General features: G+C 65.0%; 55 protein-coding genes and 1 pseudogene (1 of these 56 only partly in view). 26 read left to right on the top strand and 30 right to left on the bottom strand.

The annotated features are described in order from the left end of the window. The 7 genes from dusA to Q322_RS0108935 all read right to left on the bottom strand — a co-directional run. On the bottom strand, positions 1 to 857 hold the 5' portion of the coding sequence (gene dusA / locus Q322_RS0108965; RefSeq protein ID WP_084147891.1) for a tRNA dihydrouridine(20/20a) synthase DusA. 214 nt of this gene lie to the left of the window's left edge; the window shows 857 of its 1,071 coding nt (coding positions 1-857); the start codon lies at positions 855 to 857; the stop codon falls past the left edge of the window. Positions 858 to 926: 69 nt separating this feature from the next. After that, the gene (locus Q322_RS20810; RefSeq protein WP_034418090.1) at positions 927 to 1,175 is read right to left on the bottom strand and encodes a hypothetical protein; all 249 of its coding nucleotides are present in this window, start codon (positions 1,173 to 1,175) and stop codon (positions 927 to 929) included. An 83-nt stretch (positions 1,176 to 1,258) separates the two neighbouring features. Then, the gene (locus Q322_RS0108955; protein ID WP_029477565.1) at positions 1,259 to 1,618 is read right to left on the bottom strand and encodes a DoxX family protein; all 360 of its coding nucleotides are present in this window, start codon (positions 1,616 to 1,618) and stop codon (positions 1,259 to 1,261) included. A 324-nt stretch (positions 1,619 to 1,942) separates the two neighbouring features. After that, positions 1,943 to 2,692 carry a ribonuclease PH gene (gene rph / locus Q322_RS0108950; RefSeq protein WP_029477564.1) on the bottom strand — a complete coding sequence of 250 codons (750 nt, stop codon included), beginning with the start codon at positions 2,690 to 2,692 and terminating at the stop codon, positions 1,943 to 1,945. Positions 2,693 to 2,702: 10 nt separating this feature from the next. Further along, the gene (gene murI, locus Q322_RS0108945) at positions 2,703 to 3,512 is read right to left on the bottom strand and encodes a glutamate racemase (protein ID WP_051668375.1); all 810 of its coding nucleotides are present in this window, start codon (positions 3,510 to 3,512) and stop codon (positions 2,703 to 2,705) included. A 15-nt stretch (positions 3,513 to 3,527) separates the two neighbouring features. Continuing rightward, positions 3,528 to 3,818: a nucleoside triphosphate pyrophosphohydrolase family protein gene (locus Q322_RS0108940; protein WP_029477562.1), complete on the bottom strand. Its 291-nt coding sequence runs from the start codon at positions 3,816 to 3,818 to the stop codon at positions 3,528 to 3,530. Further along, a complete protein-coding gene (locus Q322_RS0108935; protein ID WP_029477561.1) occupies positions 3,818 to 5,029 on the bottom strand; it encodes an aminotransferase-like domain-containing protein in 1,212 nt (403 codons plus the stop codon). The genes Q322_RS0108940 and Q322_RS0108935 overlap by 1 nt, the downstream gene beginning before the upstream one ends. Positions 5,030 to 5,284: 255 nt before the next feature. Here Q322_RS0108935 and fba point away from each other — a divergent pair, with 255 nt between their 5' ends. Both fba and Q322_RS0108925 read left to right on the top strand, forming a co-directional pair. Further along, on the top strand, positions 5,285 to 6,202 hold the full coding sequence (gene fba, locus Q322_RS0108930; RefSeq protein ID WP_029477560.1) for a class II fructose-1,6-bisphosphate aldolase: 918 nt from the start codon (positions 5,285 to 5,287) through the stop codon (positions 6,200 to 6,202). 170 nt (positions 6,203 to 6,372) lie between these two features. Continuing rightward, positions 6,373 to 7,083 carry a hypothetical protein gene (locus Q322_RS0108925; RefSeq protein WP_029477558.1) on the top strand — a complete coding sequence of 237 codons (711 nt, stop codon included), beginning with the start codon at positions 6,373 to 6,375 and terminating at the stop codon, positions 7,081 to 7,083. Between the two features lie 30 nt (positions 7,084 to 7,113). On the opposite strand, the gene Q322_RS0108920 is transcribed toward Q322_RS0108925, so the two are convergent. Continuing rightward, positions 7,114 to 7,668 (bottom strand): VUT family protein, encoded by a 555-nt coding sequence (locus Q322_RS0108920; protein WP_029477557.1) that lies wholly within the window; start codon positions 7,666 to 7,668, stop codon positions 7,114 to 7,116. A 376-nt stretch (positions 7,669 to 8,044) separates the two neighbouring features. Between Q322_RS0108920 and Q322_RS0108915 the strand changes: the two genes are divergently transcribed. Further along, positions 8,045 to 8,605, top strand: a complete 561-nt coding sequence (locus Q322_RS0108915) for a C39 family peptidase (RefSeq protein WP_029477556.1) — start codon at positions 8,045 to 8,047, stop codon at positions 8,603 to 8,605. Here the strand turns inward: Q322_RS0108915 and Q322_RS20805 are convergent. The 5 genes from Q322_RS20805 to Q322_RS0108890 form a co-directional block, all read right to left on the bottom strand. Further along, the gene (locus Q322_RS20805; RefSeq protein WP_034418087.1) at positions 8,602 to 9,126 is read right to left on the bottom strand and encodes a P-loop nucleotide/nucleoside kinase family protein; all 525 of its coding nucleotides are present in this window, start codon (positions 9,124 to 9,126) and stop codon (positions 8,602 to 8,604) included. The genes Q322_RS0108915 and Q322_RS20805 overlap by 4 nt on opposite strands. After that, entirely contained in the window at positions 9,123 to 10,223 is a 1,101-nt protein-coding gene (locus Q322_RS0108905; RefSeq protein WP_029477554.1) for an aminopeptidase, read from the bottom strand. The genes Q322_RS20805 and Q322_RS0108905 overlap by 4 nt, the downstream gene beginning before the upstream one ends. Before the next feature lie 146 nt (positions 10,224 to 10,369). Then, positions 10,370 to 11,560 (bottom strand): AI-2E family transporter, encoded by a 1,191-nt coding sequence (locus Q322_RS0108900; RefSeq protein WP_084147890.1) that lies wholly within the window; start codon positions 11,558 to 11,560, stop codon positions 10,370 to 10,372. A 76-nt stretch (positions 11,561 to 11,636) separates the two neighbouring features. Further along, the gene (locus tag Q322_RS0108895; protein WP_034418112.1) at positions 11,637 to 13,760 is read right to left on the bottom strand and encodes a TRAP transporter permease; all 2,124 of its coding nucleotides are present in this window, start codon (positions 13,758 to 13,760) and stop codon (positions 11,637 to 11,639) included. A 150-nt stretch (positions 13,761 to 13,910) separates the two neighbouring features. Continuing rightward, a complete protein-coding gene (locus tag Q322_RS0108890; RefSeq protein WP_029477550.1) occupies positions 13,911 to 14,891 on the bottom strand; it encodes a TAXI family TRAP transporter solute-binding subunit in 981 nt (326 codons plus the stop codon). 216 nt (positions 14,892 to 15,107) lie between these two features. Between Q322_RS0108890 and Q322_RS0108885 the strand changes: the two genes are divergently transcribed. The 3 genes from Q322_RS0108885 (at position 15,108) to Q322_RS0108875 (ending at position 16,685) form a co-directional block, all read left to right on the top strand. Further along, positions 15,108 to 15,872, top strand: a complete 765-nt coding sequence (locus Q322_RS0108885) for an amino acid ABC transporter ATP-binding protein (protein WP_029477549.1) — start codon at positions 15,108 to 15,110, stop codon at positions 15,870 to 15,872. A gap of 230 nt (positions 15,873 to 16,102) precedes the next feature. Further along, positions 16,103 to 16,390, top strand: coding sequence for a type II toxin-antitoxin system RelE/ParE family toxin (locus Q322_RS22370; RefSeq protein ID WP_245593192.1), 288 nt, complete (start codon positions 16,103 to 16,105; stop codon positions 16,388 to 16,390). Continuing rightward, positions 16,371 to 16,685 carry a helix-turn-helix domain-containing protein gene (locus Q322_RS0108875; protein WP_029477546.1) on the top strand — a complete coding sequence of 105 codons (315 nt, stop codon included), beginning with the start codon at positions 16,371 to 16,373 and terminating at the stop codon, positions 16,683 to 16,685. Before Q322_RS22370 ends, Q322_RS0108875 begins: the two co-directional genes overlap by 20 nt. A 65-nt stretch (positions 16,686 to 16,750) precedes the next feature. Here the strand turns inward: Q322_RS0108875 and Q322_RS0108870 are convergent, their stop codons facing one another. Together Q322_RS0108870 and Q322_RS0108865 are read right to left on the bottom strand one after the other, a co-directional pair. Beyond that, the gene (locus tag Q322_RS0108870) at positions 16,751 to 17,977 is read right to left on the bottom strand and encodes an MFS transporter (protein ID WP_051668373.1); all 1,227 of its coding nucleotides are present in this window, start codon (positions 17,975 to 17,977) and stop codon (positions 16,751 to 16,753) included. A gap of 83 nt (positions 17,978 to 18,060) precedes the next feature. After that, positions 18,061 to 19,419 (bottom strand): FAD-dependent oxidoreductase, encoded by a 1,359-nt coding sequence (locus Q322_RS0108865; protein ID WP_029477544.1) that lies wholly within the window; start codon positions 19,417 to 19,419, stop codon positions 18,061 to 18,063. A gap of 269 nt (positions 19,420 to 19,688) precedes the next feature. Here Q322_RS0108865 and Q322_RS0108860 point away from each other — a divergent pair, with 269 nt between their 5' ends. Beyond that, positions 19,689 to 20,447 carry an ABC transporter substrate-binding protein gene (locus Q322_RS0108860; RefSeq protein WP_029477543.1) on the top strand — a complete coding sequence of 253 codons (759 nt, stop codon included), beginning with the start codon at positions 19,689 to 19,691 and terminating at the stop codon, positions 20,445 to 20,447. Positions 20,448 to 20,685: 238 nt separating this feature from the next. Further along, a complete protein-coding gene (locus tag Q322_RS0108855; protein WP_029477542.1) occupies positions 20,686 to 21,912 on the top strand; it encodes an MFS transporter in 1,227 nt (408 codons plus the stop codon). A gap of 51 nt (positions 21,913 to 21,963) precedes the next feature. On the opposite strand, the gene Q322_RS0108850 is transcribed toward Q322_RS0108855, so the two are convergent. Beyond that, entirely contained in the window at positions 21,964 to 22,866 is a 903-nt protein-coding gene (locus Q322_RS0108850; protein WP_029477541.1) for an alpha/beta fold hydrolase, read from the bottom strand. 541 nt (positions 22,867 to 23,407) lie between these two features. Between Q322_RS0108850 and Q322_RS0108845 the strand changes: the two genes are divergently transcribed. Next, the gene (locus Q322_RS0108845) at positions 23,408 to 23,890 is read left to right on the top strand and encodes an NUDIX hydrolase (RefSeq protein ID WP_034418083.1); all 483 of its coding nucleotides are present in this window, start codon (positions 23,408 to 23,410) and stop codon (positions 23,888 to 23,890) included. Then, entirely contained in the window at positions 23,887 to 26,679 is a 2,793-nt protein-coding gene (locus Q322_RS0108840) for a valine--tRNA ligase (protein WP_029477539.1), read from the top strand. Before Q322_RS0108845 ends, Q322_RS0108840 begins: the two co-directional genes overlap by 4 nt. 51 nt (positions 26,680 to 26,730) lie before the next feature. Here Q322_RS0108840 and Q322_RS21700 read toward each other — a convergent pair whose 3' ends face one another. After that, positions 26,731 to 29,256, bottom strand: a complete 2,526-nt coding sequence (locus Q322_RS21700; protein ID WP_084147888.1) for a DEAD/DEAH box helicase family protein — start codon at positions 29,254 to 29,256, stop codon at positions 26,731 to 26,733. 49 nt (positions 29,257 to 29,305) lie between these two features. On the opposite strand from Q322_RS21700, the gene Q322_RS0108825 reads away from it, so the two are divergent. From Q322_RS0108825 to Q322_RS0108795, 7 genes are all read left to right on the top strand, one after another. Next, positions 29,306 to 30,460: an aminotransferase class V-fold PLP-dependent enzyme gene (locus Q322_RS0108825; RefSeq protein WP_029477535.1), complete on the top strand. Its 1,155-nt coding sequence runs from the start codon at positions 29,306 to 29,308 to the stop codon at positions 30,458 to 30,460. A 74-nt stretch (positions 30,461 to 30,534) separates the two neighbouring features. Further along, on the top strand, positions 30,535 to 30,774 hold the full coding sequence (locus Q322_RS0108820; RefSeq protein ID WP_029477534.1) for a hypothetical protein: 240 nt from the start codon (positions 30,535 to 30,537) through the stop codon (positions 30,772 to 30,774). A gap of 199 nt (positions 30,775 to 30,973) precedes the next feature. Then, a complete protein-coding gene (locus tag Q322_RS0108815) occupies positions 30,974 to 31,471 on the top strand; it encodes a P-loop nucleotide/nucleoside kinase family protein (protein WP_051668371.1) in 498 nt (165 codons plus the stop codon). After that, positions 31,468 to 32,142 carry a Nif3-like dinuclear metal center hexameric protein gene (locus Q322_RS0108810; protein WP_029477532.1) on the top strand — a complete coding sequence of 225 codons (675 nt, stop codon included), beginning with the start codon at positions 31,468 to 31,470 and terminating at the stop codon, positions 32,140 to 32,142. The genes Q322_RS0108815 and Q322_RS0108810 overlap by 4 nt, the downstream gene beginning before the upstream one ends. Before the next feature lie 84 nt (positions 32,143 to 32,226). Continuing rightward, the gene (locus Q322_RS0108805; RefSeq protein ID WP_029477531.1) at positions 32,227 to 34,923 is read left to right on the top strand and encodes a S8 family peptidase; all 2,697 of its coding nucleotides are present in this window, start codon (positions 32,227 to 32,229) and stop codon (positions 34,921 to 34,923) included. Positions 34,924 to 35,033: 110 nt separating this feature from the next. Then, entirely contained in the window at positions 35,034 to 35,450 is a 417-nt protein-coding gene (locus tag Q322_RS0108800) for a CBS domain-containing protein (protein ID WP_029477530.1), read from the top strand. Between the two features lie 94 nt (positions 35,451 to 35,544). Continuing rightward, on the top strand, positions 35,545 to 36,510 hold the full coding sequence (locus Q322_RS0108795) for an oxidoreductase (protein ID WP_029477529.1): 966 nt from the start codon (positions 35,545 to 35,547) through the stop codon (positions 36,508 to 36,510). On the opposite strand, the gene tsaB is transcribed toward Q322_RS0108795, so the two are convergent. Then, complete coding sequence (gene tsaB, locus Q322_RS0108790; RefSeq protein ID WP_029477528.1) at positions 36,501 to 37,055, bottom strand: tRNA (adenosine(37)-N6)-threonylcarbamoyltransferase complex dimerization subunit type 1 TsaB; 555 nt, start codon at positions 37,053 to 37,055, stop codon at positions 36,501 to 36,503. The two genes, Q322_RS0108795 and tsaB, sit on opposite strands and share 10 nt — an antisense overlap. 96 nt (positions 37,056 to 37,151) lie before the next feature. Here tsaB and Q322_RS0108785 point away from each other — a divergent pair, with 96 nt between their 5' ends. Beyond that, entirely contained in the window at positions 37,152 to 38,285 is a 1,134-nt protein-coding gene (locus Q322_RS0108785; protein WP_029477527.1) for a citrate/2-methylcitrate synthase, read from the top strand. Positions 38,286 to 38,562: 277 nt separating this feature from the next. Here the strand turns inward: Q322_RS0108785 and dnaG are convergent, their stop codons facing one another. After that, complete coding sequence (gene dnaG, locus Q322_RS0108780) at positions 38,563 to 40,338, bottom strand: DNA primase (RefSeq protein ID WP_029477526.1); 1,776 nt, start codon at positions 40,336 to 40,338, stop codon at positions 38,563 to 38,565. A 252-nt stretch (positions 40,339 to 40,590) separates the two neighbouring features. Between dnaG and Q322_RS0108775 the strand changes: the two genes are divergently transcribed. Together Q322_RS0108775 and Q322_RS0108770 are read left to right on the top strand one after the other, a co-directional pair. After that, entirely contained in the window at positions 40,591 to 41,031 is a 441-nt protein-coding gene (locus Q322_RS0108775) for a hypothetical protein (RefSeq protein ID WP_029477525.1), read from the top strand. Positions 41,032 to 41,109: 78 nt separating this feature from the next. Beyond that, a complete protein-coding gene (locus Q322_RS0108770) occupies positions 41,110 to 41,448 on the top strand; it encodes a cupin domain-containing protein (protein ID WP_029477524.1) in 339 nt (112 codons plus the stop codon). A gap of 119 nt (positions 41,449 to 41,567) precedes the next feature. Here the strand turns inward: Q322_RS0108770 and cutA are convergent, their stop codons facing one another. After that, positions 41,568 to 41,879: a divalent-cation tolerance protein CutA gene (gene cutA, locus Q322_RS0108765; protein ID WP_029477523.1), complete on the bottom strand. Its 312-nt coding sequence runs from the start codon at positions 41,877 to 41,879 to the stop codon at positions 41,568 to 41,570. 127 nt (positions 41,880 to 42,006) lie between these two features. Between cutA and Q322_RS0108760 the strand changes: the two genes are divergently transcribed. The 3 genes from Q322_RS0108760 (at position 42,007) to Q322_RS0108750 (ending at position 44,419) form a co-directional block, all read left to right on the top strand. Then, positions 42,007 to 42,507: a hypothetical protein gene (locus Q322_RS0108760; RefSeq protein WP_029477522.1), complete on the top strand. Its 501-nt coding sequence runs from the start codon at positions 42,007 to 42,009 to the stop codon at positions 42,505 to 42,507. Positions 42,508 to 42,623: 116 nt separating this feature from the next. Further along, positions 42,624 to 43,478 carry an acetyl-CoA carboxylase, carboxyltransferase subunit beta gene (gene accD / locus Q322_RS0108755; RefSeq protein ID WP_029477521.1) on the top strand — a complete coding sequence of 285 codons (855 nt, stop codon included), beginning with the start codon at positions 42,624 to 42,626 and terminating at the stop codon, positions 43,476 to 43,478. Then, a complete protein-coding gene (locus Q322_RS0108750) occupies positions 43,475 to 44,419 on the top strand; it encodes an acetyl-CoA carboxylase carboxyltransferase subunit alpha (protein WP_029477520.1) in 945 nt (314 codons plus the stop codon). Before accD ends, Q322_RS0108750 begins: the two co-directional genes overlap by 4 nt. A gap of 274 nt (positions 44,420 to 44,693) precedes the next feature. Here Q322_RS0108750 and Q322_RS0108745 read toward each other — a convergent pair whose 3' ends face one another. The 3 genes from Q322_RS0108745 to Q322_RS0108735 all read right to left on the bottom strand — a co-directional run bounded on the left by Q322_RS0108745 (position 44,694) and on the right by Q322_RS0108735 (position 48,662). Beyond that, positions 44,694 to 46,016, bottom strand: coding sequence for a Glu/Leu/Phe/Val family dehydrogenase (locus tag Q322_RS0108745; RefSeq protein ID WP_029477519.1), 1,323 nt, complete (start codon positions 46,014 to 46,016; stop codon positions 44,694 to 44,696). Positions 46,017 to 46,102: 86 nt separating this feature from the next. Then, positions 46,103 to 47,347 (bottom strand): Glu/Leu/Phe/Val family dehydrogenase, encoded by a 1,245-nt coding sequence (locus Q322_RS0108740; RefSeq protein ID WP_029477517.1) that lies wholly within the window; start codon positions 47,345 to 47,347, stop codon positions 46,103 to 46,105. A 340-nt stretch (positions 47,348 to 47,687) separates the two neighbouring features. Continuing rightward, complete coding sequence (locus tag Q322_RS0108735) at positions 47,688 to 48,662, bottom strand: polyprenyl synthetase family protein (protein WP_029477516.1); 975 nt, start codon at positions 48,660 to 48,662, stop codon at positions 47,688 to 47,690. A gap of 193 nt (positions 48,663 to 48,855) precedes the next feature. Between Q322_RS0108735 and Q322_RS0108730 the strand changes: the two genes are divergently transcribed. After that, positions 48,856 to 49,455, top strand: a complete 600-nt coding sequence (locus tag Q322_RS0108730; protein WP_029477515.1) for a hypothetical protein — start codon at positions 48,856 to 48,858, stop codon at positions 49,453 to 49,455. Between the two features lie 33 nt (positions 49,456 to 49,488). Here the strand turns inward: Q322_RS0108730 and Q322_RS20795 are convergent, their stop codons facing one another. From Q322_RS20795 to Q322_RS0108705, 5 genes are all read right to left on the bottom strand, one after another. Then, the gene (locus Q322_RS20795) at positions 49,489 to 50,238 is read right to left on the bottom strand and encodes a Crp/Fnr family transcriptional regulator (protein ID WP_245593191.1); all 750 of its coding nucleotides are present in this window, start codon (positions 50,236 to 50,238) and stop codon (positions 49,489 to 49,491) included. A 217-nt stretch (positions 50,239 to 50,455) separates the two neighbouring features. Next, positions 50,456 to 50,755, bottom strand: coding sequence for a cupin domain-containing protein (locus Q322_RS21695; RefSeq protein WP_051668370.1), 300 nt, complete (start codon positions 50,753 to 50,755; stop codon positions 50,456 to 50,458). Then, entirely contained in the window at positions 50,752 to 51,186 is a 435-nt protein-coding gene (locus Q322_RS0108715; RefSeq protein ID WP_245593190.1) for a group III truncated hemoglobin, read from the bottom strand. Before Q322_RS0108715 ends, Q322_RS21695 begins: the two co-directional genes overlap by 4 nt. Then, positions 51,183 to 51,617, bottom strand: coding sequence for a hypothetical protein (locus tag Q322_RS0108710; protein WP_029477512.1), 435 nt, complete (start codon positions 51,615 to 51,617; stop codon positions 51,183 to 51,185). The genes Q322_RS0108715 and Q322_RS0108710 overlap by 4 nt, the downstream gene beginning before the upstream one ends. 4 nt (positions 51,618 to 51,621) lie before the next feature. Continuing rightward, on the bottom strand, positions 51,622 to 51,858 hold the full coding sequence (locus Q322_RS0108705) for a ferredoxin family protein (protein WP_029477511.1): 237 nt from the start codon (positions 51,856 to 51,858) through the stop codon (positions 51,622 to 51,624). Between the two features lie 113 nt (positions 51,859 to 51,971). Here Q322_RS0108705 and Q322_RS0108700 point away from each other — a divergent pair, with 113 nt between their 5' ends. Next, positions 51,972 to 52,664, top strand: a complete 693-nt coding sequence (locus tag Q322_RS0108700) for a Bax inhibitor-1/YccA family protein (protein ID WP_029477510.1) — start codon at positions 51,972 to 51,974, stop codon at positions 52,662 to 52,664. An 81-nt stretch (positions 52,665 to 52,745) separates the two neighbouring features. Here Q322_RS0108700 and Q322_RS0108695 read toward each other — a convergent pair whose 3' ends face one another. Then, positions 52,746 to 53,432 carry an SCO family protein gene (locus Q322_RS0108695; RefSeq protein ID WP_029477509.1) on the bottom strand — a complete coding sequence of 229 codons (687 nt, stop codon included), beginning with the start codon at positions 53,430 to 53,432 and terminating at the stop codon, positions 52,746 to 52,748. A 43-nt stretch (positions 53,433 to 53,475) separates the two neighbouring features. After that, positions 53,476 to 54,645 (bottom strand): low temperature requirement protein A, encoded by a 1,170-nt coding sequence (locus Q322_RS20790; RefSeq protein ID WP_211248883.1) that lies wholly within the window; start codon positions 54,643 to 54,645, stop codon positions 53,476 to 53,478. 109 nt (positions 54,646 to 54,754) lie between these two features. Here Q322_RS20790 and Q322_RS24125 point away from each other — a divergent pair. Continuing rightward, a pseudogene (locus Q322_RS24125) lies at positions 54,755 to 54,972 on the top strand (hypothetical protein); the annotation flags it as partial.

The following is a 54,972-nucleotide window of genomic DNA, read 5'->3' as shown; positions in this document are numbered from 1 at the left end:
CCGGCCCTCAATTCGGCGGCCACGAAGGGTAAAAAGGCCTTGATGACCTCGCGGCGGGTGGGCGGCGTCACGTCCTCACCGAACACGTCCCGGTCCGCCGTCGCCAGGCTGTACGGCGTCTGATACGCGGCCCGCCCGATCATCGCGCCGTCGGCCCAGGTCAGGGCGTCCCGCGCAGCCTCCAGCGTCAGCAGTCCGCCATTGAGCACAACGGTTAACTCGGGGAAATCGGCCTTGAGCTGCCGCACCACGTCATGACGCAGCGGCGGAATCTCGCGGTTTTCTTTTGGCGATAGACCCGAAAGCCACGCCTTGCGCGCATGAACGATGAACGTTTCGCAGCCCGCCGCCGCCACCGTCCGCACGAAATGGCTCAGATGTTCATAGCTGTCCAGATCGTCGATACCGATGCGGTGCTTGACAGTCACGGGCCGCCCAGTTGCGCCGCGCATGGCCTCCACCGCGCGGGCCACCACGTCCGGCGAGGCCATCAGGCACGCGCCGAAGGCCCCGCTGCTGACGCGGTCACTGGGGCAGCCGCAGTTCAGGTTGATCTCGTCGTAACCGTAGTCCGTGGCGATGCGGGCGCACTCGGCCAGCGCCGCCGCGTTGCTGCCGCCCAGTTGCAGGGCCACCGGATGCTCGGCCTCTCCAAAAGCCAGGTGCCGCGCGCGGTCCCCGTGCAGGATCGCGCCCGTGGTGATCATCTCGGTGTACAGCAGCGTGCGGCGCGTCAGGGTGCGGTGAAAGGCCCGGCAATGGCGGTCCGTCCAGTCCATCATCGGCGCGACCGACAGGGTGTATGGGGGCGGTGTCAAAGTGGGTGGTGTCGAAGGGGGCGGGGCAGAGGCGGGCATGGCAAGGGGCAGTGTAAAGGGAGGCGCGTGGGCAAAACGTGCCGCCGCGCCTCCCTCTAGTGGATTGCTCTACAACTCCCGCCCCGTTCCCGTATCCGCGTCAAAGGTGGTTCCCGAATCATCGGTGTCTTTGGGGCGATCTGGCACGGCCTTGGGCGTCTGGCGCTCGCGGCCAAGCGGCGTGTTGGTCATACCACTCTCGGATTCGTCGTAGTAGCCGCTGCGGTCACTCATGTCGTTGCCCAGGTCGTCGGGCAGGCCGCCCTGCCGATCAGTGGGCCGGTCATCGGGGGGGCTGGCGTCTGGATTTTTCGTCATGCCGCGAGTCTAGATACCAAAGGGCACGGCGTGGAAAGCCGGGTCTTTATGCAGGGTTGCGACGGCCCATGCTTGCCCCGCGCTCAGTCCTGGCCGCTGACGTACATCAGCGCGCCGAACAGCGCCAGGTTTTTCAGGAACTGCGTCTGCTGCTGCTCGCGCTCCCTGCCGCTCTTGTCCCAGAAGGGGTGGCCGACGACGGTGGTGGGAATCAGGCTGGTGGCCAGCGCCGTGCCTGCCAGACGGGGAAACAGACCCAGCGCCAGCAGACCGCCCGCGCCCAGCATCACGCCGCTGTTGATCTTGACGGCCAGTTCGGGCTGCGGAACCTCGGCCCCACGCGCGGCACGGACCACCGGATCGGGGTTTTGCAGGTGGTCCAGGCCGTTCTTGATAAAGATGCTGGCAAGCAGCGCCCGCCCGATGAATTTCGCTACGCTCATGGTGATCCTCCTTGGGAATGCCCGGAGTTTAGCGCAGGGGGCCGGGGGCAGGCGGGGCCGACGTTCAGTCAAGGTGGAGATCATACGGACTCCGAGTGAAAGGTGTTGTGAACACCTGGAAATCCGAACGGAGTGAGCAGGAGAAAAACGGGTTCCGGGCGTGGAGTGTAAGAATCGGCGCTGTCCCGATTTCTGCACGAAACAAACGGAATCCGTATCAGATGTCCGTTGCTGGCGGTTGTTCTGGGTGGCCCCACGGTCAATCCCTCCGGGGAACCTCCCCTCAAGGTGCGGTGGCCGTGAAACGGACTGAAGCGCTTCCTGTCAGCCTCTGGCCTCCGCCAACTGCTGCCCCAGCTCGCGCAGCACGCCCTGGACCGCCGCCGTGCCCGCTTCCAGCAGGGCGACATATTCCGCCACGCTCAGCGGGCCGTCCTCCGCGCCGCCCTGGGCCTCGATGATCAGTCCGGCGTCGGTGGCCACCACGTTCAGGTCCGCTCTCGCCGTGCTGTCCTCGGCGTAATCCAGGTCCACGCGCAATTCGTGGCCCACGTAACCCACGCTAATCGCGCCCACCGCATGCAGCAGGGGCCACTCGCTGAGGGTGCCGCCCTTGACCCGCCGATCACAGAAGTCGTGCAGCGCCGCGTGTGCCGCCAGGATGCTCGCCACGCGCGTGCCGCCGTCGGCCACCAGCACATCGCAGTCCACGTAAATGGTCTGGTTTTTAAAGGGGCGCAGATCCATCCCGGCACGCAGGGCACGGCCCAGCAGACGCTGAATCTCGTGCCGCCGCCCATTTTGCAGGCCGCGCTCGCGGGGGGTGCGGTCCTGCGTGGCGCGCGGCAGCATGGCGTACTCGGCGGTCAGCCAGCCCTCCTTCCTGCCGCGCATGTGCGGTGCGGGTTTGTCCTCCAGCGTGACCGTCGCCAGGATCTCGGTGCGCCCCAGCCGCAGGTGCGCGCTGCCCGGCGCGTATGGATTGACGCCGCGCCGCACGGATAGGGGCCGGGGCTGGAGGAGATCCCGCCCCTCGCGGACAGGCAATGTACGGGGAACAGAGGAAGACGACATGGCCCGCAGCTTATCCCCCGAGTGCCGTCAGGTGCAGGGGTTTGGTCTGGGCTGGACATAGCGCCGCGAACACGGGCCGGGCAGCCTTCACGTCGCCGGTCACGAGATAGGACACCTCGCCCTGTTGCTGATGGTCACTCAATAGAGCCGCGTTCTGCAAGACGTTGCGCGTGTGCCGGGCCACCGCCGCGCCGCTGTCCAGCAGGGCGAAGGTGTTGCCAAATTCAGCGCGGATGCTGTTCGCCAGAAAGGGGTAGTGCGTGCAGCCCAGCACCAGTTGGTCTGCGCCCGCCCCGGCCAGCGGGGAGAGTGTTTCGCGCAACACGGCCCGCGTCTGCTCGCTGTCGGCCTGTCCGGCCTCCACCAGCGGGACCAGTTCCGCGCTCACGGCAGTCAGGACGCGCACCCCTGCCGGATCGGCAAAGGTATGGATCACGTCCTGAAGCAGCGTGCCGCGCAGCGTGCCGGGGGTGGCGAGGACGCCCACCACGCCCGTTTGCGTGGCGGCCACGGCAGGCTTGAGCGCGGGCACCAGCCCGATGATCGGCATCTCGAAGCGGGCGCGCAGGTTTTCCAGACTGAATGCGGAGGCCGTGTTGCACGCCACCACCACCGCCTTGACCCCGCGTGAATGCAGTTCAGAGACAGCTCCCCCGGTCAGGGCGCGGATGTCCTCGCCGGGCCGCGCGCCGTAAGGAAGGTGCGCAGTGTCGGCCAGGTAGATGAAATTTTCGTGGGGCAGCAGGCGGCGCAGTTCGCCCAGCACGCTCAGGCCCCCCACACCGCTGTCGAACACACCGATGGGGGCCGGGCGACTCATGCCGACGATGATAGATCAGCCCTGCGGATGCTGACGGTCCAGGCTTTCAATCGCGGCCACCGCCACCGCCGCCACCTGAAGCAGTTCCAGGTGGTACTCCGCGAGGCTGCGCGGGCCGCGCTCAGCCGCCCGCTTGTCATAACTGGGAAATAGCGTCTCGAACACGGCCTGATTGGCCTCGCCCACCTCCTCGGCCAGGACCATCAGCCAGGTGGAGGGATCGTGGTCTTGCTGGCCCCATCTGGCGTCCTGCCGTTGGCGTTCTGCCAGAACCTCGCCCAGCACGCCCGCCGTCGCTTCGCCCATCAGTCCAGCGCCTCGCGGATCGTCTCGCCCAGCGCCGCTATTCCGCGCCCGATCTGCTGGGGCGTGGCGCTGCTGTAGCTCAGGCGCAGGGTGTTCTGGCCGCCGCCCAGGGCGAAGAACGGGCTGCCCGGCACGTAGGCCACGTTGCGGGTCAGGGCGCGCTGGAGCATCCGCGTGCTGTCGATGGTGTCCGGCAGCGTCACCCACAGGAACATGCCGCCCTCGGGCCTGGTGTACTCCACGCCGCCGGGAAACTCCTTTTCAATGTGCCCCAGCATCACGGCGGCGCGTTCGCCATACGCCTTTTTCACGGTCTCGATCTGGCGCGGCAACACCTCGTCCAGCAACTCTGCCACGATCATCTGGTTCAGGGTGGGCGTGTGCAGGTCTGCGCCCTGCTTGGCCTGCACCAGCTTGGAAATGATCGGCGCGGCGGCCTGCACCCAGGCGTCGCGCAGGCCCGGCACGAGGGTCTTGGAAAAGCTGGAGCAGTAGATGACGTAGTTTGCATTCACGTCCCCGGCGTATTCCAGCCCCAGCTCGTACAGGCTGGGCGCGGCCTCGCCGGAAAAGCGCAACTGGCCGTAGGGATCGTCCTCGATGACCAGCACGCCGTACTGCGCGGTCAATTCCACCAGACGGCGGCGGCGCTCGGCATTCAGCGTGCGCCCGGTGGGGTTCTGGAAATTGGGTACGGCGTACAGCAGCTTGGCCGGGGTGGTCTTGAGAATGTCTTCCAGCGCGTCCACGTCGATGCCGCCGTCGTCGGTGGGCATCTGGACATAGCTGGGGCCGTAGGGCTGAAAGGATTGCAGCGCGCCCAGGTACGTCGGCGCTTCCACCAGCACGGTATCCCCCTCCGAGATCAGGATCTTGCCCAGCAAATCCAGCGCCTGCTGGCTGCCGGTCACGATCTGCACGTTGGCGGCGGGAATCCCGGCCCGCTGGCCGATCCATTCCCTCAGCGGCGGGTGGCCCTCGGTGGTGCTGTATTGCAGGGCGGCGGGGCCGTATTTCGTCAACGCAGTGTCGGCGGCGCGTCTGACCTCCTCCAGCGGAAACAGCTCCGGCGCGGGCAATCCCCCGGCAAAGCTGATCACGTCCGGCTGCTGCGTGACCTTTAAAATCTCGCGGATGGCGCTTGCATTCATGTGCCGCGCGCGGTCAGACAGCATGGCCGTGAAGTCGGGGGCAGGACGCATCGGAGTCATGAACAGCATGCTACGCCTGGGGAGGCAGAAGGTGGATAGCAGAAGGCAGAGGGCGGATGGCTCAAAAACTCTGGTTCCTGATTGTGGGAGGCGCTGGTCACACGCCCCCTCACCCCCGCCGCTTGCGCAGCGTCCCTCTCCCACAAGGGGCGAGGGGAAAAGACCGCACACCCCCACCTTTCCAACCGTGTCCAAACGACTTCCTCACCCCTCTGCCCAGACGGGTACAGTAGAGGGGCTTATAAGGAGGCAACCATGCTCGTGACCGGTAACGACATTCTGATTCCCGCCCGCGCTGGCAAGTACGGCGTCGGCTCGTTCAACACCAACAACATGGAGATCACCGAGGCGATCATCCACACCGCCGAGAAACTGCGCAGCCCGGTGATGGTCCAGATGAGCGAGGGGGCCATCAAGTACGGTGGGCAGGACCTGGCGAACATCGTCATTGATCTGGCGACGCGGGCCACTGTGCCCGTCGCCCTGCACCTGGACCACGGCAGCAGCTACGAGTCGGCGCTGAACGCCATCCGCATGGGCTTTACCAGCGTGATGATCGACGCCTCGCACCACGACTTCGCGGGCAACGTGGCAGAGACCCGCCGGGTGGTGGAGGCCGCGCACGCGATGGGCATCAGCGTGGAGGCTGAGATTGGCCGACTGGGCGGCATTGAGGAACACATCGTCGTGGACGAGAAGGACGCCTTTTTAACCGATCCCGCTGAAGCGGTGCAGTTCATAGAGCAGACCGGGACCGATTACCTGGCGATTGCCATCGGCACCAGTCACGGCGCGTTCAAGGGCAAGGGCCGCCCCTACATCGATCACGCGCGCATCGAGAAGATTGCGGGCATGACCGGGATTCCACTGGTGGCGCACGGCTCCAGCGGCGTGCCGCAGGAAATCGTCGAGCGTTTCCGCGCAGCGGGCGGCGAGATTGGCGACGCAGCGGGCATCGCCGACGAGGACCTTCAGCGCGCCACGGGGTTCGGCATCGCCAAGGTCAACGTGGACACGGACCTGAGACTGGCGAGCACCGTGGGCATCCGCGAGGTCTTGCAGGCCACCCCCAAGGAATTCGATCCGCGCAAGATCCTGGGCCGCGCCCGCGACGTGATGGCCCAGGTCATCGAACACAAGATGGGCGTGCTGGGCAGCGTCGGCAAGGCCTGAGCATTCCAGCTTTAGGAGGGGGCGGGGGCCGTGGCTCCGGCCCCACTTCTTGATCGTCCAACGGGCGGGCGCGAGCGGCCAGACGACCGTTCCAGCGCAGTCTTTGCTGACCTTCTGGTGAGCGTTTCTGGCACGAATTCTCACCCGCGCGTCCTATTCTTGACCCTGGCATGAGGGCGGCCCGGTCTCTTCTTTTTCTAGCGTTCTCGGTGTTCCTGGTTTCTGCCCAGACCACCGAGGTCCCTCTTCCATTGACCGGGGGCAATCTGTCGCGGCTGGCGGCCCTGCTGCCGTTGCCAGGCCAGTTTGTCAGCATTTTAGAAAAGCGGCCCAGCCTGTCCACCGTGGGCCTGGAGACGCGGGTCCTGCGGGTGGGCGGCAGTCCGCAAGCGCTTTATCAGGTGATCGTCAGCGCCAGCAAGGGGGTGCGCGCGCCCTGCGATCCCCGGCTGGGCATCACCGAGGAGGAGTACCGGCAGTATCTGGTGTTCCAGTCGGTGCTGGCCTCTACCGGCAAGACGGTCCGGCTGCCCCTGGCGCGCGACAGCAGCCGCGTGGTGTTTGGCAACGTGACCGGCCTTAACGGCGTGCTGGACGGCGTGAGCATCAACCTGCGAACCGGCGAGATGCGCGGCCCGGAAGGATACAGCGCCCTGCCCACGCTGGTCCCGGCCAGCACCGCCCCGGACCGGGTGCTGGATGTCCGCAGCGGCTTTCAGTGGAAGGTGATCGGCAGCGACGCCACCGCTGGAAACGGCGTCAAGGGCACCCTGAATCTGCTGGAACTGGGCAGCGGCATGATCGTCCTCAACTACACCCGCACCAGCATGATCAACCGCAAGCTGGCCGAGGGAGAGATCATCGTCGGCTACGAACGCTGAGACCTGGGTTGGTCTGCGACTGGACCGCGTTCAGGCGAGTGCCCGGCTGGCCTGCCGCACCCGGACGGCGAACAGCGCGGCGATCAGGTACTTGGCCAGGATGTCCGCGAAGATGATCTGAGCGATCTCGCTCCCGGACATGATCCCCACAAAGGCCAGCAGGTTGAACAGCACCGAGTCCAGCGGCACGCTGACCGCGTTGCTGGCCAGCACCCGCATCCACCAACTGCGGTGGATCAGGCGCTGGTACACGGCGGTGTCGGCCAGCTCGCCCACCAGAATCGCCAGGAAAGATGCGCCGATAAAGCGCCACTCGGTGCCGAGGAACAGTGCCGCGACCGTGTTGATCAGCAAGGCGGTGGCGATGGCGATGAACACGGCGTTCAGGCCGCCCGCACGGTGAATCCGGTCCCGCAGCGTGAACACGGCGGCAAAGAAGATGGTTCCGACGCTAAGCAGGCCGTATACCGGCAGCGGAATGAATTTGTTGAGCGTGATGTTGGCGAGCAGTATGCTCAGTGCGTACAGCGCGATCAGCAGCAACGGCAGCGGGGCAGGGCGTCCCCGCGCAGAAAAATGGTTCATGGGTCTTACCTCCGGCCTGGGCGACTGAAGAGGTCACGGGCCGCCGATCAGGGTAGCAGACCGGGCGGGCGGGGAAACGGGTTGTCGGCGGCTCGGTCCGGCGCTGCTGAAAAGTCTGGCTGCGGGAGTGCCCGCCCCGTTTGACCCCCCGCCCCGGCGGGGCAACTCTCCTCAGAGGGAGGTCAGGAGATTGCTGCGCTGCATGGGCTTTTGCGCTGCACGGTCTTCTGAGCTTCTCAGCTCCTTGTGGGGGAGCTGGCCGAGGGGTTTGGCTTCCAGCGCGCCGCACCTTCTGCCCTCGGCAGTGTTGAGTCCCCAGGCATTCTCCCGTCCTCTGAAAGACTGCCGTGATACCCGGCAGGCCATAGTCGGTCCCGTGCGCCGTATCTCCCTTGCCCTGCTGTTTGTGGCTGTCGCCCCGGCGCAGGCCGCCCAGGCCCCACCGCCCGGCTACGTCCTGTCCGGCATGCCGCTGATCCGGCAGAGCTACAACGCCTGCGGCCCCGCCAGTCTGACGCAGGTGCTGCGCTACTACGGCCTGAACGTGGACATGGCGACGGTCAGCCGTTTTACGCGCCCGTCCGAGACCTCGTACATGACCGCGCAGGCGATTCTGGACTTCGCGCCGCGCGTGGACATGGAGGCGCGGCTGTATTCCGGCGGCTCGATCAACACCATGCGGACGGCCATCAGGAACGGCTTTCCCGTGATTGCCCTGCAAACCTACGTTAGCCCCAGCGGGCAGGTCATCCCCCACTGGCGCGTGGTGGTGGGCTTCAATGACGCCTCTGCCCAGGCGTATCTGATGGACCCGCTGCTGGGCTACGTGGCGATGGGCTACGCCGACTTCGCCCGCGTGTGGGCGGACCATCACGGCCAGTTCGCGCTGGTGTACCCGCCGAAATTCTCGGCGACAGTTCGGAAAGTGATCGGCTAGACCAGCAGCAGTTTGACGGTCTGCTCAAGACTGAGATTCGAGGTGTCCAGCACCCGCCAGCCCGCCTCCAGGTAATCGGCGGGCGGCATGGCTAGATGGATGGACGCGATCATCGGCACGAGATTCTGCGTGTCGAATGTCTTGCCCGCGCGCGCCGCGTTGCGCGCCTGGGTCACGTCCAGCGTGGGACACAGGAAGACCGGGCGAACGTCCAGCCCGTCCCAGTGAGCGCGCATTGCCTCCAGATCGGCGGGCCACAGGACGTCGTCCACCACCACCGCAAAGCCTGCCCCGGCGTACAGCCGGGCGTGAAAGGCGGCGGCGCGGCGGGCCAGGGCGAACTGCCGCACAGCTTCCGGCTGGTGGTCCAGGCTGGGATGCACCAGACCCGACACCACCAGTTCGCGCAGGTCATCCACAGGTAGGTGCAGGCCGCGCGGATAGTGCTGGAGCAGGGCGCGGGCCACGCTGGACTTGCCCACGCCCGGACTGCCCGACAGCACCCAGACGGGGCTGTTCATTTAAAGACCCCGCCCTCCTGAATTACCTCGCCGTCTGCGCTCAGGCGTCCGCCGCCGCGCAGATCGGCGATCAGGTCCCAGTGGACGGCGCTGGTATTCACGCCGCCGGTTTCCAGGTAGCTGCGGCCCAGCGCCAGATGCACCGTGCCGCCGATCTTCTCGTCGAAGAGGATGTTGCCCGTGGGGGTCTGGATGCCGCTGTTGGTGCCGATGCCCAGCTCGCCCAGCCGCCGCGCGCCGGGATCGGTGGCTAGGGCGGCGCGCAGCACGTCCTCGCCCTCATTCGCCGTGGCCTCCACCACCTGCCCCGCGCGGAAGACCAGCCGCGCGCCGCGCACCGTGGTGCCGCCGTACTGCGCGGGCACGGTGAAGGTGATGACGCCCTCGGCGCTGTCCTCCAGCGGCCCGGTGAAGACCTCGCCGCTGGGCATATTGCGCTTGCCGTCGCTGTTGGCCCAGGTGCGCCCCCCCACCCGCAGCGTGATGTCGGTGCCGGGCGCTTCAATGCGCACCGTGTCGGCCACGCTCAGGCGCTCGATCAATGCGGCCTGCATGGCGTGGACCTCGCCCCACGCGGCCACCGGGTCCGGGCGGTCCAGGAACATGGCGCGGGTTACGAAGGACTCGAATTCGGGCAGGCTCATGCTGGCCTGCGCGGCGGCGTACGCTGTGGGATACAGCGTCAGGCTCCACTTCTTGCGGGCGCGGATGGCCGCCAGCTCAGCGCGTGAGGCGGTGAGGCGGGCGCGGCGGGCGGCGTCCACCACTCCCGGCTGCTCCGGCGTCAACACGCGCAGGCTGCCGTCCAGCGCCTCAAAATCGGCGGCCTCGGCGGGGTGAAAGCTGCCCAGCACCTCTTCGGAGGCCAGCTCGGCCAGATCGTCCAGTTGCCCCGGATATTCCAGCCGCGTCACGGGCCGCGCGCCGCAGGTCAGCAGGGCGCGGGTCACCTCGCGCAGCAGCGGTGCCGCCTCTGTGCCGCCTGTGACCATCAGCCGCTCGCCAGGGGCCGCGTACAGGCAGTAGTCGGCCAGCAGTTCGGCGTGCTTGGCGGGATCGTAGGGTGCCAGTGTGGGGCTGCTCTGCTCAGAGATCATGGGCCGAGGATAGCGGGGAGCGGGAGAGTGGGGGCAAACAGAGCGGGCGCGACGTTTTGATCTCTGTGCCTCCCTGTTGGGGGGAGGTTCACCGAAGGGGGAGGGGTCCGTGGGACCCGGCCCTTTATCTCTCCGCCCCACCTTCCCTACTTCCCCGCCTCCACCTGCTCCGGCAGCGCGCCCGCCACGCCCCGGTAGGCCGCGCTGGTCATCCAGTACCGCTCCAGCCAGCGCTTGAGCAGTGTGGCGGTGGGAATGGCCATGACCGCGCCCACCGGCCCGGCCAGCGCCAGGCCCACCAGCAAAGCGATCAGAATCGCGGCGGGGCTGAGGCTGACCACCCGGCCCATGATCAGCGGCCCCAGCACGTTGCCCTGGAGCTGGTTGATGACGAAGAACAGCGCCGCCACCAGCCCGATGGTCAGCCCGCCCTGCGAAATCGCCTGCAACATGGCAGCCAGGGCGGCCAGCACGATCCCGATGTACGGCACCAGGCTCAGCAGGCCGCTCAGCGCGCCCAGGGCCAGCGCATTGGGCACCTTCAGGGCCAGCAGGCCCAGCGTGGACAGCACCGCGCCCGTGAGCATCAGCAGCAGTTGGCCGCGCAGAAAACCGCCGAAACTCTGGCCCACGTCCTCCGAGAGCCGCAGCACAGTGGGCTGCGAGGCGCGTGGAAAGACCCGCAGCAGGCTGGCCCCTACCCGCTCGTAATCGATCATAAAATACGCCGCCAGCGTCACGATAAAGCCCAGTTGCCCCAGCCAGCCCACCAGGTTGGACAGCGTGTTGAGCACATTGGGGCCGGAATTGAGCAGCCGCTCCAGCACCGGCCCGGCGTTCTGGGTGATGTTGGTGGTCTGCTCGTCGATGTAGCTGCTGACGCTGTCCTTGAGGCCCTGCACGCCGGGAATGGTGTCCAGCCGCTCCAGCACGTTGAACAGCGCGATTTTGAGGTTAACCGCGATTACCGGAATGCCCGTAATCAGCCCCGTGACCTGCTGGCTGAGGGTCACCAGCAGCAGCGTGGTCAGGCCCAGTGTGACCAGGATCAGCAGCAGCACGCCCACCATCCGCCCGATCTGGCGGCGCTCCAGCCACTCCAGAATCGGGTTGACCAGAAAGGCCAGCCCGTAGGCGGTCAGCACGGTCAGCAGCACGCTCGCCAGCAGCCGCGTTCCCCACAGCAGTGTCCGCACGGCCACCGCGATCAGCACGGCGTAGGCGATCAGGCGCACCAGTGGCATGGCCCACAGCCGCCGGATCAGGTCCCGCACGTCCCGCGCCGCCCGCCAATCGCCCAGAGGACCGCGTGGAGCAGAGGGAGGCGGCTGGGTCATGCCCTATCCTGCCACTTTGGAACAGCTAGAGGTGCGCCCCCGCTGTGCAAGCCGGGGACGCCAGGGCGGGCGGACCTTAAGCCGCGACCGGAACTGAAGTCGGCGGCTCGCTGCGGCTGCCCGCCTTCTGCCAGAAGTACACGGCGGCGATCAATCCCAGCGCGGCCAGATTGACCAGAATCCCGTTGGGAATGATCAGCATGAACGAGGCCACCAGCAGCAGCAGCGCCTGCACAGGGTTGGTCTTGCGGTGCAGGAAGCGCATGGTGGCGGCGCTAAAGGCCACCAGCCCGGTAAACGCGAACAGGATCATCAAGATGGCCGCGCCGAAGGGCAGGCCGCTGAGCTTGTTGTTGGCGATCAAGAGCAGTTGCGGATTGAAGAACATCATGTAGGCCAGCAGCGCGGTTCGCAGCTCGTACTTGAAGGCCTGCACGCCGGTGGCCACCGGATTGCCGCCGCTGATGGCCGCCGCCGCGAAGGCCGCCAGCGCCACCGGCGGCGTGCTGTCGGCCATGATGCCGAAGTAGAAGACGAACATGTGAACGGGCAGCATCTGCACCGGATTGGTGTTGTCCAGGCCCGCGATCTTGGCGATAATCGGCACGATCAGGGCGCTCATTAGAATGTAATTGGCGGTGGTGGGCAGGCCCATGCCCAGGATCAGCGCGATCAGTTGCGCCATCATCAGCACGATCAGGATGGCCCCGAACCCGGCAATCGCCCCGGCGTCCAGACCTGGAATCAATCCCAGCACGTTCAGCAGCAGGTTGCGAACGCCGTCGCTGACCAGTTGTACGATGTCGGCCAGCCCGAAGCCCAGCCCGGTGATGGTCACGATGCCCACGATGATCCCGGCGGCGGCGGTGGCGATGGCGATGCCGATCATGCTGCGTGCGCCGCCCTCGAAGGCGTCGATCAGCTTTTTGCCGCCGTCCCAGAGGCCCTGCCCCACGCTCAGACCATTCTTGCGCCCGAAGTAGACTTCCTGAATGAACATCATGGCGATCATCATGAAGATGGTGTTCAGCGCAACGCGTTCGGGGGTGGCCTCCGGGTTGATGGTCAGCGTGCCGATCAGGTAGCCCAGCGGCACCAGGTAATACCAGCCCTTGACCAGCGTCTGGCGCACGCGCGGCAGCTCATTCTTAGGCAGCCCTTTTAATCCCAGCTTCAGCGCCTCCAGGTGTACCACCACCAGCAGGGCGCTGTAACACAGGAACGCCGGAATGGCCGCCGCCAGGATCAGCGTGCGGTACTCGATGTTCAGGTTCTGCGCCATGATAAAGGCCGCCGCGCCCATCACCGGCGGCATCAGTTGGCCGTTGCTGGAACTGGCCACCTCGATGGCCCCGGCCTTCTCGGCGCTGTAGCCCACCCGTTTCATGGTGCCAATCGTGATGTTGCCCCCGGTGACCACGTTGCTGACCGCCGAGCCGCTGATGATGCCGTTCAGGGCGCTGCTCAGCACACTGGCCTTGGCAGGTCCGCCCCGAAAGCCGCCCAGCGCGCCCTGCGCCACGTTCATGAACCAGTCGCCCGCGCCCAGCTTGTCGAAGATGGCCCCGAACAGCACGAACAGAAAGACGATCTGCGCCGAGACGCCGATGGCCGTACCAAAGATGCCCTCGGTGTTGGCAAACAGTTGGCCCACCACCTGCGGCCACGTTTGCCCAGCATGGAGCTGCAATTGCGGCCCCAGATCGCCCCGGATCAGCCCGCGCGGCCCGGTCAGCGCGTACAGCATGAACACCGAGGCCACGATGGGCATGGCAATCCCGATGGTGCGCCACGCCGCCAGCAGCAGCAAAATGACCATCGCGCTGCCGATGTACACGTCCACGCTGGTCAGCACGCCGCCCTGCACGGTGGCAATAGCGGGGTACTGCACGATCAGGTAGATGGCGGTCCCGGTGGCCAGCAGTCCCAGAATCCAGTCGTACCACGGCACTTTCGTCTGCGGCTCTCCCGGCGTCTTGCGGAAGGGAAAAACCAGGTAGGCCAGGCTGAAGGCAAAGGCCAGGTGAATGGCCCGCAGGGTCAAGGTGTCGATGTTGCCCACCTGCGCGGCGTACATCTGGTATACGCACCACACCACGGCGATCACGGTCACCAGCGTCTTTTGCCAACTGAACAGCTTGCGCCCGCCCGTCTCGGCGGCTTCCATCATCTCCAGGGCGCGGCGTTCGCCCTCGGTCATCTCGGTGCCGGGCGGCTCCAGGCTGGGGTCACTGCTGATCGGTCTTGTGGGGTCACTCACTGGCTGCTCATCTCCTTTCTAAAAGGGAAGGGGCCAGCCTCCCGATCTGTGTGTGGCTGGCCCCCTCCCCCTCTCGCTGGTCAAGTGACCTTATTTGACCTTGACGCCCATTTCCTTGAAGAACTTGGCCGCGCCGGGGTGCAGCGGGGCGGGCAGACCATCGACCGCCTTGGCATAGGAGAAGTTATTCGCCAGGGCCGGGTGAATGGCTTTCAGCGCCTTCTCGTCCCCGAAGGCAGCTTTCATGGCCTTGTAGATGGTGTCCTCGCTCTCGTCGCTGGTGGTGACCAGGGTGGCCTGTACCGCCACGCCGGGCACGGTGCCGTCGATGCCCCGGTAGCTCTTGGCGGGGACGTTGTAGCGCACGTAGAAGGGGTACTTCTTGATCAGGCTGGCGGCCTGGTTGCCGGCCACCGGGACCAGTTTCACGTCCACCGTCTGGGCGATCTGGGCAATGGCGCTTGCGCCCACGCCCACGGTGTAGAACAGCGCGTCGGCGCGCTTGTCCTGCATCAGGCTGATGCCCTGCGACGGCGAGACGCGCAGCGCCTGTCCCAGATCATCGAACGTCAGGCCGTAGGCTTCCATGACCTGCATGGCGGTCTGCTCGGTGCCGGACCCCAGGTCGCCGATCACGACTTTCTTGCCCTTCAGGTCCGCCATGCTGTTGATGCCGGAATCCTTGCGCGCAATCACGTGCAGCACCTCGGGGTACAGCACGGCCATGGTGCGGATCTTCTTGTTGGCCTTGCCCTTGAAGGCGTCCAGGCCGGTGCCGGTGTAGGCGTAATACACCACGTCGTTCTGGGCCACGGCGGCGTTCAACTCGCCGGTGGCCATGGCGTTCATATTGAACACGCTGCCGCCGGTGCTTCGCGCGTTGGCGCGGATGCCGCCGCCCGCGTCGTTGATCATCTTGGCCATGCCGGTGGCGACGGGAAAGTAAACCCCCGTGGTGCTGCCAGAGCCGATGGTCAGAAAGGTGGTGCCCTGGGCGAGCGCTGCGCCCGTGAACAGGGCAGCGGAGCCGAGAACGGCGGCGGTCATGAACTGCTTGCCTCGTTTTTTCATGGTGAATCCTCCGTGATGGCGGCCCTGCGTAGGAAGCAGACCGCGCGGAATGTTGAGAGTGTGGAAATCTTAGCACGGCCCCAGAATTGGACGCGCTTCCATGAACCTGGGTCAGATTCTCCATTTCTGCTTGTTGCCCGGGCGGAAGGCTGGGCAAGATACCCGAAGTGAACCTGGACGTGCGCTCCCGAATCCAGTTCAGCTACAGTGGAACCTATGACTTCCCTCGCCAACGCCAGCCAGCAGGGTGCGCCGATCATTCAGGCCGAGAATGTTCAGAAGCACTTCGGCACTTTCCAGGCCCTGAAAGGCGTCAATCTCAGCGTGCGCGCGGGCGAGGTGGTGGTGATCATCGGGCCGTCGGGCAGCGGCAAGAGCACGTTTATTCGCACCATCAACGCGTTGGACCCGCATGACGGCGGGCAGATCACGGTGGACGGCATTCCGCTGAACGGCAAGGGCAATCTGGACGCCATCCGCCGCGAGGTGGGCATGGTTTTCCAGTCGTTCAACCTGTTTCCGCACCTGACCGTGCTGGAAAACATCACGCTGGCCCCCACCCGTGTTCGCAAGACGGGCAAGGCCGAGGCCCATCAGCGCGGGCTGGAGCTGCTGCGCCGGGTGGACATTGAGGAACAGGCCCACAAGTACCCCGCGCAGCTCTCGGGCGGCCAGCAGCAGCGCGTCGCCATTGCCCGCGCCCTGGCGATGGACCCCAAGGTCATGCTGTTCGACGAGCCGACCAGCGCCTTGGACCCGGAAATGATCAAGGAAGTGCTGGACGTGATGAAGGATCTGGCGCGCGGCGGCATGACCATGCTGGTGGTCACCCACGAGATGGGCTTTGCCCGCGAGGTGGCGGACCGCCTGCTGTTCTTCGATCAGGGCAACGTGGTGGAAGACACCACGCCAGAGGAGTTCTACAACAATCCCCAGCACGAACGGGCCAAGCAATTTCTGGGGAAGATTCTGGGGCATTGAGAGAGGTCAGCTCTATTCCCCACTCCTTGCTTTCTCCACGGCACACAAGCGACTGCCAGGGCGCGAGAAGGAATTTCAGGCAGAAATCATCCTGATTTGCTAACATGCCTTTGGAGGCATAGTCACTTGAAGGAATATCTGCTTTGAGCTGGGACATCGAATACACCGATGAACTGGGTGTCTGGTGGGATACCCTCAGCGAGGGGGAGCAGGAATCCATCGACGCCTCCGTGCGCCTTCTTGAAGTTCGTGGGCCTCAACTGGGCTTTCCCCACAGCTCTGGGATTCATGGCTCCATACATTCCCAGATGCGCGAACTCCGGGTCCAGCATGGGGGCCGCCTCTACCGTGTCCTGTACGTCTTTGATCCGCGTCGGCACGCCATCTTGCTCATCGGTGGCGACAAGACTGGGAAAGACCGCTGGTATACCGTCTTCGTTCCCCTGGCCGATGATCTGTATGACAGTCATTTGGAAACCCTATACAAGGAGGGACAGCATGACCAAAAAATGGAGTGATCTGCGGGCCAGGATGACCCCGGAACAGCAGGCTAAGGCTGCCGCGAAAGCCGAAGGGATGCTGGTCCAGCTCCAACTGGCTGAACTACGTCAGGCACGGCTCAAGACCCAGGTGGAAGTGGCGCAGGCGATGGATACCCAGCAGGCCGCCGTGTCGAAACTGGAACGGCGCGAGGACATGTACCTGAGTACCCTGCGGGAGTACATCGAAGCACTGGGCGGAGAGCTTAAGCTAGTGGCCTCCTTCTCTGACGCAGAAATCCCGATTCAGCCGCTGCTATCGACTTCTCGTTGAGGGAACGGATGTTTCAGAGCCAGTTGGCTTGATTCAACGCCCCCAGATCGTCCATCAACCCCCGCTCAGGCGTCCCGCCGCAGCTTGCCGCACTGCCACCACGCCCCAGCACACAGCAGCAGGCTGATGGCGAAGACCGGCAGGTAGCCGAAGCGGTCCGCGATCAGCCCGCCCAGCACCGGCGTGAACAGCGCCGCGCCCACCAGCGTATTCAGCGTGCCGATGTAACGGCTGCGGGCACCCTGCGGCGAGATGTTCAGCAGGTGGTTGGTGTGGCCCAGACTGAACCCCTGCGCGGCCACGCTGGTCAACATGAACACGCCCAAATACGCCCATCTGCCCAGCCCCAGCAGCCCCACCAGCGCGGCGTACAGCGGGGCCAGCCCGTAAAAGACCGTGGCGTAACGGATGATCCGGCGCGAACCCTTGCGCTCGGCCACCCGCTGCCACACGATGTTCGACAGCGGCGCGGCCCCGGTCAGCGCCATCACAAAGGCCCCCAGGATCGCTAGGGGAAAGTCCAGCACGCGCAGGGCATACACCGCGAAGAAGGGATCGCTCATGCTCGCTCCAGCCAGCAGCAGCCGCACATTCAGAAAGGCGCGGAAGTGCGGGTCCCGCAGCGTCTCGGGAATGGCGCGGAATTCGGCGCGGTAGCCCTGGGCGGCCTGCGGGGGGTCCGGCGGCTCCTGCACCCGCCCGAAAACCCAGTAGCCAAAGGTATAGGCCGCTGTCCCCAGCGCAAAGATCAGCGCGTAATTCAGCGGAAATTCCAGACCCGAACCTAGAATCCAGCGCACTAGCAGCCCCGCCCCGAAGGCCAGCAGGCCGCCGTACAGGTTGCGCGTGCCGAAAAAGCGCGGGCGGCGTTCGGCGCTGACCGTCTTGCTGATCACCTCTAAAAACGGCAGGCCCGCCACGCCAGAGGCCAGCGAGTTGAGCAGCATCGCCAGCACGAACAGCGTCAGGCACAGGGCGGGTTCATCGGCCAGAAAGGCGGCGATCAAAGCCATCGACAGGTAGGACAGCGTGCGGACCGTGGCCGCCGAGCGGTACACCGGCAGCTTGTGCGGCAGGCTGCGGACCCGTGCGGCCACCAGCAACTGCGGCAGCATCCAGCCGCCCCCGGAGATGGCGGGCAGCAGCCCAATGACCCAGTTAGGCGCACCCAGCCTGGAGGCGAACCCCGCCACCACCACGGTGACGTTCAGAAAGCCGTCGCCAATAAAGACGCCCCAGCCGTTGAGAATGCCCAGTTGCTCGTTGCGGTCCCAACTGCGCCAGCCTCTCATGGCCCGCATTATCCGCGCCCAGTGAACCGGGGGTTCGGGATGAAGGGACGGGCCGGGCGGTGGCGGCTGGGTCCGCTCCCGCGCTATTCCTGCTTCTTGCCGATCTCGCGGCTCAGGCGGTCTGCGGCCACCAGCAGCACGTCCCACACGCCGGAAAAGGGTGGGGCGTAGGACAGGTCCGTCTCGAACAGGTCCTGCACCCTGCCGCGCCCGTGCAGCAGCGCCGCGATCACGTCCACCCGCTTGACGCTCTCGTGGTTGTGGCAGATCAGTTGCGCGCCCAGCAGGCGGCCCGAGCCGCGCTCGGCGGTCAGGCGCACGTAGATCGGCTTGGCTGTGGAGTAATACCCGGCGTGATCGGTGCTGTGAACGTCCACGCTGGCGGCGTTCAGGCCCAGCTCGTCGGCCTCGGCCTGGGTGACGCCGGTACGGGCCGCGCCCAGCGCGAAGGTCTTGAAGATGCTGCTGCCCACCACGCCGGGAAAGCCAGCGTCGCCCCCGGCCATGTTGACCCCGGCCACCCGGCCCATGCGGTTGGCGGTCAAACCCAGCGGAATATGCACCTTGCGGCGCGTGACCCGGTGGGTGGACTCGGTGTTGTCCCCTGCTGAATACACGCCTTCCACACCCGTTTCCTGGCGGGTATTCACGGCCACCGCCCCGGTTTTGCCGATGCGCGCCCCGGCGGCGCGGGCCAGCTCCACGTTCGGGCGCACGCCCACCGCCACGATCACCACGTCGGCGCGGATGGGGCCGTGATCGGTCTGCACGCCGGTCACGCGCCCATCCTTGCCGCTCAGGCCCTCCACGGTGGTGCCGCAGCGAATTTCCACACCGTTGCTCTCCAGTTCCGCCCGGACCCGTTGCTGATAATCGCGGTCCAGCATGCGCCCGGCCACCTCCGCGTCGCGCTCCACGATCACCACGCTCAGGCCCCGGCAGCTCAGCGTCTCGGCCAGCTCCAGGCCGATGTAGCCGCCACCGACGATCACCGCGCGTTTCGCGTTCTTTAGACTGGCTTCGATGGCCTGCCCATCGGGAATGTCGCGCAGGACATGCACGCCCCCCAGGTCCGTCTGCGCCCAGTCGGGGCGAATGGCCGAGACGCCCGTGGCGATCAGCAATTTGTCGTATGGCTCGTGCGTGCTGCGCCCGGAAGCGTGATCGACAACCGTGATGGTGGCAGCTTTGGCGTCTACACCCGTGACCTCGTGGCGCAGGCGCACGCCAATGCCGCGCGCGCGCATCTGGTCCGGGGTGCGGGCGATCAGGTCATCAAAGCCGTCCACGTCGCCGCCCAGCACGTAGGGCAGGCCGCACGCGCCGTAGCTGATGTATTCGCCGCGCTCGAAAACCACCACTTCCGCCCTGGGGTTCTGGCGCACGGCGCGGCTGGCCGCACTCATTCCAGCGGCCACGCCGCCGACTATTACGATTCGCATGGGGCAGTCTAGGGGCGAAGAGGTCTGAAGGTCTGAACCTTCCAACCATCAGCGGTTTAGAGGGGGATGTCAGGCGGCCAGGGTGGGGAGGTTGCGGGGACCGCTCGGTGGGTCCTTGCCGTGCCAGACCTTCTTTGGGCGGTCCACCGCTCCTTTACCTTTCCCCACGCTGTCCTGAACGCTACAATGCCGGTCATCTACCACATGCCCGGGCCTCTTTCCGGAGAAGTCGGGTTTAACACCGGACCACGCTGTCCACGGGAGTTCACATGAAAAAAGCCCTTCTGACCCTGACTGCCCTCGCGCTTCTCGCCAGCACCGCCCAGGCCCGCACCTGGGACGCGATCAAGGGGAGCGGCACCATCAAGATTGCCACCGAGGGCGCGTTTCCGCCCTTCAACGTGCTGGAGGGCAAGAAGCTGACCGGCTTTGAAGTCGAGCTGGCCGAGGCGTTCGCCAAGGAACTGGGCCTGAAGGTCGAGTGGACCACCCAGCCCTTCGACAACCTGCTGATCGGTCTGAACCAGGACCGTTACGATTTCGTGATCGCCAGCCACGGCATCACGCCGCAGCGGGCCAAGGCGGTGGATTTCTCGAATCCGCACTACTGCACCGGGGGCGCGATTGTCGCCAAGCCGGGCGGCCCCATGACGGCTGCCGCTCTGGCGGGCAAGTCGGTGGCCGTGCAGGTGGGGACCACCTATCTGGAAAATGTCCGCAAGGTCCCCGGCGTGGGCGACATCAAGACCTTCCCCAAGGACACCGACGCCCAGGCCGCGCTGATGTCGGGCCGGGTGGACGCCTGGGTGGGCGACAAGTTCACCGGCATCGATCTGGTCAAGGCCCAGAAGGGCAAGGTCAAGCAGGGCGCGCTGCTGTTCAACGAGCGCATCGCGATGGCCGTCAAAAAGGGCAACGACAGCCTGCTGAAGGAATTGAACTCGGCGCTGGACAAGTCGCTGAACAGCGGCAGCTACGCCAAGATCAGCGGCCAGTATTTCGGCCAGGACATTCGCTGCCGCAACTGAGCGCAGTGGGATAAAAAATAAGGAGGGCGGCGGTTCCTGCGGGGGCCGCCGCTTTTTGCTGGATGAACAGGCGGACGCCCTGTTTTCTTTCCGCTAAGCTATTCCCAGCCTCAACCCTGGGGTGATTTAACAATGTCAACAGCCCTCTGACCCTCCACGTCAAGAATTTGTGCGCCCCACGCTGGGCGGCACATCTATTCTTTTGAGCAAGTCTGGTTGTTGAATCCTAGGGAAAAATATGTTGAAAACGAGTGACCCCACAAGGGTTTATCTGGCGCTGTCGGCGGGGCTGGCTTTTGCCTTTGCCCTGGCCTACACGCTGCAAGGGCTGTATTTCGTGACCGTGGCGGGCCTGGACCCGCTGGAACTGCTCCTTATTGGTGCGGCGCTGGAGGGGGCCGCCTTCCTGCTGGAAGTGCCGACGGGCGTGGTGGCCGATGTCTATTCCCGACGTCGCTCGGTGATTCTGGGCTGCGTCTGCCTGGGCGCGGCGATGGCGCTGGTGGCCGCGTTTCCGGTGTTCTGGGCGCTGCTGCTCACGCAGATCGTGTCGGCGGCAGGCTACACCTTCCTCAGCGGCGCGCAACAGGCGTGGCTGGCGGATGAGGTGGGCGAGGACCGGGCGGCGGGGCTGTACCTGCTGGGCAGTCAGTACGGACGGGCGGCGGGCATCGCCGGAATCGGGGCGACGGCAGCGCTGGCCACGCTGGGCCTGCATATTCCAATTCTGGCGGGTGGCATGGTGGCCCTCTGTCTCGCCCTATATCTGTGGCTGCGAATGCCCGAAGACGGCTTTGCCCCGGCTCCGCGTGGGGAACGCCAGACCTGGGCGGCCCTCTCCGGCACCTTCCGCCAGGGGGTGCGCGAGGTCCGTGCCAGCCGGGTGCTGACCCTGCTGATGCTGAGTGCCTTGCTGTACGGCGCGAGCAGCGAGGCGCTGGACCGCCTGAACGAATTCCTGCTGGTCCGGGAAGTGGGTTTGCCCGGCGGTCTGAGTGCCGCGAATTGGTTTGTGCTGCTGGCGCTGATCGTTCAAGTTGTCGGTTTAGCCGTCACCGAACCACTCCGCCGCCGAATCAATCCGGCAGATGTGAAGTCCGCTGCCTCAGCCCTGCGCTGGGTGCTGGGCCTCAGCGTGGTGGCGTTGCTGGCCTTTGCCTATGCTCCCGGCTTTGGCTGGGCGGCGCTGGCGCTGGTGGTTCACGGCGTCTTGCGCGGACTGTACTCGCCGCTGTACGACGCGTGGATCAACCGTGGCCTCAACCCAGCGTCGCGCGCCACCGTCAATTCCATTGCGTCACAGGCAGATGCGCTGGGGCAGGTCACCTTCGGCCCGGTATTCGGGCTGCTGGGCAATGTGCTGGGAGTGCGCTCAGCGCTGGCCCTGGCGGCGCTGGTGCGGTTGCCGGCGCTGCCGCTACTGGGCCGGGCGGGCAGCAAAAGGAAGCGTTCCGTCTCTTCCTGACACGAAAATCGGGGCAGCCTCCACTCGCTGCCCCGACTGACCTGTCCCCGTTTACCTCAGCGTTTTTGCCCAGTTCAGGATGGCGCGGTTGGCGGCGGGCGCGTTCTCGTAGATGGCGGCGTGGGCCGCTCCGGGAATCAGCACCAGCTTGCTGCCCGCGATGTTCTGCTGCATTTTCATGGCGAAGGGCGGCGGATACACCGTGTCCTCCACGCCCACCAGAATCAGCGTTGGCACCGTGATGGTTCCCAGGGTAGGCAGCGAATCGGGGCGCTCGGACAGTGCTTTTGCCCCCGCCACTTCCCCGGCGACGCTGGCCTGCTTGACGATGTCTCCCAGGAACTTTGCGTCACCAGGCTTGCCCAGACGGGTCATGCCCGACAGCATGTCCTTGAGCAGTTCACCCACCAGTGACTGCGGGCCGTAGGTCACGGCCTTCTGCGCCATGCCGCCCCACAGCGCCTTTTCCACCACGTTGGCAGGCTGCGCGATGGTGTCGATCAGCAGCATGCCTTTGAAGCGTTCCGGGGCCGTGCGGTATATCTCAAAGACAATCGGGCCGCCCATTGACATGCCGCCGATGATGGCGCTGGGAACATTGAGCTGATCCATGACCGCCAGCGCGTCCTTCGCGTAGGTCTGGATGGAGCCGGTATCGCTGTCGGGAGCCACGCTTTTGCCATAGCCCCGGTGATCAATGGTGATGACCCGGTAGCCCGCATTCGCCAGCGCGTCCCGGTTGCGCGAGAACAGTTCGCCGCTCAGGGGATAGCCGTGCAGCAGCAGCATGGGTGTGCCGCTGCCCTGCGAGACGTAGTGGATCTGCGCGCCGTTCACGTCCAGCATGCCCTCCTGGCGCATCATTTCTGTACCGCCTGCGAAGGCGCTGCCGCCGGTCAGGGCCAGACCCAGGGCCAGTATCGCGGTCTTCTTGATTCCTATTCCTTGCTTCATCTCAACCTCCGTGACGAGGCCGCTTGCCTGGGGTCAGGCGTCCACATCGTTTTGACTGTCCGCACAGGTTAGGGAGGCTCCGGCAGGCGCGGGCGAGGCTGCCTTCACGCCACCTTTGAAGTCGGCCCAAAATGAAGGTTTCCCTGTGATCCAGACGGCCAGCGGGGGCCTTTCGGCGCGATTGATCGCCAGCCATCTGGCAGACGTTCCTGCCTGCCGCCGCCGCGTATACTCCAGGGGCAGTGACCGGGAGGAGTACCCGAGCGTGCGCCCACAGGAAGTTCAGAGCTTGACTGAGAATCTGGACGGGAACGCAGCCGGAGAAAGTCGCCCGTGAGCAAGTCGGAGGAAACCCAATCCTTGGGAAGTAGAACCGTCCGGGTGTGCCCGATATAGCGCAGAGCGAGCGCCCCAGCATTCAGCCGGGGAATTGCGGTGGTACCACGGGAATTGTCTTTTTCAGACGTCCCGTCCGCGCACAGGTGAGAGCCTGGCGGACGGGGCGTTTTTTCGTTTCTACGTCGGGCGGGAGGTACGAGCTATGGTCACGTTTTACGACAATCAAGCTGAAGCTCGGGCAGATGCGGAGTTGCTGGGCCTGCGCGAGAAAGTCTTGTGTCTCGTCGTCCACGATTCGTCTCTGCTCGTCTTTGACCACGCAGACGTGCCAGACGCGGGTGTGCAACTTCCAGCGGGCGGTGTGGAGCCGGGCGAAACCTCAGCCGACGCCGCCATGCGAGAACTGTACGAGGAATCTGGCCTTCAGCTCACTGCGCCGCGCCATCTCGTTTCCTACCGCTGGGAGGCGCAGCTTCCAGAGCGTTTTACCCGGCAGGTTTGTTACGCCTACGCCTTCGCTGCACCATTCGAGATTCCCGACGCCTGGACCCATTTCGCCGACGGCCATCTATTTGCATTCCGCTGGGCCAACCTGAACGCGCCCGGCCTGGACTGGGAAATGGACGCCGCGCTGCCATACCTGAATCCCGTAACCTCTGCCCCCTCTCAGGAGAATCGCCCATGACTGACCTCCCAGAAACCACGCCCGAAACTCCCACTCCAGAAAACGATTCCATCCTCGCCAGGCAGTTTGACCCGCAGGCCATCGAGCCGGACTGGGCGGCGCGGTGGCGCAATGAACCTCTCCGCGCCGATGCCACCAGCGGCAGGGAGCCGTTCACCATCGTGATTCCGCCGCCCAACGTGACCGGCAACCTGCACCTGGGCCACGCGCTGGACAACACCCTGATTGACACGCTGATCCGCTACAAGCGCATGGCGGGCTTCGAGGCGCTGTACCTGCCGGGGATGGATCATGCCGGAATCAGCACGCAGGTGGTGGTGGAAAAGCAACTGTGCGATCAGGGCATTTCCCGCCACGATCTGGGCCGCGAGAAGTTTCTGGATCATGTGTGGGAATGGAAGGGCGAGTCCGGTGGCATGATCCTGAATCAGCTCACGCGCTTGGGCGTCAGCGTGGACTGGACCCGCGAGCGCTTCACGATGGACGAGGGCCTGAGCCGGGCCGTGCGCGCCCAGTTCGTGCGGCTGTACCACGACGGCGCGGCCTACCGGGGCGAGCGCATCGTCAACTGGGACGTGGCCGCGCAGACCACTCTGAGCGAACTGGAAATTGACCGCGAGGTCCGCAAGGGCAAGATGACCACGCTGTCCTACAAGCTGGAAGACGGGGGAGCTGCTGCCAGCAACGGCGAGGCGGGCGAGATTCTGATTGCCACGGTGCGCCCCGAAACGATCTTCGCGGATCAGGCGATTGCCGTGCATCCCGATGACGGGCGCTTCACACATCTGGTGGGGCAGAAGGCGCGGATTCCCCTGACAGACCGTTACATTCCGATCATCGCCGACGCCGCCGTGGAAATGGACTTCGGCGTGGGCGCACTCAAGATCACCCCGGCGCACGATCCCACCGACTTTGAAATCGGCGAGTGGCATGGGTTGAGCCGTCCCAGCGTGATTGATCTGGAGGGGAATCTGACCTCTGACCTCGTTCCAGAAGCGTTCCGGGGCATGGAACGCTTCGCGGCACGGAAAGCAGTGGCCAAGGCGCTGACCGACTCCGGCGATCTACTGGAGGAAAAGGACCACGACACCGCCATCGGCCTGTCCGAGCGGACCAAAGTGCCTGTGGAACCGATCATCAGCACGCAGTGGTTTGTGCATATGAAACCGTTTGCCGATCAGGTTTTAGAGGGACTGGAAAAGGGCGAGATGCGGCTGGTGCCGGAGCGTTACGGCAAGGTCAACCGCGACTGGCTGGAAAACATCCGCGACTGGAACATCTCCCGGCAGTTGTGGTGGGGCCACCAGATTCCCGCGTGGTACGACGCCGAGGGGAATATCTACGTCCCCGATCCCGAGAACCCCGAGCTGGACTGCGATCAGGACCCGCGCTATTCACATCTGGAACTGCGCCGTGACCCGGACGTATTTGACACCTGGTTTTCCTCCAACCTGTGGCCCTTTTCCACGCTGGGCTGGCCCGACACCGACTCCGAGGACTTCCGCAAGTTCTACCCGACGCAGGTGCTGGTCACGGGCTACGACATCCTCTTTTTCTGGGTGGCACGCATGCAGATGGCGGGCTACGGCCTGACCGGGCAGGCCCCGTTTAACACCATCATGCTGCACGGCCTGTATCTGGACGCCAGGGGCCAGAAGATGTCCAAGAGCAAGGGCAACGGCATCGATCCCATTGAACTGTTTGAGCAGTACGGCGTGGACGCCTGCCGCTTCGCCTTCGCCTTCCTGAGTACGGGCGGGCAGGACATCCGCCACGACGCGCGGCGTTTTGAGCAGGGGCGCAACTTTGCCAACAAGCTGTGGAACGCCGCCCGTTTCGCCCTCATGCGGCTGGGCGAGGCGATTCCGGGGTTGGAGGGCGACGACGATCTGACCAACTATGTCCGCAGCCTCCAGCCCGGCGAGGCGAGTGCGGCATTACGGAGCAAGGACGCGCTGACGGCTTTGGTGGCCCGCGATGACCTGACCCCGGCGGACCGCTGGATCATCTCGCGTCTGAACGCCGTGACCGCCGAGGTCAGTGGACAACTAGACGCCTTCGATCTGGGCGCGGCGATCCGTACGCTCTACGCTTTTACCTGGGACGAGTTCTGTGACTGGTACATCGAGGCCGCCAAGCCCGCGCTGGCCGAGGGACGGCTGGGCAGCATGGCAACCCTCAAGTCCGTGCTGGAGCATATTTTGAAGCTGCTGCATCCCTTCATGCCGTTCATCACCTCCGAGGTCTACGCCGCGCTGGGCCACCGCCGCCAACTGGCGCTGCACACCTGGCCGCAGCCGACTTCTGAGTTGCACAATGCCTCCGATACTCTCACTTTTGACAGATTGCGTGACGCTGTAGCTGCCGCCCGAAGTCTAAAAAATGAGCTGGGACTATCGCCGCAAGACCTTATGCCTGTAAATATCGCATGGGACTCTGGAACATCCCTATGGACAGGTATTGAAGCGAATATCGTTGAAAAAATAGCGAAAGTTGAGCTGTTACCTACAATGCCCGGAAAGCCACTCATAACTCAGGTCTTTAAAGATGGAATGGCTCACACACAACCAGGGCAAGCATTGGGAGATGACAATATTTCAAATTGGCTGGGCAAGCAGAAAAAGCGCCTGACCGAACTGGACAGGCAAATCAAGCAGGCGCAGGGCAAGCTGAACAACGAGGGCTTTGTGGCCCGCGCCCCCGCCGAGGTGATTGAGGAGGAGAAGCGCCGCGTGCAGGACTTCGGCGCACAGAAAGAGCGGTTGGAAGGGGTATTGGCGCAGTTCTAAGGGTGCATGAAAAGAGGCCCGTTGCTGCCGTTGGGGAGGGGCGGGTTTTTCTCAGGGCGAGATTATGATGCTGTCCACGCCTTTACGTCTCAATGCGGTGCGCTCCTCGTTGATGCGGTCAATCAAATCCTCCAGTTTGGGAAGCAGCGCAGTGGCTTTCATCCTGCGTTCCAGCACAACCTCCCAATCACGGGCTTTTGGGCCGCGCTGTCCGAGAATGACTTCCTTCACGGCGGCGCACCCATAGTGCATGTTCACCACGCGCCGAACGAACCGCTCCAGCGCCTGTAGATCAGTGACGTCACCGATACGGCTCAAGTCCACTGAAAGGGACGCGGCTTCTTTCGGCGCTTTGCTGTTGCGGAAATCCAGGGGCTGTGTTCCTTTCAGGCGGTTGCAGATGCCGCACAGGGTTTGCAGATTTTCCGTGTCATGACTGCCGCCCAGGTAACGGGGCTGGATATGGTCAACTTGCAAGCGGGTGGTGGAACCACAGCACAGGCACACGTTGCCATCGCGCTTTTTGACAGCCCGCTTCACATCGGCGGGAACCTCGTCGTCCTCGACAATGGCCTGCGAGGTAAACGCAGCCGAGGCGGATGGCGAACCGCTGTACAGGCTGTCCACGTACTGGGCCTGACTGTCCTGCACCTGCTTTCTGAACCCCTCGTAACGTGGGTAGAGAAAACGCCAGAGCCTGCCTTCATCGGCGTACGCGGCCCGGAGCCTTTCGTCCATTTGACGAATACCAACATCCGAGAGTTCACGGGCCAGCGCGTCCAGATCGTGTTCTTCACGCGCTTCAAAGGGTGTCAAGACGGGGAACTTGCCGCTTTGCCCCCAGTGTCGCAAGACCGCCAGCACGTCCTGCTCGAGTCGGGTCAGCCGATCCGTGTTGGCGAAGCACCGCTCAGTCCACAGGAGCGCCTGATTCTGTGCCGCGCGTTCCAACACGGTCTTTCCAAAAGGTATCTGAGGCGAATGCTTGGGCAGCAGATTCCGCAAAGCCTCAAAGCCCTGCTCATCGTGATCAAACACAGGCACGAGCTGGCGCACCACTTCCACGTCCTCACCGCCCTGTGTCACCGTGCTGAACTCGGTGGCGTACCAGCCCAGCGGCAACAGCGTCAGGAAAGGCAGCGCTGTCCCCTCGCCCCGGTCCAATGCCTGAGCCAGTTGTTCTACCAAATCTCTACTCACCCAGGTAACGGGCAAAGGCGTGTGTACAGCCCGTTCCACGTCCTCTACGGGGGTGTCAGTCAACTCGTCCCACCGCGCCCACGCCACATGCTGTTTCCAGTCGTCGATGAATGCGACGATGTAGGCATCCTTGGTGCCGCCAAATTTCGGCCCCCGTAGGGCGCGGCCAATCATCTGGGTTAGCAGAATGCGGCTGGTGGTCTGGCGCGTGAGGAACACGGTCTGCACATCGGGAACGTCAGTTCCTTCGGTGAGCATGCGAATATTGACCAGCACATTCAATTCGCCCTTGCGAAACTGCTCAAGCACGGCGTTGTTCTCGTCGCGGGTGCGGGCGTTGCGGGCTTCCGTACTGCCAGGGTTGGCATCCAGGTGGGAATACATGGCCGCCGCCCTCACACCGCGCTTTTTGAGCAGGCCCACGAGGGCGTCACATTGATACCAACGGTCAGCAAAGATGATGGTTTTGCCGTACCTGTCGCACTCGGCAGCGTACTTGTCAGCAATAATGGCCGTGCGCTCCTTATTCTTTGCCAGCTTCTCAACGATCTCCTCCGGCAAATCCCGGTAGGTTCCCATCCACTTGCGATATTCCTCTTCATCAAACTCCGGCTGAATGTGGGTGGCCGCCTGCTCAATGTGGGGGCGCGACAAAACGCCCTGTGCCATGAGACGCTGGGTATCCACCTGATATAGAATTCCCTGTGGAAACAGCTTTTTAAGCGTTCCCTGACGGCGTTCATCGGCATAGGTGGGCGTGGCGGTCAGCCCCAGCAGATGGAGGTCGGGAACCTGCGCCCGCAACGCCTCTATCAGCCGCCGATATGAGGGGGCGGGAGCGTGGTGGCACTCGTCAAAAATGACAGTCAGTCCAGTTTTCTTAGCCAGCTTGAGGAAGGCGGTCAGCCCGGCGTGCCGCCCATCTTCCACGGCCCGCGCCAGCGTTTGCAGGGTGATAATTACCACGTCATCCGTCGCGGCGATATGTGAAACCTTGCTGTGGCCTTCGGTTCCCGAGACGGTACGGAAGCGGAGTTCGGTGCGTGAACCTCTCACATGCCCGATTTCATACCCCTTGCCATTAGATTTCACGAAAGCTTCAAGAGCCTGGTCAAGCAAATGGTGGGTATGGGCCAGCCACAAAACTTTATGGCCTTTGGAAAGTGGCCCCGTTGTCAGAAAGCGCGTTGCCGTGAATGTTTTGCCGCCCCCGGTTGGAAGAACCAGGATTCCGCCGCGCACCGCATAATCCTGATCCAACCACGCACGAAGTCCGGACAAGGCTTCTGCCTGATGCACTTCGGGGGATTTCTTGGCCGGAGAGCGGCGGACATCCACCAATTGAGGAACGGGTGCAGATTCTAAACGGATTGCCATTTTGTCCAGTATAGGTCTGCACGCTGCTGTTCCCGGCTATCCTCTCTGTATGCCCCCCCTGCGCCCCGACATCGACCCCAACGGCCTGCTGGAATATTCGGTGGTCTACACGGACCGTTCCCTCAATCACATGTCCGCCGCCTTTCAGAAGGTCATGAATGATCTGTCCACCGAATTGAAGGCGGTCTACCACGCTGATGCCGTGGCGATCATTCCGGGTTCGGGTACGTCCGCGATGGAAGCGGTGGTAGATCAACTGGCGCAGGGGCAACGCTGTCTGGTGGTCCGCAACGGCTGGTTCAGCTACCGCTGGTCCCAGATTTTCGAGATGAGCCGCGTGCCGGAGTCGGTGACGGTCCTCTCGGCCCAGGCGCAGGCAAACGGACATCAGGAGCCTTTCGCGCCCCCGCCGATTGGGGAAGTGGTGGAGGCCATTCGCCGCGAGAAACCCGCGCTGGTGTTCGCGCCGCATGTGGAAACCTCGTCGGGCATCATCCTGCCGGAGAACTACATTCGCCAGATGGCGCAGGCCACGCACGAGGGCGGCGGGTTGCTGGTCATCGACTGCATCGCCTCGGGCTGCGTGTGGCTGGACATGGCGGCGCTGGGCATCGACGTGCTGATCACCGCGCCGCAAAAAGGCTGGAGCAGTACGCCCTGTGCCGGAATCGCGCTGCTGAGCGCGGCGGCTGTGGCGCGGGTGGATTCCACCGACTCCGTGAGCTTCACCCTGGACCTCAAGAAGTGGCTGAACATCATGCGCGCCTATGAGGGCGGCGGCTTCGCGTATCACGCCACCCTGCCTACCGACGGATTGCGCCAGTTCCACGATACGGTGCAGGAAGTGAAGGAGTTTGGTTTTGAGAAAGCCCAGGAAGCGCAGTGGGCGCTGGGCAAGCGCATCCGCAAGGCGTTGAGGGCGGCGGGCTTTTCGAGCGTTGCCGCTAAGGGCTATGAGGCCCCCGGCGTGATCGTCAGCTACACCGACTCGGACGCTGTTCAGAGCGGTAAGGCGTTCCGCGAGGCGGGCCTTCAGATCGCGGCAGGTGTGCCGCTTCAGGTGGGCGAGGGGCCGGACTTCAAGACCTTCCGCGTCGGTCTGTTCGGGCTGGACAAGCTGGCGGATGTGGACGGGGCTGCCGGGCGTTTTGAGCGGGGACTTCAGGCCGTCACGGCACAGCCGCAGGCCGCCCTCTCCCGCTGAGGTCTGGGAATTTCGCCCTGCGCCCGTTGGCCCTTCTCTCACGCCCCCGCCGTGCCAGCCGCGCAACATGGGGTATGACCGATTCTGAAAAGCCGGAGAATCCCACCTTCAGCACCGAGATGACCGATAAGCAGCGCACCGAGGTCCGGGGCGAGACCCCACGCGGCGCGAAAACCGAGCAGGGCGCGCACGCCTCGCAGGAATTCATCGACGAGAACATCGAGCGCGATTCTTCGGCGGGTCTGCTTGATCCCGGAGGCTGGAAAGGCGTGGATTACGACAAGAAGTCAGAGCAGAAGGACGACGAGAAGTAATACGGACTTCGCTTAGATCGTTTGCAAAAACGGTTTAATCCGAGCGGATGCGAGCAGGAGAGACACGGGTTCCGGGCGTGGAGTCAACATATCAGAGCTGTCCCGATTTGTTGAAGAAACAGACGGAATCCGTACAAGTTCTCATCCTGTGGAAGCGGTCCTGGCAATAGCGCGGAGCCGCCTCCGCTAGTGTTTGTTCATGCCTACCCTCTTCCTGCTGATCGGCCTGCCCGGCGCGGGTAAGACCACGCTGGCGCGGCGGCTGGAGCTGGAACATTCGGCCCTGCGCCTGACACCCGACGAGTGGATGACGCCGCTGTTCGGCGCGGGCGAAGCGGATGACCGGCGCTGGATTCTGGAGTCTGAATTGCTGTGGGGCGTGGCGGCGCGTGCTTTAACGCTGGGAATGAATGTGATCCTCGATTATGGCTGCTGGGCGCGCGAGGAACGCGCCTTGTTCCGCACCCGCGCCGCTGAACTGGGGGTCCATTTCGAGTTGCATGTGCTGGACGTGCCAATGCATGAATTGTGGCGGCGGCTGGAGGCCCGCAATCTCAATCTGCCGCCCGACACCTTCCCGATCACGCGGGCCGAACTGGAGGAATGGGCGGGGTGGTATGAGGTGTCGGAAGCGGAGGAACTGGCGGCGACGGAGGTTCCTTCGTTTGTGTCGAGAGTCTGGCGGTGGCAGGAATGACTCCCACCCTGCATGAACTGGCCGACTGGCTGCGTGCCGAATTGGGTGAACAGCAGCCGCTCAAGCGCGAAGGGCGACAGACAGTGCGGAGGCTGGCCCTGGCCCTCGAACCTGCCGATCTGCCGCCCACGCCTGCCGCCGACGCGCTGTTCCTTCACCGCTCCCTGCGGGTGGGCGAGAGGTGGTCCGGACTGGGTGTGCTGGGCGTCCACGACGGCTTTGACCTGGCGCTGACGACCGGGCCGAATTACCGGCTGGCCCACGCTCTCGGCTGGCGCGACGTGCGGAAAGTGGTCTGGAGGGGCGAACTGAAGGGCATCACCGCCACGCCACCGCAGGACAGTTGGACCGGATTGCGCGCGGCCCTGCACGCCGAACTGGGCGGCGAGGACAGCTCGTGGCCGCCTGCTCCCAGTCCCGAACCCTTGCGCCTGGCCCTGATAAACGCCATGAGTCCTGGCCTCATCGAACACACCGCCGATGGGGGTGTACGGGTGTACCTGACCGGGCAACTGCGCCCCTCGGCGGCGGCGGCGGCCCACGCGCGTGGGCTGAGCGTGATCGCCCTCGGCCACCGCCGCACCGAGCAGTGGGGCCTGCGGCGGCTGGCCGATGAACTGCGCGCGGCGTTTCCTGGCCTTCGCACCGAGATTCACGCGCAGGCAGACTGACGCGGCCCTGACGGCGGTTTAAGGTTTCCTCACGCGGCGTTCAGGGGCCGTCATGGGCAGGCGGGTACGCTGACTGCCATGAAGATGCTGAAACGAAAGAGCCTGTTGCTGGGCGCGGCCCTGATGCTGGGCGGCGCGTCCCTCTCCTCGGCGGACGCGGCGGGCCTATCGCCCACGCTGCTGGAGCGGGCCAAGCGCGGTGACCAGACCAAGGTGGGCGTGATCGTGCGTTTCCAGTTCGGCAACGACGCGCGGGGCCGTGCCCAGCTCAAGAATCTGCGCTCGCAGCTCAATGGACGTCTGAACCAGCTCGGGTCGGCGGCGGGCTTTCTGGCCAGCGCGATCAAGAGCGGACAGGCCACCTCGCTGTGGCTGGACCAGAGCATCTTTTTGCCGCTGACCCCGGTACAGGCCCGCGCCCTGGCCGCGCTGCCCTTTGTGACCGACATTTTTGAGAACTTCAAAGTTCAGATTCCCAAGCCGCAAAAGGCTGTGGCCCTGAGTGCGTCTGCCGCCGCCGCCGGGGAGCCGTGGCACCTGGCCAAGATCGGTGCGCCGCAGGCGTGGGCCGCCGGTTTCAAGGGCCAGGGCATCAAGATCGGTCACCTGGACAGCGGCATCGATCCCAGCCATCCGCAACTGAACGGCAAGGTCATCGCCTTTGCCGAGTTCGACGGCGAGGGCAACCGCGTCAACAGTCAGCCGCACGACAGCACCGATCACGGCACCCACACGGCGGGGCTGCTGGTGGGCGACACGGTGGGCGTGGCCCCCAGCGCCCAGATCATCAGCGCGCTGGTGCTGCCCAACAACGAGGGGACCTTTGCCGAGGTCATCGCCGGGATGCAGTACGTGCTGGACCCCGATAACAACGCCGATACCGACGACGGCGCGGACGTGGTGAACATGAGCCTGGGCATCCCCGGCACCTACGACGAGTTTATTGTGCCGGTGCAGAACATGCTCAAGGCCGGGGTGGTCCCGGTCTTCGCCATCGGCAACTTCGGTCCGGCATCCAGCAGCACCGGCAGCCCCGGCAACTTGCCCGACGCGGTGGGCGTGGGCGCGGTAGACCAGAGCGGCAATGTGTCCAGCTTCAGCAGCCGGGGGCCGGTGGCCTGGACTGGCAAGATTAACGGCGTGTTCACCAAGCCCGATATCGCCGCGCCGGGGCAGGAGATCACCAGCTCTATTCCTGGGGGCAAGTACGGGGCCAAGAGCGGCAGTTCGCAGGCCAGCCCCATCGCGGCGGGCGCGGTGGCGGTGCTGCTCTCGGCCAAGCCGGGCAGCAGCGTGGACGCCATTAAAAATGCGCTGTACACCAGCGCCAGCAATGCGGGCAACAAGAACAACAACGTGGGCTTCGGGTTGATCAGCATTCCCGGCGCGCTGGGCAAACTGGGCGTGAGCGCGGGTGCGCCTGCCCCGGCCCCCAAGCCCGCGCCCACGCCCACCCCGGCCCCCACGCCGCCGCCTGCCCCCACGCCGCCGCCTGCCCCCACGCCGCCGCCTGCTCCCGCACCGACGCCTACGCCAGCGCCCGCCCCCACGCCAGCGCCCAAGCCCACCCCGACGCCCGCACCGACTCCGACGCCTGCGCCCAAGCCTGCCCCCGCGCCCAAGCCCGCCCCCACACCTCCGCCCAGCACCAACAAGACGCCTACCGGCCCGGCAGGGTACGAGCTGTGCGCGCTGGAGGGTCAGAAGTGCAACTTCAGTGGGCAGCGCGCCGCCGCTTTCGGCACCGAGGGCCAGTATGCGACTGGCACCGGCACCGACGGCTTCAACTGCACGGTGGCCGAGTGGGGCCGTGATCCCGCCCCCGGCAAGTTCAAGGGCTGCTTTATCAAGCCGGTTCCTGGCGCTTCGGTGCCTGCGCCCACGCCTGCTCCGGCCCCCGCCCCCGCCCCCAGCCCCGCCCCCAGCCCTGCTCCCACTGCGGGCAAGCCCCGCGTGCTGCTCGTCGATGACGATATGGGCCAGGGCGCGGACGTGACGAACGCGCTGCGCGACGCCCTCAAGGCCAATGCCGTCAGCGGCGGGGCCTTTGTCTGGAACGTGCAGGCCCAGGGCGCGCCCCCCCTGAGCGAGATGCAAAAGGCCGACATCGTGATCTGGGCCAGCGGTGAGCAGTATCAGAACACCATCACGGCTGGTGATCAGAACACCCTGCGCCAGTACCTGTCGGGCGGCGGACGGCTGCTGGTCACCGGCCAGGACGTCGGCTACGACATCGGTGAGGGCGACTTTTACCGCAGTGTCCTCAGGACCCGCTTCGTGGCCGACAGCAGCGGCAATGCCAAGTTCGTGACGGGTGGGGCCTTCGGCAACACCGCCTACACCCTGAACGCCTCGGGCAGCGCCCAGAATCAGGTCTATCCCGACGTGATCGCCGATCTGGGCGGCAGCGCCACCGTCGCCTCCTGGGGCACGGCCAACGCCAACGCCGGGACCATCACGGCCCAGAGCATCAAGGTCGATCCCAACCGGGGCCGCGCCGCCCAGAAGCAGCAGGACCCGCGCGGTCTGGTCGAGCAGATCGCGGGCAAGATCATCGGCACCGCCCTGGGCCAGATCTTTGGCAACAGCGGTCAGCAGGCCAGCCCGCCCGCGCGCGGCGGACGGGTCAGCGCCCAGAGCGCCGGGGAAAACGCCGGGGCCATCGTCGCCAACGACGCGGGCCGCTACCGCACCGTCAATATGGGCTTTGGCCTGGAAGGGCTGACCCCGAACAGCCGCAACATCCTGGTCAAGACGTCCTTCGACTGGCTGATGCGCTAGAGAATAGAAGTTTGAAGATGGGGGAGAGGCCAGCCGCGCCTCTCCCTTTTTCTCTCCTATCTTTAGCCCCTTCCCACCGCCCCCCTACGCTGGCGGGCTAGGGTGAGCGCATGACCACTTTGAAAGAGATCATGACCCCGGACCTGACCGTCGTGGACACCCGCGCCACCCTCAAGGAGGTCGCCACCCACATGAAGGAACAGGGCATCGGCAACGTGCTGATCATGGACGGCGACACCCTGACCGGCATTATCACAGACCGGGACATCGTGGTGCGCGCCGTCGCCTACGGCCACGATTTCGGTACTCCCGCCAGCGATTACGCCACCGGCGACGTGTTCACCATGACTGGCGATACCAATGTGGACGAGGCCGCCCGCGAGATGTCCCAGCGCCAACTGCGCCGCCTGCCCGTTACCGAGGGCAGCAAGGTGGTGGGCATCGTCAGCCTGGGCGATCTGGCCGTGCGGGCGCAGACCGGCGCGGACGAAAAGGCCTTGCAGGGCATCAGCCAGCCGACGAGCTGAGCCGGATTTCCTCCGCTTTGGAGCGGCGGCCATCTCTCGATTATAGAGATGGCCGCCCGCCTCCTCCTACGCTTGAAGGCGTAAGCTCGGCCCCATGACCACCATCGCCAGTCCACTCGCGCCGCGCGCCACCGCCCTTGAAGTCGTTCAGGGCATCGACCTAAGCGGCAAGACCGCCGTGGTTACCGGGGCTTCTTCCGGTATTGGCGTCGAGACGGCCCGCGCGCTGCTGACGGCTGGGGCGTCCGTCATGCTGGCTGTCCGGGATACGCAGAAGGGTGAGAAGGTGGCCGCCGAGCTGCGCGAGTCCACCGGAAATCAGGAGGCCCGGGTGATCCAGCTTGACCTCGGCTCGCTGGCGCAGGTGCGGGAGGGGGCGGGCCGGATTCTGGATGCGGCCCCCGCAATCCACATCCTGATCAACAACGCGGGCATCATGGCGACGCCGCAGGGCCAGACGCCGGACGGTTTCGAGACGCAGTTCGGGACCAATCACCTGGGCCACTTTCTGCTGACCGAACTGCTGATGCCCGCGCTGCTGGCCGCCGCGCTCGCCCGGGTGGTGGCCCTGAGCAGCAGCGGCCACCGCCGCAGCGATATCGTCTGGGACGACATCAACTTTGAAGGCCGCCCCTATGACCGCTGGGACGCCTACGGCCAGAGCAAGACGGCCAACGCCCTGTTCGCGGTGGGTCTGACCCAGAAATACGGCGCGCGGGGCGTCACCGCCAATGCCGTCCACCCCGGCGGCATCATGACCGGCTTGCAAAAGCATGTGAGCTTAGAAGAGCAGCGCGCGATGGGCTGGCAGGATGAATCGGGCGGGTTGAATCCGGTCTTCAAGACCACCGAAGAGGGCGCGTCCACAACCGTGTGGGCCGCCACCTCGCCGCAACTGGAGGGCATGGGTGGGTTGTTCCTGGAAGACCTTCAGGAAAGCACGCCGCTGGACCCGCAGAACCCCGATCCGATGTTCGGCCACAAGCCCTACGCCCGCGATCCTGGGAACGCCGCGCGGCTGTGGGCGCTGAGCAAGGAGCTGGTGGGCGACTACAGGTAGGCCAGCGCCCAGTCTGTCGCTCCGTGTCGTAATCCCGCCTCCAGCAAGGCCAGTCCGTTCGGCACGGGGTCCTGGTGATGGGGCAGCGGGCCGATCAAGCTCTGAAACTCTTCCAGGCTGAATTTCTGCGGGGCGTGGCGCACGCCTTGCACTGCGCCGTCTCTGACTTCGTAGACCGCGCCGTAGACGTTGCCCTTGCGGGCGTCCAGCGACACGGCCTGCGGCCCGTCGCCACGCACCAGCCCTTCCAGCGTCGAGACGCCGTGCACCGGGACGCCCCATACGCGCCCCAGCCCCAGCGCGTAACTCGCCCCCACCCGTACGCCGGTATATGAGCCGGGGCCGGTGCCGATCACGATCAGGTCTGCGTGAAAGGGCAGGCCCGCGTCCACGAACAACTGACGCGTGGCGGCGGGCAATTCCTCGGCGTGCGCCCGGCCCACCTCTCTTGAAAAGGCTGCCTCGCCGCCCTCCCAGCGCAGGGCCAGGGTCAGGTGCGGGGTGGCGGTATCCAGGGCCAGAACGACGTGAACGTGGGCAGTCATCGCCGGGCATTCTAGGGCCGAGATGAAGATTGTCACCCCGGCGGGAACGTGACGCGAGTCTGACTGGGTGGGGCGGCGGTGCTATCCTCGGACATCATGACTGAAATCGCCAAGGGCCTGGCAGGCGTTAAATTCACCGAGAGCAAGCTGACCTTCATCAACGGCGAGGAGGGGATTTTGCTGCACCTGGGCATTCCGATTCAGGAATGGGCCGAGAACAGCACCTTCGAGGAACTGTCGCTGGCGCTGCTGGAGGGCCAACTGCCCACGGCCTCTGAACTGGCCGCCTTCGACGCACACCTCAAGGAAAACCGCGCCATCCCGCAGCAGCTTCAGCAGGTCATTCAAGACATGCCGCGTGGCATCAATCCTATGCAGGCGCTGCGGACGGCGGTGTCCTACCTGGGCCTGCTCGATCCGCAGTCCGAGGACATCACCCCGGAAGCGCAGCGGGCCATCACCATCCGCATGATCGCACAGTTCGGCACGATTATCGCTGCCATCAGCCGCACGCAGGAAGGCCAAGAGATGGTCGCGCCGCGCATGGACCTGACCCACGCAGGGAACTTCTTGTACATGCTGACCGGCCAGGAGCCGACATCCGAGCAGTCGCGTCTGTTCGACATCGCCCTGGTGCTGCACGTCGATCACGCCATGAACGCCAGCACCTTCACGGCAATTGCCACCTCCAGCACCCTCAGCGACATGTACTCGTGCATCACCTCCGCCATCGGCGCGCTGAAGGGGCCACTGCACGGCGGCGCGAACGAGGCCGTGATGGACATGCTCGATGAAGTCGGCACTCCTGATAAGGCCGAGGCCTACATCGGCAGGAAGCTGGACAACAAGGAAAAGATTATGGGCGTGGGCCACCGCGTCTACAAGAACTTTGATCCCCGCAGCCGCGTGCTGCGCGATTACGCCGAGCATGTGGCGAGTAAAGAAGGCAAGAGCAACTACTACCAGGTCCTCGAAACCATCGAGAAAACCGTGGTAGACCGTCTGGGCGACAAAGGTATTTACCCCAACGTGGACTTCTACAGCGGCACGGTGTACAGCGACCTCGGCATCAAGAAGGAGTTCTTCACCCCGATCTTTGCTCTGGCCCGCATCAGCGGCTGGTGCGCCAGCGTGATCGAGTACAGCCAGGACAACAGCCTGCTGCGCCCCAGCAGCGTCTATACTGGCGAGAAGGACGCGCATTACGTGCAGATTCAGGACCGTAAGTAGACGCTAGAGCAGTTGTCATAAAAAGACCATTTTTATGACCGAGCGAAGCGAGTGGCTTTTACCGAGCAGGACGGAGAATGGAGTCACCGGAAGTCTTCTGCTCCGGTGACGTAATTCGGAGAACTGCTCTAGGTACCAGATTGCTCCTTCCGGGTCTGGAAGGAGGATTTTTTTGATCTCTGGCAGAGGACTGGAGCGACGGGGGCGTTCACCCGTGTCCTGCTTGAGGACCGAGGAGAACCACTTTTCCTGACCGCCTAACAGTTGGTCTTCCGCGCTACGCGATGCCCCGCCGTCCCCGGTTCTCGGCTTCCACGGCGCGCTGGAGTTCCCCAATCTGCTTCAGGATGCCCAGTTGCTCGGCAGGGGCGGCCCCGCCCACCTGCTTTTTCAGCAGGCCGATCTCGGCGCGCATGGCGTCGATGCTCAGGGTCACCTGAATGTCGTCCACGGCGGCGGCGGCGTAGGCATTGACCTTCTGATCGTACTGTTCGCTGCCGTGGCGGGAGATACTGCCGGAATCGCGGCCCTCGAACAGCAGGCGGATCAGCAGTTGTTCCTCGGGCTGGCCCCGGAACACGTCCAGGATGGCGTCGGAACTGGCTGCGCCCTGCACCGCCAGCATCACCTTGCGCACCGATTCGTTGCGCCACGGCACGCTGCCGTCCAGCTTGGCCAGCAGACTGGGATCGATCAGCAGTTGCCGCAGCAGCTTCAGCTCGTTCTCCTCCTCGCCGCGCCCGGCACTCATGCCCGCCAGATGGGTGTCGGTCAGGGTGCGGCGCTTGGCCTTAGAGCCGATCCACTCCAGCAGCGCCTCGGGCTTGATGCCCAGCGTCTCGCAGGCGGCAGTACGCACGCCCTCGGCGATCTCGTCCAGCGGATCGAGGTTCTGCATGCGCGGCAGCAGCTCCATCAGGATGCGCCTCTTGCCGTCGGCGGTGGCGGTGCCGTGCGTCTCGGTGGCGGCCTGCACGCGGTACTGCACCTCGTCTACGCCGTCGGCCAGCGCTTTGCGGATGCCTGCGTCGTCCCCGGCCAGCAGCGCGTCGGCTGGGTCCTTACCGCTGGGAACCGAGGTGGCCCGCACCCGGAATTTGGCCCCCAGCACCTGATCCAGCCCCTTGAGCATGGCCTTGAGGCCCGCCTCGTCATGATCGAACATCAGCGAGATGCTGCGTGCGCCCAGCCGTTCCAGCAGGGTGGCGTGTTCGGCGGTCAGCGCGGTTCCCAGCGAGGCCACCGCGCCCGTGAAGCCGTGCTGCTGCATGGTGATCACATCCATATAGCCTTCCACCACGATCAATTCGGCGTCCCCGTTCTCCGATTTGCCCAGTCCGGTGCGCGCCTTGTCCAGCCCGTACAGCACCTCGCCCTTGTGGAAGGCGTCGGTTTCAGGGGTGTTCAGGTATTTGGGTTTGCTGTCGTCCAGCACGCGCCCGCCGAAGCCCACCAGACGGCCCAGGTGGTCGCGGATGGGGAACATCACCCGTCCCCGGAAGCGGTCATAGATGCGTCCGTTCTCGGCGTTCTCGGTCAGCAGGCCCGCTTCCAGCAACTGGCGTTCGGATAATCCTTTGACGCGGGCGTGCTTGAGAAGACCGTCCCAGCCGTCGGGGGCGTAGCCCAGCTCGAAGGCGGCGATGGTCTCGTCGGTCAGGCCGCGCCGCCGGAAATAGTCCAGCGCTACCCCCGGCAGGTGTTCGCGGAAATAGGCCAGGGCGAAGGCGTTCACGTCGTACAGGTCGCGGCTGCTGCGCTCGCCGTACTTGGCCTCCACCTGAATGCCCACGCGCTCGGCCAGCTTGCGCAGGGCGTCCCCGAAGCTCAGGCTCTCGCTGCGCTGCACGAAGCTGAACACGTCGCCGCCCGCCTTGCAGCCAAAGCAGTAGAAATACCCCTGATCGGTGTCCACCTGAAAGCTGGGGCTTTTCTCGTTGTGAAACGGACAAAGCCCCTTCATGCGGCCCTTTCCGGCGGGGGTCAGGCGCACATATTCACCGACGACTTCCGCGATGTTCAGCCGCGAACGAACGTCTTCCTTGGTTCCCATGTGTCCTCACCTCCCCGGATGCCGCGCCCGTACCCGCCCTGAAAAGTGGGGGGCAGCCGTCCGGGCATGATCTCGTAGTGTACGCTTCCGGGGCAGTCTGCGGCTAGAGGGCAAAAACGCCGTGTCACACGTCTGAAATCATGAGAGGGCACGGCGGGGACGACTGGGGCGGCCTCGCGCCTGTCCTAACGCTTTGCCCCGCGCCGCGCTCATCCTCCGCCCCCACGCAGGCGGCAAGCTGAGGGCCGCGTTATGCCCGCCCTCGGCGATCCCCCCAACTACAGCACGCCCAGAACGCTGGGGCTGGCGCTGAGCAGCGTTCTGGGATCGCTGGCGCATTTCGTGCTGGGGGCGCTGGACTACGAACACGTCAGCCGGTATCTGGGGCTGGCGGTAATGCTGCTGGCTGGGCTGCTGCTGGTCTACGGCATCCTGACCCTGATCCGCTACGCCGAGGCGCTGACCTCCATGCACGACCCCCACGCCCGCACGCCCATGTACAACACCCCGCACGAGACCCTGACCTACCGCCTGGGCCTGGGCCTGAACGGGCTGGCCGCCGTGTCGGCGCTGGCCTGGGCGGTGGGCGGCGAGTTGCCGCTGGGACATCTGGCGGCGGGCGCATTGAACGTGTACTCGGCGTATCTAGCCTGGCAGACCCGCCCACTGGCGGAGCCGGGCGAGGGCGCATAAAGGTCCCGGCAAGTCCTCATGAATGCCCACTTAAGCGCAGATCACTACACCTGAACAGTCAGGGACGACAGTGGGGCCATGACCCAGAACAGCGACAGCCCGCAGCAAAAAGTCAGCCGAGACACGACCACACATGGCAAGGACGGCCAGCACCACCTGGTGGCAGGGCAGCAGGGCAGCATGCGCCTGTGGCACAACGAGGCTCCCAGCGACACCGAGGGCAAACAGCCCCACGCCAACGATTACGAGACGCTGGGCTATGTCATCAGCGGCAAGGTGGAATTGAGGCTGGACGGTCAGACGATCATGCTGGGCGAGGGCGACAGCTACTGCGTCCCGAAAGGCGCGCAGCACACCTACCGCGTCACCGAAACCCTGACCGCCGTGGAGGTCACGACGCCGGGCCAGGCGGGCTGATCCAGCCACCTGCGTAAACAAAACGTTCTCCCCGCCTCCTGGTGAGCTGGGGATTTCTCTGGCAGATTAGTCTGGGAAAGCTCGCCTGGCTGTTGCTGAAAAGCCGCGCTTTCCGGTCCTTACGAGGTCAGCGCCTCGCGCAGCCAGGTCTGAAACTCGGGCAGGGCGCGGTCGTATTGCAGGGCGATGATCTCGGGGACCTCGTAGGGATGCAGGGACTTGATACGCGCCTCCAACTCGGGGTACTTCTCGCCGCTGGTCTTGATCAGCAGCAGGCTTTCGGGGTCCTCGGCCACGTCGCCGTGCCAGCGGTACACGCTCTGGAGGCCAGGCAGAATGTTGACGCAACCCGCCAGATGCTCGGCGACCAGCGTGCGGGCCAGATCATGCGCCCGTTCGGGGGGAAGGGTAACCAACACGACGAGGGACATAGGGTCACAGGATACCCCCGGCAGCAAAGGGACGACCGTAATCCCAGCCCTTGCCGGAGCGGAGTGTAAAAGTTACCGCAAAGTCGCCGCTGCCGTTCAGCCGGGGCGAGGTGTTAAGCTCCGCCCTATGCGGACTATCGTCCTGATCGCCGGCCTTGTTCTCCTGCTCATCTTCGCGGTGCTGAATTTCGGCTCGCTGATGGCGCTGCACCCCATGAATCTGGGGTTTGTCCAGTATGTGACGGCCCCGGTTGGGCTGATCATGCTGCTCACGGCGGTCTTTGCCGCCCTGCTGTTCTATTTCTGGGCGGGCATCAGCAATCTGCGCGCCCAGGCCGACAGCGCCAAGCTGCTGCGCGATATGGAAACGTTGCGGGTCAGCCTGGACAGCCAGGAGGGAAGCCGCTTCGCCGAACTGCGCAGTCACCTGGATTCCCGGATGAATGCGCTGGGGACCGGCGAGACCAGCAACGAAGTGCGGGCCGTCCACAGCCGCATCGACGAGCTTCAGCGCGATATGAACCTGCAACTGGCGCAACTGGACGATTACCTGAAGGGCAAGTTGGGTGAGTCCTCGACGACACCGCCCAGCATGGTCGAAGTCAGGCTCGATAAACTCGATAAATGAGGTCTGAAATGTGGCGGTACAGCCTTTCCGCTCCTTTTCGCTGAACCGGGTGCATTTCCTGTGGCTAGACGCGGCTAGAATGCGGCCAGAGAAGGACCCCCGGAGGACTGAACCGCATGGCGCTTGACCGATTTTTCCGCCGCCGCCGCCCACAGCAACAGCCGGGCGCGGACGTGCCCGAGTTATGGACCCAGTGCCCTCAGTGCAAGGAGAGCATTTACAACCGAGATCTACTCAGTAACGCCTACGTGTGTCCCAAGTGCGGCCACCACCTGCGTCTGGGCGCGGCCCAGCGGGTGGACGTGCTGCTGGACGAGGGCAGCTTCACGCCGCTGTCTGGCAAGGTGCGGCCCGTGGACGCGCTGAATTTTCACGATACCGAGGCGTACACCGACCGCCTGAGACGCGCCCAGGCCAAGACCGGACGCCCCGACGCGATCCTGACCGGCAGCGGCACCCTGCTGAACCTGCCCGTGACGCTGGCGGTCATGGACTTCGCCTTCAGCGGCGGCAGCATGGGCAGCGTGGTGGGTGAGGAAATCTCGCGTGCCGCCGAGTTTGCCGCCGAACACGGCACGCCTCTGTTGATCGTGACTGCCAGCGGCGGGGCCAGAATGCAGGAGAGTGCGCTGTCGTTGATGCAGATGGCCAAGACCACCGTGGCGCTGGAGACCCTGGCCGAGGCGGGGCTGCCCTACGTGAGCATCCTCTCGGACCCCACCACCGGGGGCGTGACCGCCAGTTTTGCCACGATTGCCGACGTGATCGTGGCCGAGCCGGGGGCATTGATCGGCTTTGCCGGGCCGCGCGTGATTCAGCAGACCATTCGCCAGCACCTGCCCGAGGGTTTTCAGCGCGCCGAATTTCTACTGGATCACGGCATGGTGGACGCCGTGGTGGACCGCCGCGAACAGCGCCCGTACCTGGCAAATCTGCTGGGCTTGTTGACCAAGTATGAGGCCAGTGCGTGACCGGCAGTCCTGAAGCCCTGCGCGAGTTAGAGGCCCGCGTGCGTGATCTGGAGGCCACCGCCGAGCGCACCGGGCAGAATCTGGACGCCTCCATCTCGCCGCTGCGCCAGGAAGTCCAGCGACTGCGCGAGGCCAGTGGTCCGCTCAGCCGCTGGGAACGGGTGCAACTGGCCCGCGCCCCCGGCAGGCCCACCGCGCTGGATTACGTGGACCGCCTGTGTACCGGCTTTACCGAGCTGCACGGTGACCGCCGCTTCGGCGACGATCCCGCTTTAATCGGCGGCCCGGCGCGCTGGATGGGCGTACCTGTGATGCTGCTGCTTCAGCAAAAGGGCCGCGATACCAAGACCAAGATCAAGCGCCGTTTTGGCAGTGCCAATCCCGAGGGGTACCGCAAAGCGGTGCGCCTGATGGACCTGGCCGAGAAATTCGGGTTGCCGGTGGTGGCGCTGGTGGACACCCAGGGCGCGTATCCGGGCCTGGAGGCCGAGGAACGTGGCCAGGGCTGGGCGATTGCCGAGAGCATCCGCCGCATGCTCAGCCTGCGCGTACCGGTGGTGTGTGCCGTGATTGGCGAGGGTGGCAGTGGCGGCGCGCTGGCCGTGGGCGTGGGCAACCGCGTGCTGATCCAGGAAAACGCCTGGTACAGCGTGATCTCGCCGGAGGGCGCGGCCAGCATCATCTGGAAGGACGCCAGCAAGGCCCCACTGGCTGCCGAGGCCTTAAAGCTGACCGCCCCCGATCTGCTGGACCTGGGCATCGTGGAGGAGGTCATCCCTGAACCCACAGGCGGCGCACACCTGAACCCGGAAGAGGCCGCCGCCGCCGTGGGCGAGGCCGTGGGCCGCCACCTGGCCGAATTGATGGCGCAGTCGCCGCAGGAGTTGAAAAAGGGGCGGGCAGCGCGGTTCCGGGCGCTGGGGGCGTTTACCGAGACCTAGTACAGCGTCAAACGATCAAAGCAGAGTGGACTTCTCTGTCATGGGAGCGTTTTGTCCGACTAGGACGTGGTTGACAGATACCATTTTCATTATTCTGGCCTCCAAAAGATGGGTTGACCATGTACTGGAAAGCGGTAGCTGGGAGATTGCTGTCTCGCCACCACGTTTTTCGGGGTCTATACCGGATACCTCCAGCCACGAACCGAAACAAAAAAAGCCCTCTCCGCTGGGAAGAGGGTTGGTGACTTGCGAAGCCGCGAAGCAAGAGGGTCCCTTACGGGTACAGCCCGCGCAAGGCCCGCGCTTCCAGGACCCGCGTGCAGGACACGATGTACACGGCGGTCCGCAGCGTCACATTATGCTGCTCTTTCACGTCCCACAGGCTCAGGAAGGCCTCGGACATGATGCGGTCCAAGCGTTTGTTGATCTCCTCTTCCGTCCAGAAGAAGGAGCTGAAATCCTGCACCCATTCGAAGTAACTGACGGTCACGCCTCCGGCGTTCGCCAGCACGTCAGGCACGATGGTGATGCCTTTGGCCGCCAGCAGATCGTCCGCAGCGGGGTTGGTGGGGCCGTTCGCACCCTCCACGATTAGCCTGGCCTTGATCTTGTCGGCGTTCACCAGCGTGATCTGGTTTTCCAGCGCGGCGGGAATCAGCACGTCGCAGTCCACGCTCCAGAACTCGTCCTTCTGGATTTCCTCGCTGCCGGGGAGTTCGGTGATCTTGCCAGTGCGGCGCAGGTGGTCCAGCGCGGCGGCAGGATCGATGCCCGCCTCGCTGTGGATGGTGCCGGTCACGTCCTGAATCGCTACGATCTTCGCGCCGTGCTGATGGAAGATGCGCGACGCCGCCTCGCCCACGTTGCCGAAGCCCTGAACGGCGATCCGCGCGCCTTCCATCGGCAGTCCCAGCTTTTTCATGGCCTCCGCGCCCGTGATGAACACGCCGCGCCCGGTGGCGTCCGCACGGCCCAGCGAGCCGCCCAGGCTGACGGGCTTGCCGGTCACGACGCCGGTGGAGGTGCGGCCCACGTTCATCGAGTAGGTGTCCATGATCCACGCCATCGTCTGCGGGTTGGTGTTCACGTCGGGGGCGGGAATGTCCTTTTCCGGCCCGATGATCAGCCCGATCTCGGTGGCGTAGCGGCGGGTCAGGCGTTCGATTTCCCCGGTGCTGTACTTGCGCGGATCGATCCTCACGCCGCCCTTGCCGCCGCCGTAGGGCAGGTTGACGGCGGCGTTCTTGATGGTCATCCACGCCGACAGCGCCATCACTTCACTCAGGGTCACGTCCTGGTGAAAGCGGATGCCGCCCTTGGCCGGGCCGCGCGAGGTGTTGTGCTGCACGCGGTAGCCCTCGAAGTGCGCCACAGTGCCGTCGTCCAGGTGGATCGGCACGTCCACCACCAGAATCCGTTTGGGCCGCTTGAGGGTTTCTACCCAGTACGCCAGCTTGCCCAGGTACGGCGTGACCCGCTCCACCTGTTCCAGATAGATCTCGTACGGTCCGATGTGGTTGGGATCGAGGTAGCTGGGAATGTCGTGCGCGCCATATTTCTTCTGCTTGACGTGTTCGGGTTCCTGGGTGGCGGTCATGGAGGTCTCCTTTGGATGTCTCAGGGTCTAAAGCGTCAAAAGGTCTGAGGGAATGGGGTGGACTGGCCTGTAGCCGTCGGCCCCGCTCACGGATACACCCCGCGCATCACCGTCGCATTGTGCAGGCGGTTCAGGGCCACGGCGTAGGCGGCTGTCCGCAGGTCGATGTCGCGGGTTCGCATGAACTCCATCACGGTGTCCACGGCGGCGTTCACGCGCTCGTCGATGGACGCCTCGATCTCCTCTTCCGTCCAGAAGAAGTTGCTGGCGTCCTGCACCCATTCCAGGTAGTTGATGACGGCTCCGCCCAGGCTGGCGACCAGATCCGGCAGCACGGTCACGCCGCGCTCCTTGAGGAAGCGCTCGGCTTCGGGCAGCACGGCGCGGTTGGTGGCCTCTACCAGGTAGTCGGCGCGCACGGCGTGGGCGTTGCTGGCATTCACGGCCCCGTAGTCGTAGGCCAGCATCAGCACGTCCACATCCAGGGCCAGCAACTCGTCTACGGTGATGTCGGTGGCAAAGCCCTGCACGCTGCCAAACAGCTCGCGGTGCTGCGACAGGGCGTCCAGGTCCAGGCCGCCGCTGGCGAAGGTCGCGCCGCTTTGGTCACTCACGGCGATCACCATCGCGCCGTGCGCGGCCAGCGTCTGGGCGGCCTTGCGGCCCACGTCGCCGAAGCCGTACACCGCACACGGCGCGCGGTGAAGACTGCGCCCGGCAACGTCTAGCACGCGGGCCGTGACCAGGGCGGCGCTGCGTCCGCGCGCGTCCTTGCTGGCGTAGCTGCCGCCCAGTGGCAGGGGCTTGCCCACCACCATGCCGTTGACGGTGGTGTCGGTGTTCTGATTAAAGGTGTCCATGATCCAGGCCATCATCTGCGCGTCGCTGCCCACGTCGGGGGCCAGGATGTCCTTGCGCGGCCCGATCAGCTCCACGATCTCGGAGGTGTAGCGGCGCACCAGTCCCTCGGTCTCGTGTGGGCTGAGCGTGGAAGGGTCCACGTCCACGCCGCCCTTCGCGCCGCCCAGCGGCAGATCGGCCACCGCCGCCTTGAGGGTCATGATCGCGGCCAGGACCTCGCACTCGTGGGCGTTCAGGCCCTCCTTGAGGCGCATGCCGCCCATGCTGGGGCCGCGCGCGGTGCTGTGGACAGTCCGGAAGCCCTTGAAGACCTTGATGCTGCCGTCGTCCATCTGGACGGGCAGATTCACCGTGAGGGTCCGCTTGGGATACTTGAAATACGCCAGCGACTGATCGGTTACGTCGCAGTGCGGCAGCGCCTGCTGAAGCTGCTCCATAAGGCCCTGCCAGTTGAGTCCTGATGCCCGCATGTGGGGTTCTCCTTTCGTGGGTTGGTGCCGGGTGGGTCAAGAGGGTGCGGAGGGACTGAGCCTCCCCGAACGTTCCAGGTGAACTGTGTCTTTGGAGCATACACGCATAGACAACAGTGTTCCCACGACAGGGCTTATCCATGGGCGGCCCAGCCCCATGTTGCCGCGCCCCCGTTCTAACGCTCCCCGCCTGGCCCGTCAAGCCAAAAAAATGAGGCCAGGACAAAGAAAAGAGCTGAAGCAGTTCCAGCCCGCACTGAGGAAGTAGGAGTGAGGGAGACCTGCCAAATGGAAGGTCAGCCCAGCCGCCATGTCCAACGAGGCGAGACGGCGGAGTGGTTCAGCGCGCTCGCTCGATCTCGCGGCGGGCCAGATCTTCCAGCGCGTGGCGGGCTTCGGAGGCGGGGAAGGTGTGCAGGGCGTCCACGGCCAGCGCGGCGCGGCGGCGGATTTCCTCGCGGGTCCGGTCAAACGCGCCGGTCTTGAGCGCCAGCTCACGCACCCGCTCCACGTCGCCGTCGTGCGCGGCGCGGCGTTCCAGAATGCGGCGGACCTCGGCCCCGTGCGGTCCCTGGAGCAACAGCAGGGATGGATAGGTGGCCTTGCCCTCGCGCAGATCGCCACCCACCGGCTTACCGATCTGCGCCTCGGTCCCGGCCAGGTCCAGCAGGTCGTCTTGCATCTGAAAGGCCAGGCCGTATTCGCGCCCGTAAATACACAGTGCCTCGTAAGCGCCGTCCCCCGCATCCAGCAGGGTGGCCGGCGCGCTGGCGGCCAGCTCGGTCAGGGCCGCCGTCTTGCCGTGAATGACGGTCAGGTAATGCGCCAGATCGTATTCCTGATAGGCCGCCACCTGAAATTGCAGGACCTCGCCCTCGCAGATCACCCCCGCCGTCTCACCGAAGGTGCGGGTCAGGGCCGGGCCGCCGCTCATGCTGGACAGGAGGGTCAACAGCCGCGCCAGCATGAAGTCGCCGCTCATCACACTGACCACGTTCCCGAAACGCCGGAAGGCCGACTGCTGGCCCCGGCGGGTATCGGCGTCGTCGATCAGGTCGTCGTGCAGCAGCGAGGCCGAGTGCAGCAGTTCCACGCACACCGCAAGGTCCAGCACGGCGTCCCAGCCGGGGCGGGTGGGCACTGCGCCCAGCATCTGCGCCGACAGCAGCGCCAGCAGGGGCCGGATGCGCTTACCACCCGCCGCCACCAGATCGTCGCCGATCAGCTCGATGAACTCCACCCGTGAGCGCAACACCTCGCGCAGACGCGCCTCGAAAGCCGCATCGGGAACGCTCAGGGCCAGCACGCCGGTCATGCCCCGCAGTATATGAGAGGGCGGGGGGGCTAAACGTACCGCCGGGTGGGTGCGGGGTGCGGGCCACGTCTGGGGAGGGCCGTGCCGTGGACTGCCAGGCCACCCGCCCGCTGCCGTTGCGCCCTCCGGACCTCAGGGACCGTTTCCCTCCTGTCCCTCCCCTTTTCGCGCTGCGCGTGGTAAAAATGCAGGTATGGAAAGTGTCGTTGCCCTCTTTCGTGAGCCGGGTCAGGCCAAGGTCGTTCTGGAAGCCCTGAAATCCCGTGGTTTTGAACGCGATCACCTGGGCTTCGCCCTGAACGACGCTGTGGCCGAGGACGATCTGGCGCAGTCCACCGGCGTCAGCCCGGAAGCGGGTGCGCCTGCGGGAGCGTCCAGCGTGATTCGGGGCGCGTTGATGGGCGCGCTGGCCGGTCTGGCGCTGACCTTTCCGATCTGGTTGCTGCTGCTGGTGTTTCCGGCCACGCGGCTGTATCAGCAGGGCGGCATTTACGGCATGCTTTTCGGCGCGCTTGGCGGGCTGGGGCTGGGCGGCCTGTTCGGCGCGCTGGCGGGCAGTGACCACGGTGACTACGTGACGTTGCTGCGCCGCATGGGCGTGCCCCCGGTGCAGGCCGAGCGGTTTAACTCGGGCATCAGCGACGGTCACGTTATCGTGATCGCCCGTGACCCCAGCAGCGCCCGCGCTGACGAGGCCCTGAGCCTGATGCGCCAGCACGGGGCGGTCAAACTGGACGACGCTGTGGGTGGGGGCCGCCTGCAAAGCGAGCGGGTAGGCGACGATGGGCGCTGAGCTATAAAAGAACGGGGCTGTAGAAGAACAGGGCTATAGAAGGACAGGACTAAATAGAGGACAGGGCGCTGGGGTTTTCCTCAGCGCCCCGCCTCTTTTTGCGTGCCGCCTGCCAGCCGGGCCAGTTCCGCCGCGTCGCTGACCCGCACGGTGCGCCGCTCCAGCACGTTCCAGCACGATCCAGCCCAGCCGGTAGAACTCGCCCAGCTTGCGGCTGATCAGCTCCGGTACGGTGCCCAGCAGCGCGGCCAGTTCGGAATTGGTGGGCAGCGCGTGGGGAGCAGCCGAGTGTTCCAGTAGGTAAGCGGCCAGCCGCTCGCCCAGCTCGCTGAACACCAGGCTATCCAGCCGCCCCAGCAACTCGGCCTGCCGCCGGGCAAAATACGCGATGACCGCCTGCGCCAGCGCCGGCGTGTGGAAGACCGCCTCCCGCACGGCGTCCACGGGCAGGGCCAGCACCTCAGTAGGACTCTGGAGGGCCTGCGCGTGCGCCGGATAGACCGCCCGACTCTGAAAGGCGGCCACGCCCGCCACCACCTGACGCGGTCCCTCGACATGCAGGGTCAGCTCGCGCCGTCCCCCGCGTGACAGTCGGTAGACCCGCACGCTACCCAGAGCAACGACGTACAGCGATTCCACCGCCTGCCCGGCCTGAAAAAGATGCTGTCCGCGCGACAGCACAGAGAACCGCCCCAGTTCGGCTAGCGGCAGCAAATCCGGCTCCTGCGCGCCTTGAAAGATGGGGGCGTGACGCAGGAGGGCAAGGGCGCGTTCTGAACTCATACGGACTCCGATTGCAAGGTGTTGGAAACACCTGGACATCCGAGCGGGCGTCCAGGCGTCCTCATGGGCGCTGCTCTGGACAAGACAGCGAGCAGCAGAAAAACGGGTCTCGGACGTGACGTGGATGAGTCGGCGCTGTCCAGATTCATGCCCGACTCATCCACGAAACAAACGGAATCCGTATCACCCCCCTATGCTGCCACGCCGCTGCCACGCCTCACCCGCCCAGCAGCGTGACCAGCACCTGCCCCGGCTGACGGGCCAGCAGGCTGATCGGCTCGTTGCCGTCGTGGGTCACGACTTGTCCGGCCCCCAGGGTCTGCGCGCTCTGCGTCGTGACCTCGATCTCTCCCGATAGAACGGCCAGCACCGCCTGTGCGCCGGGGTGGCGGTGCGGTGGGATGCCCTGTCCGGCCTCCAGGGTGAACAGCAGCGAGCGCCCGTGCGGGGTAACGGCCAGGACCCGTGGAGGCGCGGCGCGCTGAATATCGGTGGATGGCGCATGTTCGGTGGTCATTGGACTCCTTTTTCTGAAGACGTTCCGGCCAGAGCGAAACGTTGCAACGACACCCGCATGCGCGAGGCCATCATCAGCATGGCCTGCGCTTCCGGCGGATCAAGGTGTTCAGCCAGCGCCGTTTCCCATAGCGCCAGCCAGCGGTCAAAATGGACTGCCTCCGCGCCCAGGTTGCTATGCGCCGGGCCGGGTTGCCCCCGGTAGGCGCTGGGGCCGCCCGTCACGGCCCGCCAGAAGCCCTCCAGCCGGGCGATATGCACCGGCCACCCCGCCCCCGGAAACGGCCCAACACGGCTTCTGAAGACTGGCCCCAGCAACCCGTCCCGCACCACCTGCGCGTAAAAGCCCCACAGCAGCGCCCGCAGGCGGTCCTCGCCAATACGCGAGAACAGCGTTTCTCCGTCGGCGGTCAACAGCACCGGAGCGGTCACGCGCCCCCCACGGCGGCCACGCACAGCAGCACGCTGGCCCCCAGCGTCAGGTGGGTGATCCAGCCGGGCACGGCTGCGCCCGCCACCGACGCCCGGCGGACGTGCACGGCCACCGCTCCGCCGATCAGCGCCAGCAGCAGCAGTTCGGCCCACAGCAGCAGTTTGGCCCACGGCACTGAGGCCGCGCCGCCCGTGAAGATCATGACCAGCGCCACCACGCCCAGCACGGCGGTCAGCGGGCCGTTCACGCGCGCGTAATGTCGCCCCACCCGTCGGCGGTGGGCGCGGCGAACCTCCGCGTCCGGGAACAGTTCGGCAAAAGCCGGGCTGACCACGAAGGTGATGAACAGGTACATGCCCACCCACAGGCCCACCAGCAGGATGTTGAGGCCCGGGAGCCAGGCCAGTGGGGTCTCAGAGGGTGTCGTCATCACCTCAGACCCTGAAGAACTCGTAATTGCGGGCGATAAAGCTCTCCTCCCCGGCGGGCACGTCCTCCTCGGGAAAGATGGCGCTGACCGGACAGGCGGGGACGCACGCGCCGCAGTCGATGCACTCATCGGGGTGGATCAGGTACATCTCGCCGGCGTCGTAGATGCATTCCACCGGGCAGACCTCGGTGCAGGACGCATCCTTGGTGCCGATACACGGACTGGTGATGATATGGGTCATGGCTAGAGTGTGGCAGACGGCGTTCAGCACGGCCATGACCTGGGTCAAGGTCCAGACTGCAAGAGGGACAGATGCGGGAACTTTTCCCGCCATGACGCCGTATCATGGAGCGTATGCAGACCTATCTCATGCCCCAATCGCAGGCGCGGACGCAAGAGCTGGTTCGCACGTTTATGGCCCGCACCTATTCGTGGATGGCCGCCGGACTGGCCCTGACCGCCGGAATCGCCTACCTGACCGCCCAGAACGAGGCGTTTGCCTTTCAGATCATGCAGATTCGCATGCCGCTGTTGCTGGTCCAACTGGGCCTGGTCTTCGGCCTGAGCCTGTTCGCGGACCGCCTGAGCAGCACGGTGGCCGGGATGCTGTTCATCGCCTACGCCGCCCTGACCGGCCTGACCTTCAGCGCCCTGCTGTTCGTCTACAGCCCCAGCGCGGTGATCAGCGCCTTTGCCACCACCGCCGGAACCTTCGGGGCCATGAGCGTGGTGGGTTACGTGATCAAGAAGGACCTGAGCGCGTTTGCCCGCTTCTTCATGTTCGCGTTGATCGGGTTGATCGTCGCCATGATCGTGAACATTTTCGTCGCCAGCAGCGCCCTGACCTTCGGCATTAGCATTATCGGCGTGCTGCTGTTCGCGGGCCTGACCGCCTACGACACGCAGATGCTGCGGAATATGGCCCTGAGCGGCATCAGCGGCGAGCAGGCCGAACGCGCCGCGATCAACGGAGCGTTGAGGTTGTACCTAGACTTCATCAATATGTTCCTGTTCATCCTGCGCCTGTTTGGGGGCAGTCGCAACTGAACTGAGTTTCAATCAAGTGAGCGCCAGACGAAAACCGCCCCGGCACCGGCTGGGGCGGCTTTTTGCGGTCTCCGGCTTTTCTCAGCCGCCCCCGTACATCTGGATCAATCCCGGCAGATCCTGCTGCAATGCTCCGCCGATCACTTCCGAATTGGTGTAGACGCGCACAAACTGGCCCGCCGTATTCACCACGCTGACCTGATCGCCGTGGATGCGGGCGGCCTCGCTGGCTCCGGCTCCGGCAGCCTCCGCATTGTCCGCGCCCTGCCCGGACGGGGGGGCCATGTGGGTGCTGTGGTCCATGGCCATGACCGGCTGAGGCTTGACGTTCGCCACGAACATGTCTCTGGCGGCCTCGTCGATGGTTGTCGCCCTGCCCGTCAGTCCGGTGAAGGCCGGATCGAAGCGGTCCAGATAGGCGCGCATCACTTCTGGCGTATCGAACTGCGGGTCCACGGTGATGAACTGAATCTGGAGCTTTTGCTGTTGCTGTGGCTTGAGTGTCCCGTAGCTGTTCTTCAGGCTTGCCAGCGTGGCCGGGCAGACATCCGGGCAGCGCACGAAGCCGTAGAAGACCAGGCGCAGCCGTCCGTCACCGTGGGCCAGCGTGGTGGTCTGGCCCCGGTCATCCACCAACCCCAGTGCGGGCAGCGTCGCCGGGTTGTCCAGCGCCTCGCCCCCCGTCACGCTGGGGCTGGCCCCCCGCGCGAACAGCAGACCGCCCAGAATTGCCGCGATGCCCAGCAGGATGCCCGTCAACCATTTCATGCCCGCAGGCTAGGGCGTCTGGCACGGGCGGGGTGTCCCCATCTCAAGCTTTCAGTTCAACACCCGCCGTTCCACGCGCCTGGCCGAGACCGGGCGGCCCTCCCACACGGCCACCACGATCAGCACCGCCGTCGCCAGCGCCGCCAGTGTCAGCGGCGTGACCAGTGCGGTCAGCAGGACCAGCAGGGCCAGCCCCCCCCAGCCCGGCCAGATGCGACACCGGAACCTGCCCGGTGATGTTGCGCTTGAACAGCAGGTTGCCCAGCAGGAACAGCGCCGGACCGCCCAGCGTTGCCAGCATGACCTTGGTTGCGGTATGGCCGCCCGGATGCGCCAGCACAAATTCGTCGGCCACGGCGGTCAGTACGATTCCGGCGACGATGGCGACATGGATAAAGGTGTAGGCGCTGCGGGCAATCCGCCCCGGATCGTCCGAGTGCGTGATGGAGTGTTCACCCGCCTGCGCGTTGGCAATGAAGTAAATCCACCACAGCGCCACGCTGCCCACGAAGGTGACCGCCAGCGCGGCGACATGCACAGCGTCCCAGGACAGTTCGGCGAAGGTTGCCTCGGCCACCAGCAGGCTCTCGCCCAGCGCGATAATGATGAACAGCCCCGCCCGCTCGGCCATGTGCGCGCCGCTCACGTCCCAGTCCTGCGTGGTGCTGCGGCCCAGGCCCGGCACGAAAAAGCCCACCGCCGCCGAGAGATAATCCACCCCCAGCGCCAGCAGCCACAGGCCCAGCCGCGCCTCGCCCTCGCTCAGTGCGCCTGCGGTCCACAGGGCACCGCTCAACGTCCGCCAGCTCAGAATGCGCGTGAAATTGGCCTGCTGGTGTGTTCCCCACATGGCCCACAGGGCAAAGCCGCTGCTGACTGTCCCCATCAGCGCGTAGGCCACGGCAAACCACAGCCCACGCTCCCCAAAGGCTCCTGGTAATGAGGCCGCCATCACCAGTCCAATCAGCATCAGGGCGATCAGACACAGCCGCACGGGCAGGGTGTCCGGGTTGAGCCAGTTGGTCATCCAGGCAATGCCCACCCAGACCCACCACACGCCCATCAGCAGGATCAGCACCTCCAGCGCGCCCGGCAGCGTGAAGTGTTCCAGCAGCCTGTGCGCGAGCTGCGTGATGGCGAACACGAACACCAGATCGAAGAACAGTTCCAGAAACGACACCTTGATGTCGCCTTGCCCGTCCCGGTGGCGCATCCAGGGCGTGAGTCGGGCAGATTAGGGCTTACGCGAAACTGGACAAATTTGAGATTCTGAGCTGATGGGAAGACCTCGGAAAGTCAGTCGGCAACGGTACTGCGAGTTTTTGGCTGCCACACAGATCAACCGAACGCAAACCTATTTTGCCGATCACATCGACGATTTTGCTCATGACGCAGTTCAGCGGTACTTGCAAGGAGATCGCCTGACGGCAGCGGAGCTGTGGACGCAGGTGCGCCCACACGTCCAATTCAGCGACAGGGGCTATGTCATCTTCGATGACAGCGTCATGGACAAGAACCATTCACGACGCATGGCATTGGT

Origin of the sequence: Deinococcus frigens DSM 12807 (assembly GCF_000701425.1) — a bacterium.
GTDB classification, from domain to species: Bacteria; Deinococcota; Deinococci; order Deinococcales; family Deinococcaceae; genus Deinococcus; species Deinococcus frigens.
The sequence above is the reverse complement of the archived record's forward strand: the minus strand, read 5'-3'. Positions and strand labels throughout refer to the sequence as shown.

Bases quoted from the DNA above. Each gene is read 5' to 3' on its own strand.
- Q322_RS0108850 (WP_029477541.1), bottom strand. From the start codon at position 22,866: ATGAAGCAAGGAATAGGAATCAAGAAGACCGCGATACTGGCCCTGGGT.
- Q322_RS0108895 (WP_034418112.1), bottom strand. From the start codon at position 13,760: ATGACCGAGGGCGAACGCCGCGCCCTGGAGATGATGGAAGCCGCCGAG.
- Q322_RS20795 (WP_245593191.1), bottom strand. From the start codon at position 50,238: ATGAGTTCAGAACGCGCCCTTGCCCTCCTGCGTCACGCCCCCATCTTT.
- accD (WP_029477521.1), top strand. From the start codon at position 42,624: ATGGCGCTTGACCGATTTTTCCGCCGCCGCCGCCCACAGCAACAGCCG.
- Q322_RS0108820 (WP_029477534.1), top strand. From the start codon at position 30,535: ATGACCGATTCTGAAAAGCCGGAGAATCCCACCTTCAGCACCGAGATG.
- Q322_RS0108735 (WP_029477516.1), bottom strand. From the start codon at position 48,662: ATGACCGGCGTGCTGGCCCTGAGCGTTCCCGATGCGGCTTTCGAGGCG.
- Q322_RS0108870 (WP_051668373.1), bottom strand. From the start codon at position 17,977: ATGAGAGGCTGGCGCAGTTGGGACCGCAACGAGCAACTGGGCATTCTC.
- Q322_RS0108745 (WP_029477519.1), bottom strand. From the start codon at position 46,016: ATGACCGCCACCCAGGAACCCGAACACGTCAAGCAGAAGAAATATGGC.
- Q322_RS0108855 (WP_029477542.1), top strand. From the start codon at position 20,686: ATGTTGAAAACGAGTGACCCCACAAGGGTTTATCTGGCGCTGTCGGCG.
- Q322_RS0108825 (WP_029477535.1), top strand. From the start codon at position 29,306: ATGCCCCCCCTGCGCCCCGACATCGACCCCAACGGCCTGCTGGAATAT.
- Q322_RS21700 (WP_084147888.1), bottom strand. From the start codon at position 29,256: ATGGCAATCCGTTTAGAATCTGCACCCGTTCCTCAATTGGTGGATGTC.
- Q322_RS0108905 (WP_029477554.1), bottom strand. From the start codon at position 10,223: ATGATCTCTGAGCAGAGCAGCCCCACACTGGCACCCTACGATCCCGCC.
- Q322_RS0108900 (WP_084147890.1), bottom strand. From the start codon at position 11,560: ATGACCCAGCCGCCTCCCTCTGCTCCACGCGGTCCTCTGGGCGATTGG.
- Q322_RS0108705 (WP_029477511.1), bottom strand. From the start codon at position 51,858: ATGACCCATATCATCACCAGTCCGTGTATCGGCACCAAGGATGCGTCC.
- Q322_RS0108775 (WP_029477525.1), top strand. From the start codon at position 40,591: ATGCCCGCCCTCGGCGATCCCCCCAACTACAGCACGCCCAGAACGCTG.
- Q322_RS0108935 (WP_029477561.1), bottom strand. From the start codon at position 5,029: ATGACTCCGATGCGTCCTGCCCCCGACTTCACGGCCATGCTGTCTGAC.
- Q322_RS0108700 (WP_029477510.1), top strand. From the start codon at position 51,972: ATGCAGACCTATCTCATGCCCCAATCGCAGGCGCGGACGCAAGAGCTG.
- Q322_RS0108795 (WP_029477529.1), top strand. From the start codon at position 35,545: ATGACCACCATCGCCAGTCCACTCGCGCCGCGCGCCACCGCCCTTGAA.
- Q322_RS20810 (WP_034418090.1), bottom strand. From the start codon at position 1,175: ATGACGAAAAATCCAGACGCCAGCCCCCCCGATGACCGGCCCACTGAT.
- Q322_RS0108875 (WP_029477546.1), top strand. From the start codon at position 16,371: ATGACCAAAAAATGGAGTGATCTGCGGGCCAGGATGACCCCGGAACAG.
- fba (WP_029477560.1), top strand. From the start codon at position 5,285: ATGCTCGTGACCGGTAACGACATTCTGATTCCCGCCCGCGCTGGCAAG.
- Q322_RS0108890 (WP_029477550.1), bottom strand. From the start codon at position 14,891: ATGAAAAAACGAGGCAAGCAGTTCATGACCGCCGCCGTTCTCGGCTCC.
- cutA (WP_029477523.1), bottom strand. From the start codon at position 41,879: ATGTCCCTCGTCGTGTTGGTTACCCTTCCCCCCGAACGGGCGCATGAT.
- Q322_RS0108860 (WP_029477543.1), top strand. From the start codon at position 19,689: ATGAAAAAAGCCCTTCTGACCCTGACTGCCCTCGCGCTTCTCGCCAGC.
- Q322_RS0108925 (WP_029477558.1), top strand. From the start codon at position 6,373: ATGAGGGCGGCCCGGTCTCTTCTTTTTCTAGCGTTCTCGGTGTTCCTG.
- Q322_RS0108730 (WP_029477515.1), top strand. From the start codon at position 48,856: ATGGAAAGTGTCGTTGCCCTCTTTCGTGAGCCGGGTCAGGCCAAGGTC.
- Q322_RS0108760 (WP_029477522.1), top strand. From the start codon at position 42,007: ATGCGGACTATCGTCCTGATCGCCGGCCTTGTTCTCCTGCTCATCTTC.
- tsaB (WP_029477528.1), bottom strand. From the start codon at position 37,055: ATGACTGCCCACGTTCACGTCGTTCTGGCCCTGGATACCGCCACCCCG.
- Q322_RS0108865 (WP_029477544.1), bottom strand. From the start codon at position 19,419: ATGCGAATCGTAATAGTCGGCGGCGTGGCCGCTGGAATGAGTGCGGCC.
- Q322_RS0108800 (WP_029477530.1), top strand. From the start codon at position 35,034: ATGACCACTTTGAAAGAGATCATGACCCCGGACCTGACCGTCGTGGAC.
- Q322_RS0108885 (WP_029477549.1), top strand. From the start codon at position 15,108: ATGACTTCCCTCGCCAACGCCAGCCAGCAGGGTGCGCCGATCATTCAG.
- Q322_RS0108770 (WP_029477524.1), top strand. From the start codon at position 41,110: ATGACCCAGAACAGCGACAGCCCGCAGCAAAAAGTCAGCCGAGACACG.
- Q322_RS20805 (WP_034418087.1), bottom strand. From the start codon at position 9,126: ATGAACAGCCCCGTCTGGGTGCTGTCGGGCAGTCCGGGCGTGGGCAAG.
- Q322_RS0108840 (WP_029477539.1), top strand. From the start codon at position 23,887: ATGACTGACCTCCCAGAAACCACGCCCGAAACTCCCACTCCAGAAAAC.
- Q322_RS0108740 (WP_029477517.1), bottom strand. From the start codon at position 47,347: ATGCGGGCATCAGGACTCAACTGGCAGGGCCTTATGGAGCAGCTTCAG.
- Q322_RS0108815 (WP_051668371.1), top strand. From the start codon at position 30,974: ATGCCTACCCTCTTCCTGCTGATCGGCCTGCCCGGCGCGGGTAAGACC.
- Q322_RS21695 (WP_051668370.1), bottom strand. From the start codon at position 50,755: ATGACCACCGAACATGCGCCATCCACCGATATTCAGCGCGCCGCGCCT.
- Q322_RS0108955 (WP_029477565.1), bottom strand. From the start codon at position 1,618: ATGAGCGTAGCGAAATTCATCGGGCGGGCGCTGCTTGCCAGCATCTTT.
- Q322_RS0108845 (WP_034418083.1), top strand. From the start codon at position 23,408: ATGGTCACGTTTTACGACAATCAAGCTGAAGCTCGGGCAGATGCGGAG.
- murI (WP_051668375.1), bottom strand. From the start codon at position 3,512: ATGAGTCGCCCGGCCCCCATCGGTGTGTTCGACAGCGGTGTGGGGGGC.
- Q322_RS0108785 (WP_029477527.1), top strand. From the start codon at position 37,152: ATGACTGAAATCGCCAAGGGCCTGGCAGGCGTTAAATTCACCGAGAGC.
- Q322_RS0108805 (WP_029477531.1), top strand. From the start codon at position 32,227: ATGCTGAAACGAAAGAGCCTGTTGCTGGGCGCGGCCCTGATGCTGGGC.
- Q322_RS0108810 (WP_029477532.1), top strand. From the start codon at position 31,468: ATGACTCCCACCCTGCATGAACTGGCCGACTGGCTGCGTGCCGAATTG.
- Q322_RS0108695 (WP_029477509.1), bottom strand. From the start codon at position 53,432: ATGAAATGGTTGACGGGCATCCTGCTGGGCATCGCGGCAATTCTGGGC.
- Q322_RS0108710 (WP_029477512.1), bottom strand. From the start codon at position 51,617: ATGACGACACCCTCTGAGACCCCACTGGCCTGGCTCCCGGGCCTCAAC.
- Q322_RS0108940 (WP_029477562.1), bottom strand. From the start codon at position 3,818: ATGGGCGAAGCGACGGCGGGCGTGCTGGGCGAGGTTCTGGCAGAACGC.
- rph (WP_029477564.1), bottom strand. From the start codon at position 2,692: ATGTCGTCTTCCTCTGTTCCCCGTACATTGCCTGTCCGCGAGGGGCGG.
- dnaG (WP_029477526.1), bottom strand. From the start codon at position 40,338: ATGGGAACCAAGGAAGACGTTCGTTCGCGGCTGAACATCGCGGAAGTC.
- Q322_RS20790 (WP_211248883.1), bottom strand. From the start codon at position 54,645: ATGCGCCACCGGGACGGGCAAGGCGACATCAAGGTGTCGTTTCTGGAA.
- Q322_RS0108920 (WP_029477557.1), bottom strand. From the start codon at position 7,668: ATGAACCATTTTTCTGCGCGGGGACGCCCTGCCCCGCTGCCGTTGCTG.